The 54,219-nt window shown below is 33.1% G+C and carries 45 protein-coding genes; 9 read left to right on the top strand and 36 right to left on the bottom strand.

Features of this window, described 5'->3' with window-relative positions:
- The 5 genes from EF514_RS09115 to EF514_RS09095 form a co-directional block, all read right to left on the bottom strand.
- The coding region (locus EF514_RS09115; protein WP_164845584.1) for an InlB B-repeat-containing protein at positions 1-796 on the bottom strand (796 nt) is incomplete at its 3' end.
- Positions 797-873: 77 nt separating this feature from the next.
- Positions 874-7,086 (bottom strand): S-layer homology domain-containing protein, encoded by a 6,213-nt coding sequence (locus EF514_RS09110; RefSeq protein ID WP_127725140.1) that lies wholly within the window; start codon positions 7,084-7,086, stop codon positions 874-876.
- A gap of 74 nt (positions 7,087-7,160) precedes the next feature.
- Positions 7,161-10,622, bottom strand: a complete 3,462-nt coding sequence (locus tag EF514_RS09105) for an RCC1 domain-containing protein (protein WP_127725139.1) — start codon at positions 10,620-10,622, stop codon at positions 7,161-7,163.
- 634 nt (positions 10,623-11,256) lie between these two features.
- Entirely contained in the window at positions 11,257-14,904 is a 3,648-nt protein-coding gene (locus EF514_RS09100) for an InlB B-repeat-containing protein (RefSeq protein WP_164845583.1), read from the bottom strand.
- A 150-nt stretch (positions 14,905-15,054) separates the two neighbouring features.
- Entirely contained in the window at positions 15,055-15,621 is a 567-nt protein-coding gene (locus EF514_RS09095) for a thymidine kinase (protein WP_127725137.1), read from the bottom strand.
- 133 nt (positions 15,622-15,754) lie between these two features.
- On the opposite strand from EF514_RS09095, the gene brnQ reads away from it, so the two are divergent.
- Positions 15,755-17,044 (top strand): branched-chain amino acid transport system II carrier protein, encoded by a 1,290-nt coding sequence (gene brnQ, locus EF514_RS09090; RefSeq protein WP_127725136.1) that lies wholly within the window; start codon positions 15,755-15,757, stop codon positions 17,042-17,044.
- Positions 17,045-17,078: 34 nt separating this feature from the next.
- Positions 17,079-17,402 carry a DUF1622 domain-containing protein gene (locus EF514_RS09085; protein ID WP_240649049.1) on the top strand — a complete coding sequence of 108 codons (324 nt, stop codon included), beginning with the start codon at positions 17,079-17,081 and terminating at the stop codon, positions 17,400-17,402.
- Between the two features lie 68 nt (positions 17,403-17,470).
- Here the strand turns inward: EF514_RS09085 and yqeB are convergent, their stop codons facing one another.
- Genes yqeB through EF514_RS09020 form a run of 13 tightly spaced genes read right to left on the bottom strand, consistent with a single transcriptional unit; the run spans position 17,471 to position 27,204 of the window.
- On the bottom strand, positions 17,471-18,265 hold the full coding sequence (gene yqeB / locus EF514_RS09080) for a selenium-dependent molybdenum cofactor biosynthesis protein YqeB (RefSeq protein ID WP_127725135.1): 795 nt from the start codon (positions 18,263-18,265) through the stop codon (positions 17,471-17,473).
- Entirely contained in the window at positions 18,262-18,834 is a 573-nt protein-coding gene (locus EF514_RS09075) for a nucleotidyltransferase family protein (protein ID WP_127725134.1), read from the bottom strand. Before EF514_RS09075 ends, yqeB begins: the two co-directional genes overlap by 4 nt.
- Positions 18,824-19,534, bottom strand: a complete 711-nt coding sequence (yqeC, locus tag EF514_RS09070; protein ID WP_127725133.1) for a selenium cofactor biosynthesis protein YqeC — start codon at positions 19,532-19,534, stop codon at positions 18,824-18,826. Before yqeC ends, EF514_RS09075 begins: the two co-directional genes overlap by 11 nt.
- Positions 19,535-19,544: 10 nt before the next feature.
- The gene (locus tag EF514_RS09065) at positions 19,545-20,594 is read right to left on the bottom strand and encodes a sulfate/molybdate ABC transporter ATP-binding protein (RefSeq protein WP_127725132.1); all 1,050 of its coding nucleotides are present in this window, start codon (positions 20,592-20,594) and stop codon (positions 19,545-19,547) included.
- Positions 20,584-21,243 (bottom strand): molybdate ABC transporter permease subunit, encoded by a 660-nt coding sequence (gene modB / locus EF514_RS09060; RefSeq protein ID WP_127725131.1) that lies wholly within the window; start codon positions 21,241-21,243, stop codon positions 20,584-20,586. The genes EF514_RS09065 and modB overlap by 11 nt, the downstream gene beginning before the upstream one ends.
- The gene (gene modA / locus EF514_RS09055) at positions 21,243-22,043 is read right to left on the bottom strand and encodes a molybdate ABC transporter substrate-binding protein (RefSeq protein ID WP_127725130.1); all 801 of its coding nucleotides are present in this window, start codon (positions 22,041-22,043) and stop codon (positions 21,243-21,245) included. The genes modB and modA overlap by 1 nt, the downstream gene beginning before the upstream one ends.
- Position 22,044: 1 nt before the next feature.
- Positions 22,045-22,905: a winged helix-turn-helix domain-containing protein gene (locus tag EF514_RS09050; protein ID WP_127725129.1), complete on the bottom strand. Its 861-nt coding sequence runs from the start codon at positions 22,903-22,905 to the stop codon at positions 22,045-22,047.
- A complete protein-coding gene (locus tag EF514_RS09045) occupies positions 22,902-23,405 on the bottom strand; it encodes a MogA/MoaB family molybdenum cofactor biosynthesis protein (protein WP_127725128.1) in 504 nt (167 codons plus the stop codon). The genes EF514_RS09050 and EF514_RS09045 overlap by 4 nt, the downstream gene beginning before the upstream one ends.
- The gene (locus tag EF514_RS09040) at positions 23,387-23,824 is read right to left on the bottom strand and encodes an MOSC domain-containing protein (RefSeq protein ID WP_127725127.1); all 438 of its coding nucleotides are present in this window, start codon (positions 23,822-23,824) and stop codon (positions 23,387-23,389) included. The genes EF514_RS09045 and EF514_RS09040 overlap by 19 nt, the downstream gene beginning before the upstream one ends.
- A 1-nt stretch (position 23,825) precedes the next feature.
- Positions 23,826-24,794, bottom strand: coding sequence for a GTP 3',8-cyclase MoaA (gene moaA / locus EF514_RS09035; RefSeq protein ID WP_127725126.1), 969 nt, complete (start codon positions 24,792-24,794; stop codon positions 23,826-23,828).
- Positions 24,795-24,803: 9 nt separating this feature from the next.
- Complete coding sequence (moaC, locus tag EF514_RS09030) at positions 24,804-25,280, bottom strand: cyclic pyranopterin monophosphate synthase MoaC (RefSeq protein ID WP_127725125.1); 477 nt, start codon at positions 25,278-25,280, stop codon at positions 24,804-24,806.
- The gene (locus EF514_RS09025) at positions 25,280-26,251 is read right to left on the bottom strand and encodes a molybdopterin-binding protein (protein WP_127725124.1); all 972 of its coding nucleotides are present in this window, start codon (positions 26,249-26,251) and stop codon (positions 25,280-25,282) included. The genes moaC and EF514_RS09025 overlap by 1 nt, the downstream gene beginning before the upstream one ends.
- Positions 26,248-27,204, bottom strand: coding sequence for an XdhC family protein (locus EF514_RS09020; RefSeq protein WP_127725123.1), 957 nt, complete (start codon positions 27,202-27,204; stop codon positions 26,248-26,250). The genes EF514_RS09025 and EF514_RS09020 overlap by 4 nt, the downstream gene beginning before the upstream one ends.
- 168 nt (positions 27,205-27,372) lie before the next feature.
- Between EF514_RS09020 and EF514_RS09015 the strand changes: the two genes are divergently transcribed.
- Both EF514_RS09015 and EF514_RS09010 read left to right on the top strand, forming a co-directional pair.
- Positions 27,373-28,668, top strand: coding sequence for a S41 family peptidase (locus EF514_RS09015; protein ID WP_127725122.1), 1,296 nt, complete (start codon positions 27,373-27,375; stop codon positions 28,666-28,668).
- 213 nt (positions 28,669-28,881) lie between these two features.
- Positions 28,882-29,445, top strand: coding sequence for a glutamine amidotransferase-related protein (locus EF514_RS09010; protein ID WP_127725121.1), 564 nt, complete (start codon positions 28,882-28,884; stop codon positions 29,443-29,445).
- Positions 29,446-29,467: 22 nt separating this feature from the next.
- On the opposite strand, the gene EF514_RS09005 is transcribed toward EF514_RS09010, so the two are convergent.
- Positions 29,468-30,853: a uracil-xanthine permease family protein gene (locus tag EF514_RS09005; protein WP_127725120.1), complete on the bottom strand. Its 1,386-nt coding sequence runs from the start codon at positions 30,851-30,853 to the stop codon at positions 29,468-29,470.
- A gap of 161 nt (positions 30,854-31,014) precedes the next feature.
- Between EF514_RS09005 and EF514_RS09000 the strand changes: the two genes are divergently transcribed.
- Complete coding sequence (locus tag EF514_RS09000) at positions 31,015-31,923, top strand: DMT family transporter (protein ID WP_127725119.1); 909 nt, start codon at positions 31,015-31,017, stop codon at positions 31,921-31,923.
- A gap of 14 nt (positions 31,924-31,937) precedes the next feature.
- Here the strand turns inward: EF514_RS09000 and EF514_RS08995 are convergent, their stop codons facing one another.
- The 10 genes from EF514_RS08995 to EF514_RS08950 form a co-directional block, all read right to left on the bottom strand.
- Positions 31,938-32,408: a DUF4825 domain-containing protein gene (locus EF514_RS08995; protein WP_127725118.1), complete on the bottom strand. Its 471-nt coding sequence runs from the start codon at positions 32,406-32,408 to the stop codon at positions 31,938-31,940.
- Positions 32,409-32,425: 17 nt separating this feature from the next.
- Entirely contained in the window at positions 32,426-34,267 is a 1,842-nt protein-coding gene (locus EF514_RS08990; RefSeq protein ID WP_127725117.1) for an ATP-binding protein, read from the bottom strand.
- Positions 34,264-35,199 (bottom strand): DNA double-strand break repair nuclease NurA, encoded by a 936-nt coding sequence (locus EF514_RS08985; RefSeq protein ID WP_127725116.1) that lies wholly within the window; start codon positions 35,197-35,199, stop codon positions 34,264-34,266. Before EF514_RS08985 ends, EF514_RS08990 begins: the two co-directional genes overlap by 4 nt.
- Positions 35,192-36,007 carry a 16S rRNA (cytidine(1402)-2'-O)-methyltransferase gene (gene rsmI / locus EF514_RS08980; RefSeq protein ID WP_127725115.1) on the bottom strand — a complete coding sequence of 272 codons (816 nt, stop codon included), beginning with the start codon at positions 36,005-36,007 and terminating at the stop codon, positions 35,192-35,194. The genes EF514_RS08985 and rsmI overlap by 8 nt, the downstream gene beginning before the upstream one ends.
- Positions 36,007-36,693 carry a tRNA1(Val) (adenine(37)-N6)-methyltransferase gene (locus tag EF514_RS08975; RefSeq protein ID WP_127725114.1) on the bottom strand — a complete coding sequence of 229 codons (687 nt, stop codon included), beginning with the start codon at positions 36,691-36,693 and terminating at the stop codon, positions 36,007-36,009. The genes rsmI and EF514_RS08975 overlap by 1 nt, the downstream gene beginning before the upstream one ends.
- Before the next feature lie 112 nt (positions 36,694-36,805).
- On the bottom strand, positions 36,806-38,656 hold the full coding sequence (locus EF514_RS08970) for a DUF4153 domain-containing protein (RefSeq protein ID WP_127725113.1): 1,851 nt from the start codon (positions 38,654-38,656) through the stop codon (positions 36,806-36,808).
- Positions 38,657-38,775: 119 nt separating this feature from the next.
- Positions 38,776-39,507 (bottom strand): tRNA pseudouridine(38-40) synthase TruA, encoded by a 732-nt coding sequence (gene truA / locus EF514_RS08965; RefSeq protein WP_127725112.1) that lies wholly within the window; start codon positions 39,505-39,507, stop codon positions 38,776-38,778.
- Entirely contained in the window at positions 39,504-40,301 is a 798-nt protein-coding gene (locus tag EF514_RS08960; protein ID WP_127725111.1) for an energy-coupling factor transporter transmembrane component T family protein, read from the bottom strand. Before EF514_RS08960 ends, truA begins: the two co-directional genes overlap by 4 nt.
- Complete coding sequence (locus tag EF514_RS08955; protein WP_127725110.1) at positions 40,294-41,157, bottom strand: energy-coupling factor transporter ATPase; 864 nt, start codon at positions 41,155-41,157, stop codon at positions 40,294-40,296. Before EF514_RS08955 ends, EF514_RS08960 begins: the two co-directional genes overlap by 8 nt.
- Positions 41,148-41,969: an energy-coupling factor transporter ATPase gene (locus EF514_RS08950; RefSeq protein WP_127725109.1), complete on the bottom strand. Its 822-nt coding sequence runs from the start codon at positions 41,967-41,969 to the stop codon at positions 41,148-41,150. Before EF514_RS08950 ends, EF514_RS08955 begins: the two co-directional genes overlap by 10 nt.
- Positions 41,970-42,121: 152 nt before the next feature.
- On the opposite strand from EF514_RS08950, the gene EF514_RS08945 reads away from it, so the two are divergent.
- From EF514_RS08945 to EF514_RS08935, 3 genes are read left to right on the top strand one after another with little or no spacing between them, the layout of a single operon-like run.
- The gene (locus EF514_RS08945) at positions 42,122-42,916 is read left to right on the top strand and encodes an FAD binding domain-containing protein (RefSeq protein WP_164845582.1); all 795 of its coding nucleotides are present in this window, start codon (positions 42,122-42,124) and stop codon (positions 42,914-42,916) included.
- Positions 42,913-43,362, top strand: coding sequence for a (2Fe-2S)-binding protein (locus EF514_RS08940; RefSeq protein ID WP_127725107.1), 450 nt, complete (start codon positions 42,913-42,915; stop codon positions 43,360-43,362). Before EF514_RS08945 ends, EF514_RS08940 begins: the two co-directional genes overlap by 4 nt.
- Positions 43,363-43,365: 3 nt before the next feature.
- The gene (locus EF514_RS08935) at positions 43,366-45,639 is read left to right on the top strand and encodes a xanthine dehydrogenase family protein molybdopterin-binding subunit (protein WP_127725106.1); all 2,274 of its coding nucleotides are present in this window, start codon (positions 43,366-43,368) and stop codon (positions 45,637-45,639) included.
- Positions 45,640-45,691: 52 nt separating this feature from the next.
- On the opposite strand, the gene EF514_RS08930 is transcribed toward EF514_RS08935, so the two are convergent.
- Entirely contained in the window at positions 45,692-45,964 is a 273-nt protein-coding gene (locus EF514_RS08930) for a DUF1294 domain-containing protein (protein WP_127725105.1), read from the bottom strand.
- Positions 45,948-46,559: a DNA-3-methyladenine glycosylase gene (locus tag EF514_RS08925; RefSeq protein ID WP_127725104.1), complete on the bottom strand. Its 612-nt coding sequence runs from the start codon at positions 46,557-46,559 to the stop codon at positions 45,948-45,950. Before EF514_RS08925 ends, EF514_RS08930 begins: the two co-directional genes overlap by 17 nt.
- A gap of 86 nt (positions 46,560-46,645) precedes the next feature.
- On the opposite strand from EF514_RS08925, the gene EF514_RS08920 reads away from it, so the two are divergent.
- Entirely contained in the window at positions 46,646-47,434 is a 789-nt protein-coding gene (locus tag EF514_RS08920; RefSeq protein WP_164845581.1) for a putative ABC transporter permease, read from the top strand.
- Positions 47,435-47,519: 85 nt separating this feature from the next.
- On the opposite strand, the gene ileS is transcribed toward EF514_RS08920, so the two are convergent.
- The 5 genes from ileS to EF514_RS10830 form a co-directional block, all read right to left on the bottom strand.
- Positions 47,520-50,615: an isoleucine--tRNA ligase gene (gene ileS, locus EF514_RS08915; RefSeq protein ID WP_127725102.1), complete on the bottom strand. Its 3,096-nt coding sequence runs from the start codon at positions 50,613-50,615 to the stop codon at positions 47,520-47,522.
- Between the two features lie 220 nt (positions 50,616-50,835).
- On the bottom strand, positions 50,836-51,252 hold the full coding sequence (locus EF514_RS08910) for an RrF2 family transcriptional regulator (protein WP_127725101.1): 417 nt from the start codon (positions 51,250-51,252) through the stop codon (positions 50,836-50,838).
- A gap of 83 nt (positions 51,253-51,335) precedes the next feature.
- Entirely contained in the window at positions 51,336-52,616 is a 1,281-nt protein-coding gene (locus EF514_RS08905; protein ID WP_127725100.1) for an NAD(P)H-dependent oxidoreductase, read from the bottom strand.
- 29 nt (positions 52,617-52,645) lie between these two features.
- Positions 52,646-53,848, bottom strand: coding sequence for an aminoacetone oxidase family FAD-binding enzyme (locus tag EF514_RS08900; protein WP_127725099.1), 1,203 nt, complete (start codon positions 53,846-53,848; stop codon positions 52,646-52,648).
- Positions 53,848-54,012, bottom strand: a complete 165-nt coding sequence (locus EF514_RS10830) for a hypothetical protein (protein WP_164845580.1) — start codon at positions 54,010-54,012, stop codon at positions 53,848-53,850. The genes EF514_RS08900 and EF514_RS10830 overlap by 1 nt, the downstream gene beginning before the upstream one ends.
- Positions 54,013-54,219: the final 207 nt, after the last annotated feature.

Raw genomic sequence — 54,219 nt, 5'->3', positions numbered from 1 at the left:
ACTTAACTATTCTTTCAGGTGACTTCCATTGGGCATAAAGTATGGTATCTTCTGTTATATTAAATGTATCCCCTAATACATATGCAATTCCACTTCCATCTGCACTTGTATTCCAACCTGTAAAGTCAGCAGTTCCTTTCTCCAAGTTTCCTTTATCCAGTACTATTACTTCATTTCCTGGCATATATTTATTAGAATCTACTGGTGCTTCTCCTGAAGTATTATCATTTCCATCGTAAGTCACACTAAATTCCGATCCTTCAGGAATATAATTATAAATAACTGCTAAATCAGAAACTGTCGCTGGTAAAGGTAAATCAAAATCAAATTTTTCCTTAAATCCTTCTACTAAAACATACTGTGTTGGATCAGGATTTTCAACTTCAATAGTATAGGTTCCATGAGGAAGCCAATCTGAAGTATAAGTACCAGGAATTAACTTTTCAGATTCAATTACATCTCCCGTGTTTTTATTAGTTACTGTAAGCTTTACATCTAACAATTTTCTTCTTGGATATCCAGGATAACTCGGATCATCATATTCTACATATACTTCCAATCCAAAAAAATCTTTTGGCCCTATTGGTGTATCTGTATCTCTTTTGCTAATTCTACTGTTACTATGGTCGACACCCTCATTTTCACTATGAGTTTTAATAATATTATTCGCACCATTAAGATAAGTATCTAATGTAGCATTATCATTTTCATTAGCAAATACAGGCACAAAATTTGCGAGAATCATAATAATCGCTAGAATTAAACTCAATTTCTTTTTAATTTGACCTTTGTTCACTTCTTCCTCCTTAATGATTTTATTTTGATACTATATGGGTAAATATGTTTTCCATATAGTATCAAAATATTTATTTTTTACATTTTGCTGGCTTCAAGCATATCATAATAGTACCAATCACTTTTGTTTAAGTCACTGTACTTATTGGAAAGTTTGTCCAGCTCTTTTTCTACTATTACTCTTCCTTCCATCTTATTTACTATGCTTGTCACTTCCGCTCTACTTATATACTTATCAGGTTTAAAGCTACCATCTTCATAGCCACTTATCCAACCCTTAGTATATACGCTCTTTATACTCTCTTCTGACCAATGTCCTACTATGTCTTTAAATGGTGCTTCTCCTCCTGTTAACTCTTTATACCTTGACACTACCGTTGTAAATTCTCCTCTGGTAATGTTCTGTTCAGGTTTAAAACTACCATCTTCATAGCCTTCCATCAATCCTACTTCACTTACATAGTTGATATAATCTTCATACCAACTTCCTGCCTTTACATCAGTATAACTTGTCTTTGTCGTTGCTTCTGCTTTATTTAATCTTGCCAGTATTGCAGCTACTTCCCCTCTGGTTATGTTTGCTTTTGGTCTTATACTTCCGTCTTCATAACCTCTTAGATAGCCTGTCTTTGTTATTTCTGATGTCTTATTTTCCCCATTAGCCTTCTCTTCTGTCTTAGCTGTTGTGTCAGTTGCTACTACTTTATTGTCTTCCTTCTTTTCTACTGAAGTTGTTGTGTTTGTACTCTTATCTTTTTCTGTCGTTTCTTTATCATCAACTTCTTTCTTGTCAACATCTTTGTCTACTTCTGTCTCTTTTGAATCTTCTTCATTATCTGTTGTTTCTTCTAATGCTACTTTATTAAAGAATAAACTTACCTCGGAGTCTTCTTCTGATGCAGGTAAACTAAATTCTTGCACCGGTGGATCTAAAGCATCTGGTACAAATATATTTTTATCCGGATTTTGTACTTCTGCTACATAGTCACCATATGGTAAAACTACTGTTGTTTCCCCCATATTATTGGTATTTTGATTTAGAACTACTTTTCCCGTTGATTTGTCTTTAATAGTTATTTCTTGGTTACTTAATCTAATGTTTTTTACCATTTCAGGATCTGTTATTTTATCTTCATACAACACACTTACTGTAACAAAGTCCTTATTAACATCATCCTGACCTATAGATGTTCTAAGAATAGTATTTTGGGCTATACTTGACTCTAATACATAACTATCAACATTTGGTAAACTCCTATACGTCGCTGGTGATGAAGATGAAATCCTATTGGCCACAATTAATGTGTTTATTGTTCCTTCATTAACAGTTACCATAACAGGCGTTTTACTTAACCTGTGATATGGTGGTGCTTTTGTTTCAATAAAGTAATATTCGCCAGCTGGTATATTCTTTATTGTAAATGCTCCATTTCTTCCTGTTTCCCATTTGCCTAAAGATTTACCATCTGATTTAAACAACTCAAATTCTGCATTTGGCAAACTCCAACTCGAATCAGTGTTATTGGTTTTTAACAGTCTTAATCCTGATGGCCCAAAGTTTACACCATCATCGGGCACTGGAACTTTATCTACATACGCCACATTTCCAATTTGAGTTCCCACTATTGCATTATAGTTTGCTGCAACTGTTATTGTCATTGTAAAAGTTTCACCATGATTTATTTCCGGTATCAGATATTCTATCTTATTTCCCACTCTTGTTACTTGTCCACCATCAGATAAAACTACACTTAGTATATCTAACTCTCTTGGGATGTCATCTTCTATTTTTACATTTTTAAGTTTTATATTTCCAATATTCTTAGTGGTAATTTCATAGATATATTTATCACCATAATCTACTGCATAACTTTCATCTATCGGTTCATATACAGGTTCTTTATTTGTTCCTTCATTGATATTTCTTTTTGCAACTTTATTATTTTCTAAAGCTGTTACTTCTATTAGTCTATCAGGAACTTTTTCTCCATCTACTACAGCTATATTCTGAATCTCTGTTCCTATTGCGACATTATCTTTTACTTTTACCTTAATTTCCATTGTAAAGTTGCTCTTTGCCAATATTTCAGGAACTATATAGCTTACCTCGTTCCCTTTTTTCTCGGCATTCCCGCCATCTGATAATTTTACTTCTAATATTTCCAAGCTTTCAGGAACTTTGTCAACTATTGGAGTGTTTTTAATTGCGTAACTTGTTGGATTTGTCAACGTTATAGTATAGGTGAATTCATCTTTTGGTTTAACGCCTTGATCTTCATCTAAACTATTTGTTTTTGTAGGATCTGTAGATAAATATGTGTTCGTTACTGTATAGTTATATCCTTTTTCAGTTTTTTCCTCAACAATATCCTTTGCATAATTAAGTGGTACATTAGGCTCTTTTACATAATAGTCAAACTCTCTTCCACTCGGATCATGTTTTGCTAGCTTCAAAAATTCTTGTGTTACCGACTCTCCTAACATTCCATCTTCTATATCTAAGTGTCCTATCTTTTCATCAATTTCAGTACCATCTAACTCTACACCTTTTCTCCACAATTCTATAACAGTCTCTGGTTTAGGTCCGCCATCCCAAATCTTAGTTATATTAATTGTTAAGCCATTCGGATCATCTGTTCCACCTTTTCTACTATTAGTTACTACAAATCTAGGGGTTTTTGCCTGATCCTTTTCTACTGTTAATTCTGTTGGTTCATAACTTGGAACATATCCATGTGTAACTGTCTCTTCTACTGTATAGTCCCCGTAGTATAGATTTCCTACCGAAATGATTTCTCCCGCTTTTATTGTTACCGGAATCTCATTTTCATACTCATCTGTCACGACTACTGTAAATTCTATTGGTTCACTTACTGATCTTTTTGACCTTGTTGTTTCTAACTCGTTCTTTAAGATCTTTTCTACGTCCAGTTTCCCCGCTTTGTCATCTCCTGTTACTACTGTATTAGTTATGGAGTTTGTTGCAAAGTCATATTCTCCTAAAATCCAGTTTGCATTACTTGCCTTATCTTCCTTAAACTCCTCTTTTGCTGAGTAGATATATTTTACTCCTGCTGCATTGGTCTCAGGTAGATTATTCCAAGTTGCTGTTGTTGTCGTTCCATTTACTTCTTTGGTTTCTACATCAGGAACTGCAACACGGTCTTTTTCCTCTTCACCTTCTAAGTGTCTCATTAGAGTTAGAACCATTGTAGGTCTGGTTACAGTCTCGTCACCTTCCCAGCTCTTTGTTACAGTAAATTCAGGAATTATTGGGCTTGTGTATTTATTGGTTACTGTAAATACTAATTTGTTTCCTGTTACTGCTCCTTCAGGAGTTATTGTTGCCTCATAGTTTTCAGGTACTGTTGGCTCTTCTACATAGTATTGATATTCGCGACCTTTTTCATCATGTTTTGCTTGTTTTTCAAATTCAAACTTAAGTGTATCTTTCGTTACTTTTAAGGTCTTGGTAAAGTCATCATCAATTATGTCTTTTTCTACTCCGCCTTCTTCCACTACTACTTTTCTCTTTAATAATAGTGTTGTATCAGGCTTTGGTCCATCTTCCCATACCTTATTTATTTCTATGTCTACTCTATTTGGGTCTTCAGGATTATCTTCATCTCTACTATTGGTTACTACAAACTTAGGATTTTCTGTTTGATCCTTAGTTACTGTTACTTTTTCCGGTGCATAACTTGGGATATATCCATTCGTATCTTCTTCTTTTACTGTGTAGTCTCCATAGTATAGATTTTCTATAGTCTTTGTTTCTCCTGCAAAGATATCTACTGATGTCTCATTATCATACTCATCTGTTACTATTATCTTAAATTTTATTTGATTAGATACTGAACGCTTAGTTCTATTGCTATCTTCATTCTTTAAGATCTTTTCTACGTCCAGTTTTCCTGCCTTGTCATCTCCTGTTACTACTGTATTAGTTATGGAGTTTGTTGCAAAGTCATATTCTCCTAAAATCCAGTTTGCATTACTTGCCTTATCTGTTACAAAGCTCTCTTTTACATAGAAAGTATATTCTCTTCCGTTAATATCTGTCTTATCCAAGTCTGTCCAGATTGCTTCTGTTATTACTCCATCTACTTTCTTTACTTCTGCTCCAGGAACTTTTTCATCTAGTTCTGTTCCTATCTTTCTCCACAACTCAAAGTTCATTTCAGGGCGAGTTACTGTTTCGTCTCCTTCCCATATCTTCCTTGCTTTAAATTCCGGAAGTTTTGGTATTACATAGGTATTTGTTACAGTAAATCCTGTAGCCTTATCTCCTTTGATCTCTGTTGTATAGTTTTCTACTTCAGCTTCTTTTACATAGTAGTTAAATTCTCTTCCTGTTGGATCGTGTTTTGCCAGTTCTTCAAAGGTCTCTTCAATCTTCGTTGCATTGGCTGTGAATTCTCCTACTTTTTCATTTATTTCAGAACCTTCCAAGTTTTGTCCGCTTCTCCAAAGTTCTATTACTGTATCCGGCTTTGGTCCGTTTTTCCAGTCTTTTGTTACTTTGATGTTCTCAGTTGTTTCTTTTGCTCCGGTTTGAGTATTAATAACTGTTACTTTATTTTCTTCTGCATTATTTATCGTTACTTTTGCAGGTTCTACTGTTTCTGAACTTTCTCCTACCTTGTAGCTTGGTGTATAACCATTAGCTTCTAATTCTGTTACTGTATATTCACCATAATATAAGTTTTCAAGATCTTTTATTCCTCCAGCTGCCAAATTAATTTCTTCTGAATATCCGTGTGGTCCTGTTACTTGAATCTTAAAACTTATAGGATTATTCGCTGCTCTTTTAATTCTTAGATTAAAATCATTATGGAATTCTTTAGTAACTCTTAACTTACCATCAGGCATTTTTACAGTTGCTGAGGCTTTTAATGTACCTTCTTCTGATTCATCTGATATCCAAGCTACACCACCATAAACTACAACTGTCTTACCGTTGTTTAAGACTAATTCTTTACCATCAGCTGTCTTTCTAATGTTAACTTTATCAATCGGCGTTAACACTCCATCATATATTTTTAATTTGTTTGTTGTAGCTGTGTTTTTAATTACTCCATTGTCAATAGAAGTAACTGTAGCTTTATACTTATAGGTTCCGGTTTGACCGGGAGCTAAAGTATCTGTTATTACTATGTCATTTCCTTCTTTATTTACACTTTCTTCTATTGTCAAACCTACTTGTATAGGATCAACTATTTTTATGGGAATTGAAGCATTACTAGTATTTGTTAAGGTAATCTCATACTCTACTTCATCTCCTACAGTTGCCTGTACTTCTTTATAGAAGTTTTCTCCTTCTACCGGTCCTAATCCATTATTTGGTTTGGTAATATTTCTTACATTTTTTGTTAGACTTTCAATTCCTCCTAATGGTCCTTGAGGTTTGGCAATTTCATAAAATTCCAATGTTATTGTAGGTATATCTTCTCCGCTTCCTCCACCTGATGGACTTACCTTTAAATAACCTTCTAATGATACTCCATTTACTTCATTTACCATAGAACTTGTATCAAAAGAAATACCGAATGTAGTCTCTAAATAACTGTTTAAATCAGTATATCCAGTAACTTTTACGGGTATTTCTACATCTATACCTGCTTTTAAGTTTTCTCTGGTAAATTCATACTCTTTCGGTGATAACCTATCTGTAACATCACTACCAGGTAAGATATTATCTCCTTCATCAGTAATAATTTCATTATCACCTTCATACTGTGCTTTTAAACCTATAGTTAAATTTTCTTTTAAAAGCTGTTCTATTTTATTTTCACTGCCCACTAAAGGTGTGTAGTTTGCAATAAATCTAATATCTACACTTAGTTCCTCAGCTTGATTTGAGTCTATACTTCTTGTTACTCGTCTTAAAAAATTCGGCTCTTCTTTTTCCACTAATTCGATTGCTTCTTGAATTGCTTCTGTTAAATCTACTAGCGGATCTTCACTATCTATTGTAAATCTAACTTCTCCACTGAATGAACCCGGATAAGAACCTGCTTTAGTTACTTCTTTAGTCTCCTCTTCAGGAATTATCTCCTCTGGTTCTTCTTCTGGGATCATATCTTCCGGAAAATCATTTTCTCCTTCATCGTTAATAATACTTTCATCCTCACTGCCTGAAACATCCGCCTCATAAACTTCTTCAGCTACTGACTCATTATCATAAGCTGCATTTATTTGAGCAAAAGCTTCAACCGGTGTGGAGAGAAGAATTATCAATGCCAATAAAAGCGATATTCTCTTTGATATTCCTTTCATCGCATTAAACATATTTCTTTCACCCTCCTCCTGTTCTCTTTTCCGGAATAAGTTAAATGACTTAACTTATTCCGGATCTATGTCTCTTACTTTATTATTTCACTCATTCTGTATTCTGATTTATCCGGAGCTCGTGACACTATTGTTATTTTTGTCCCTGAAGTTTGTGGCTCATCAAATATAATATATTGAATATCTTTATCAGGTACTTCTTGAAGTGTTCCTATCGCTTCTTCTTTTCCATCAGCAAATACTTTTACTGTTGAACCCGGATCTGTATAAAACATTATTACTTCTTCATCTAAATAATCTAACTTTATCCACGTTCTCTCTTTTATTACTCTATTGTTAACCTCCGCTACATCAGGATTAGAAAGTAATTTTTGTCCCGGACCAAAGTCCATTCCTTCCGTTATTGGTCCTTCTTGGAAAAGTACCTCTATAGGATAAAAACCTTCTTCATGAGTGTCATTTCTTTTGATTTTTCCATCTCCAATGCCACCATATACTTCAGCTAGCGCTTCATACAATACATTACTGAGTTTAGTATGCAATTCTCCATTTTCATCCGACTCAAAAACTCCTATTAAATTCGATGAATTTAATGCATCTATAGGTTTTTTACCTTCGGAAGGTTTTTCTGAATATTCCTTGTCAAACACATAAAACCTTCCAGGCTTCCCATTTGGATTAGTAAGTTTTACATATCCATAATGCTCATCCATTTGCGTTGAGTCATCTCCAACAACGTCTATGAATTCCGCCTCTACTTTTGATAAAACATTTGGATTTGCTTTATAATAAAAAGTATATTCAACTTCTTCTATATTTCCTTCCTTGTCAATAGTAAAACTTTGCTCATCATCTAAAGTAATTGTTGGATATTTTTGAACTTTATCTGTCGGTTCTTTAGTGTTTAAGTCTAATAAATCCCATCCATCTACTTCAAATTTATCTGCTTCATAACTTGAAACTTCTACTGTATCATAACCAAAGGTAGGTGCTACATCTTTTATTACAGAGTTTCCTCCTGGTGTAGGTCTTGAATTTATTACTTTACCATTTGCATCTAATGGGAACCCCATTAATTTCTCAGATTCTTCAGGATCAAGTTTTGTATCTTCACTGTCTTCATTTGTCTTGACTACATTGTCTGAAGTATTAGAGTATACAGGCATTTCTTCTTGTCCACCGTTACCCTCATATTCTAATGCATCTCCAACACCATTATGAACAATTGGAGCTTTTGTATAGAAATTATCTATTACTATTGGAGTAACCTTTCCGTTTGGTGATCCATATTGGTTAAATACTGATCTAACAAACAATATTCCATTTTCCTTAACTTCAATTTCATCTGTTAAAGTAGTTCCACCTGCAACTTCCTTGTCTGCAGTTCTTAAAACTTCATGTTTATATCCTTTTTCTACTAATTTATCAAAATCATTTTGAATTATACTTTCATTTCCATTTACATCTTTAATTCTAGTATCTATAGCTGAAATATCTAGATTAACCGCGTCAGGATTCTCCAAATCATATGGTACAAATACATAGTCAACTTTTTCAAGTTCCGCTTTTGCTGTTAAATTTAATCCTTCATCTACTATTGTTTCAGGAACTGTTGCCTCAGATATTACTTTTACAGGATCATGGATTGCATTACCTTTTTCATCATATTCCTTATAAATTTTCTTCTTTTCAACTTCTTGTACATTTACTGTTGGTGGTATTTTTGTCGGCATTCCACGCATAAATACTATTTCATACACATATCTATCATATAACCCTTGATCTGTTCCTCTAGAATTAACTCCGCCATTCAAATCATATTTCTCATTAAAATCCCAACCCCATGCAATCGTTCCACTTCCGTCTAATGCGGTTTTAAATATATTACCTGCTGAGTCTAAGAAAGTTGTAGCTGAAAGATATGTGGAAATATCCTGTACATACCCCATTGGCTTAAACGATAAATTTATCCATGCTTCTTTAGGATCAATTTCTGGTATTGATACAGTTTCCGTTCCCTTTACTACATATTTATCTTTATTAATTCCAGATGTCTTATACTCTAATGCATTTCCTTCATAATCTATTGGATCACCTGCATCATTTTTTAACATATATTTTTCATCATATACAGTTGGATGAAGGTTATTAAAACTATATCCTCCATATCTACTATGTCTTCCCTTACTATTTACATCAGTTGCATATTTTGGAAATTTCGGACTATGATCATAGATTTGAGTATCTCCATCTCCTACTATATTGGGATATTGCTGCGCTTTTGGAATTTTAGTTAAGTCATTGCTATCTTCATATCCACCTTCTCGTCCAAGATTAAAGTAAATTGCATTTCCCCATGCCCATGATCTTCCGTGTTGATCTATAAAATAAGCCGTTCTTCTACCTGCGATAATCTTTTGAGGTATCGGTGTATATCCTATATTTTCTATTTCAACTGAATCAATTTCTAATACCGACGGTTTCCTTTGGTCATCGGTCTTTAAATCTGAACCTTCTAAGTCCCCCCATTGATATACTGTTCCATCCTCAGCTAATGCCATAATTCTGTATCCTGCAGCTGATATCTGAACTATTTTTTTATTACGAAAAAGGGCACTTCCCATTTTTGTAGGTACATCTATATCTTCAGTCGTACTACTATTTCCTAACTGACCATGCGATGCATTTCCCCATGCCCATACATTTCCCGCCGAATCCAATATAAAATTTGCACTTTCTGAGGCTTTTACATCTACAATTGTTACTGGATTCCCACTTCCATCTACTCCTAAATCAAGCTTTTTAAGTTTTATTGGATTTGAGTTATATCCACTATGTCCTGGAATTGCATTTCCACTTCCATATCCCCACATCCATACGTCGTCATTTCTATCTACAGCAATAGCATGATTTGCACCTGCTCCTTGTCCAGCTGAAAACATTTTAACATTAGGAATATTTACTTTATGAACACTATTGTTATGATATTTATTGGTACCATCTCCCATTTGTCCTTCAAGACCTCTTCCCCATGCATAAAGCTCATCCTTATCAGATAAAGCATAAGCAGTATAGTAAGCCGATTGAATATTTCTTATAGTTATATTATTATCCACAAAGTAAGGAATTCTCTTCATTCCTCCAAGCCATTCACCTGATGCATCTCCTGAAGTTAATACTCCTTCTCCAAGTCCTTGTACACCACAGGAGTTTCTCCCCCACGTCCAAACTTTTCCATTAACATCTAATGCCATTCCTGAAAGGTATCCAGTACTTGTTTCAATGAATTTTACTATAGATAACTGTTCATATTGTGGAGCATTTATTGGTCCTTTAGCAGGTTCATAATTGTAATATCTATCTATAATATCTTTTGCTGTAAAAGAACCTTTGCCAAGTTCTGCTTCACTAAAAAAAATAGAAGCACTAGTATCATCTTCTTCGACTTTATCAAAGCCTGCTCCATAAATTGGTGTTATTAAATTACTAAACATAATGACTGCCAAAAACAAAGACAGTATTTTATTTTTTTCCAACCCTTTTCTCCTTTTCCTACATATTGTTATCAAAATTACTATTTCCCCTTAGAGTACTAATATTCATGATTATATGTAAGTTTTGAAAACATCTTTACTTTCCTAAAGAACATCCTACTTTTACAACATCATTTCAATTTTATCTCTCCTTTTCATTTTTTTAATAAGTAAAGCTAACTACTCACATAAGCACAACAGTATAATTTTCATAAACTTTTGCTCAATAAATTAAACAATACTTTTTCACTGGCAATTAGCTATTAAACATTATAGCCTCTTTGTTCTTAAAATTCCATTTTTTCATAAACATTTTATATAAATTTATTTATTCTTTTTTTATTAAGGCTTTCTTTCTATATATAAAAACTTCTATAGATTAGTATTTACCAATAGTTTTAGTTGATTGATTTATGTTGTTAATTTATAATAATCGCTAAGTAATTATAAAGCTATCTATTATGTAGGTCTTATATAAAAACTATTTAGATGAAAATTGTACAAATTTAAAGTATATTTTTCACCATTTAAGTTTTAAACTTAATCTATTTAAAAAAATTAATTCTAAAAATAAAGAAAGGATGAACCTAATTTAAAGTTCATCCTCACTCTATATAAATTATAACTATTCAATTATCTATCCACTATTGGCGGATAAGTTTGAATTACTCCACTCTTTTTCCAATGACACCCAATCTCTTACGGGTAGTATCTTAGTCCATTTTTCAATATCTGTTCCGCTTTCTCTTTCATATTCATGAGAGTTAGTAGCTTCTTGAATTTGAACATAGTACCAGACATCACTATCACTATTGTCAATCCACATCTTCATACCACTTAGTAATCCGTCTTTATGCGGTGTTCTTTCCAATATTGAGTTTATCAAAGTTGCCGCTTCTGCTCTCGTAATCAGTTGGTTTGGCTTAAAACTTCCATCCTCATAACCATTTATTAACCCATGCGAAGCTAATTTATTAATTGCATCTTCTGCCCAATTGCCTTTTATGTCTGTAAATTTATATTTAGTTAAATTTCCATAATCTGATAGGAATCTGGATGCCATTGTTGCAAACTCGCCTCTGGTTATATTTGCATTTGGTTTAAAGTTTCCGTCAGGATAGCCTGTCACTACTTCTGCTTTATTCATTGTAGAGATTGCATTGTTATACCAATCACTTTGTTGTACGTCTTTAAACTTATTTTCATTACTCCAATATTCATTTCTTGAATCATCAGTCATCATTCTAAAGAATATTGTAGTTACTTCTGCTCTTGTAATATCACCCCTAGGTCTTATTGTTTTATCAGGATAACCTACCATATATCCAAAGTGGCTAGTCTTATTTAATTCAGGTTTTTCCTTATCCGGTTTTATAGGTCCTATCGTTCCCCATGAGTCTTCATCATCTTCTATATCAGGTTCAGAAACAACTTTCTTTTCCCACTTTGCATAAAGAGTTATATTTTCATTTATCGGTGAATCAAAATCAAATAATTCTTTATATTTATCGTCTTTATACCAGCCTTTAAAAGTATATCCTTCTCTTGAAATACTTTCTCTAGCTACAGTTTCACCCTCAACTACTTCAATTACTTTTGCACTAGTTGACCCGTCACCAAACACTCCGCCCTTCGGTTGAAAGGTTACATATATTAATCCCGGTCCTGAAGTATCCAATGCCCATTGGGCATAAAGAATAGTATTCTCAACTATATTAAAAGTTTCACCTTCAAAATAAGTTTCTCCATTTCCATCTGCTTCAGTGTTCCAACCATCAAAGGTATATCCCGTTCTTGAAAGATTACCTTTATTACCCAATACTATTACTTCTTCATTTCTTTCATATTTTTTATTGTCTATCGGAGCTTCTCCACTGTCAGCTCCATTTGCATCATAGTTGACATAGAAACCCTTAACTTCGTCAGGATCAATATCTACCCATACTGCATACAGTACAGTATCCTGTTCAATAACAAAATAACTTGGACTAATATTTCCATTTCCATCAAGCTTAAAATTTGCTTCTAATGCATCTTTATCTTCTGACCAACCTAGAAATGTCAACCCATTTTTTTCTAAGTTTCCATCATTCCCTTTTATTGTGACAATGCTTCCATAGCCGTAATCGGTATTATCAATTGGAACTTTTCCAGATGTATGTCCATTACCATCATAAGTTACTTGAAAAACATCCATACCTTTTTCCCACTGAGCAAAAAGAGTTATGTCTTCAGTTATCGTAAAAGTAGTTCCACTTTTATACTTGGTTCCGCTTCCATCGGCTTCGGTATTCCAGCCCTTAAAGGCATAGCCCTCTCTTGTCAAATCATTTCTTCCCATTACTTTTACTTCACTATTTTCCAAGTATGGGCTGTTTTTATCTACAGGTGCAGTTCCTCCAGTGTTGCCATTCCCATTATAAGTTATGTTGTATTTTTCTACCGGAGTCCAAACTGCGTAAAGAGTAAAATTATCTTCACTATAATTTATTTCTTTTCCTACTTCATAATTTAAATCAGGCTCCGTTGCATCTGGATCTGTAGACCAACCTATAAACTTATGACCTTCTCTACTTGCTTTTAATTCCTTATCTCCAGCTACAATTGTATCTGCTCCAGCAATATTTCCAACAGTATGATATTTTGTAATTTTCCCATCTGTATCTTTTTCATAATAAATACTTCCATCATAATTATCTAATTCAGGTAATTCAAATTCACCACCGTTTGCGTCATACTTAATCCAGGACATTTCAACTGCGCCTTGGTCCTTATAGCGTTTAAAATTCCTTTGGTCAACTTCAGGAATTGTTTCAGTTCCAGTGTAAGTATTATCTGCAATGCTTTCCGGTTTGATTGGAATAGTCTGAATAATTTCATCATTATGTCCTGCTGTAATCTTAGATAAGTTATCTTGTAGTACCGGAACATCTACTCCTAATATGTCTTTAGTCGTATATTTTGAAGGATGACCCTTATCTACATTTACAACATTAGCCCCACCGGCTACTTCCTTTTGATTGTTAGATATATCTTTATAGGTAGATGCTTCATCTAAAACACCCTTATTATAAACTCCATTTCCTATAAATAAAGAATTGTATCTTGGCGCTGACGGCGTTGCTAAAAGTCCTGCTCCATGTAAGGCAATAGCTCCTCCTCTTTGTTCACTAGTGGAATTTTCATTTCCACCTTGGTTGCCTACAAAAGTTGTGCTATAAATTTTATTGGTCATTTGTGAAGAGCCGCCATTTTTATAATACTGGATGGCTCCCCCTGAATAACCTACTCCATCTAAGCCATAGGCCTTATTATTTACAAAGGTGGAATTTTTTATATTAGTATAAAAGCCGGGGTTTGCCGTACCTTGAAACATTATAGCGCCACCATCGTCATAGGCAATATTATTTGAAAAAGTAGAGTTGTTAATATTAAATTCAGCTCCACCTCTACCATCTAAAACATATATGGCGCCGCCGTCATAGGTACTTCTCACATTTTTGCCCTCTCCATTACTTTGGTTTTTATCAAATACAGAGTTATTTATCTCCACCTTGCCGTAGAAATAATGCAGTGCTATAGCACCTCCACCGCCACCATAGATACTTGTATTGTCGCATCTATTAATATTATTTCTAAATACGGTATTATTTATAGTAATATTTCCTGTATAATTTTTACCGCTAAGGGCACCACATTCATAGTTATCACCGGTTCCAATATTATTTTCTATTGTGGAATTATTAATAGTTAAATGGGAATCCGATTTCGTTTCCCCTGCACCTACAAATACAGCCGGTGCCGTATTCTTTGCTGTATTGTCGTGAATATAAACCCTATTAAGTTCTGTCTGTGCCTTAGAACCTGTATTTACATTTATTGCCCCTACAGTAGAATTATATACCTCTATATTTTCTAGTATTAACTTTCCATTTTCAGACTGGTTCATTATTAACTTGTGCTTATAGGCAACTTCTATATTAGAACCATCTACTTTTAAGTTTTTAATTGTTAAAGACCCTGTACCATTGCCTTTTATTATAAAATTTCCCTCTGTCCAAATTTTATTTCCACCATCTACAGTTACTTCTACATTAGGCATTTCCAAAACCACATTTCCTTGGACAAAATCATCTGCTAAACTTATAATATCTCCAGTGTTTGCAACTTCCACTGCAGTTTGTAATTCTTCTGCAGTACTTACTTCTTTAGTTTCTGCATAAACATCTACGTTTGGAAAGAATATGCATAGCATAAAAAATAAAGTTAATATTGTCTTTTTCATATTTTCTCCTTTCTTGAAAATTATATTATTTAAATTCATTACAAATTTAATATCCTATTATAATATATCCTTATAATATATATACCTTTAATTACAGAAAATAATAAAAGTGTAGTCAAGCTTCAACTACACCTTAATTTTTCAATGTTCTTAATCATCTATTTTATTATAACAATTCCTGCAAAGAGGTTCGTACTCATCAAAAGCTCCAAGTACTATTCTCTCCTCATTATCGGTTTTTCTGTGAGATACCCAAGCATCTGAACCACACTTTGTACACACTGCATGGTGCTTATAGAGATAATCCGCCCTTACCATAAGCTCCTTTACAAGCTCAAAGGGTTTAGCCGTATAGTCCATATCAAGTCCTGCTACCACTACAGTTTTACCCTTTCTTAAAAAATTATCCACCACTTCCAAAGAGGTTTCAATATCCACATTAAAAAAATTTGCTTCATCAATTCCCACTATATCCACATCTTCTTTTTTCAAGTAACTTTCCATTTCTTTAAAGTCCTTTACATTTATTGCCGACAGAAAAGTATTATCATGAGTTACAATTTTTTCATTATCATATCTGGTATCTATTGACGGCTTAAAAACCACCGTCCTATATCCTGCTATTTTAAATCTCTTTATATCTTTTTCCAAACTGGACGTTTTACCGCTAAACATTGATCCCGTATGGACTATTAATCTTCCTTTATACTGGTGCATAACTTCCTCCTTAAATTACATAATCAGGAATTTTATTATAACACTTTTTCTAATTTTTCAATATATCTATATATTTTCTTTACTATATTTATTTAAAATGCTATCATTTATAGTTAGATTATAGGAGGTCTATATGAATAAAAAACCGTCAGTTGTAGTTTCTGCCATGGCCCTATTTTCAATGTTCTTTGGAGCCGGAAATTTAATTTTCCCCCCAACTTTAGGTCTGTGGTCAGGAGATAAATATATATTTTCAATATTGGGATTTCTGCTTGCCTCTGTTGGAATAGTTATGCTTGGCGTTATAGCCACTACAAAAGCAGGAGGTAGAATTGAAAACATTGCAAGTAAATTGGGAGATAAATTTTCAATTACCTTTGGAACTCTCATTATCCTTGCCATTGGTCCCTGTCTTGCAATTCCTAGAACAGCTGCTACAACTTATGAAATAATCCAGGGAACTATGTATCCAAATTTAAATCCCCTTGTTTCATCAATTGTATTTTTTGCTTTGGTTTTGTTTTTTGTCCTAAGTCCCACAAATGTTATCGACACTTTAGGAAAATATTTAACGCCTGCTCTTCTAATAGTTTTAACTATTATTATAGTAAAAGGGATTTTCACTCCCCTTGGAACTATTTCCTACACAGGAGCGGAAAATGTATTTGGAAAAAGTTTTATAGAAGGTTATCAAACTATGGATGCTCTAGCAGCTCTGGTTTTTACTTCCATAGTTATAAAGGGGTTTAAGGAAAAAGGTGTGACAGACAGCAAGGAACTGGTTAGTTTAACTATGAAATCATCTATCTATGCTGCCATAGGTTTATCCCTAGTATATGGCGGACTGTTATACATCGGTGCCACTGCTTCAAGTTTAAGTTTTGTAAGAGTGGAAAAAGTGGAATTTTTAATTTTTATAACTAATAGCCTACTTGGCAGTTTTGGGAAATATGCTCTTTCCGCTGCAATTAGCTTGGCTTGCATTACTACTGCAGTTGGACTTACTTCAACTGTTGGCGACTTTTTCTTTAAGCTATTTAACAATAAGATAAACTATAATTTTATCGTTGTAGTATCTACAGTATTTAGCGCTTACTTTGCAATTAATGGAGTTGAAACCTTAGTAAAAGTTTCCTCGCCCATACTTTCGGCCCTTTACCCTGTGGCAATAGTTTTAATATTCTTAAATCTGTTTCCCAGTACCTTTGCTAATAAATCAACCCACATTGGCGCAGTACTTGGCGCCTGTTTACCGACAGTTGTTACTGTTTTAAATTTTTTAAATATTAAAATAAGTTTTTTAAGTGAGATTAAGAGCTGTTTTCCAGTATCCCTACAAAGCTTTTTATGGATAGTACCTGTAATAATTCTTGCAACAATTTTTACTCTTCTGGGTAAAAAACAAGTTCCTGTTTCAGAATAGTCTAAAATCTTTCTCACTATATAAAGATAAAGAGGTGATTTTTATAGTAACTGATCTTTTGCATAGCATTGTTTCCATAATAAAACTGATATCTGTAATGGTTTTATTAACAGGTCTGTTTTTAAATTTAAAAGACCTTACTCTATCAATACTTACTAAAAATGCAGAACAAGTTAAGACTGTTAAAAACCGATTAGGTGGTATAGTACTTCTCGGACTTGAAATTTTAATTATTGCCGACATAGTGGAAACTATAATAAACCCCACCTTTGATGAAATTGCACTTCTTGCTGCAATTGTAGCTATAAGAACGGCTATTTCCTATTTTTTAAACAAGGAAATCCAGGAAACCCAATAAACTGTTAAAATTAAACTTGTAAAATACTTAACCCCTAAATCACATCACAGATTTAGGGGTTTTAATATTTAATTTTTATCTTTAGTCATAATCATTACAGCTTCCAGAACAGCTCCTCCAATATTTCTAGCCTTGTCCGAAATAGTCATATAATCCACATCTACCCTTGGATCCACATCTCCTATTTTCATTCCCTTAAAAACCTCTGTGCCGTTTCGAATTAATCCCCTTACTATGCCATTTATTTTAGAGAGAACTTTTTCTCCATTTACTTCTGAAATTACATCTCCCCTACTTACAATATCACCTATGTCTTTACAATTTTTAATTTTCCCATTTTCGGGACTGTAAAGCACTCTTTCCACAGTATAACCCATAATATTACCCGGATTCCCTGTGTTTTCAGAGGCACTGCCCTTAAAAATCAATCTTCCTAGGTCATGACCTCTATTAGTTTCAACAACTATATCCACATCTATTCCGGCTTCAAATCCCGGTCCAAGTGCTATTGTAGCTTCAGCTAAATCTCTTTTCATTCCTAAATTTTTCTTAGCAATTATTCCGTCTACAAGTACATCCGCCTTTAAGTATTTTAAGATTTCCATTTTCGAATCTATGTATACGGGAATTTTTTCTTCCTTCCAAATTCTGTAAATATCCTCGGGGTTTTCAGCTTTTTCCGCCCAAAAGTCCTCTATTTTAATCTTATTTTCATATATGGCTTCGGAAACTGCAACTTTCCTTCTTATTGAAGTTGGTCTTTCCACTTCTAAAACCAAAACTTTAAAACCTGAGCGGTGAAGTTTTTGAATTACACCTGTAGCAATATCCCCTCCACCTCTAACGACTACTATCTTTTTCATAATTTCAACAATCTTTCATAATCTTCCACAGTATCTATATCAATGTGTTCAACTTCTGAACTAATATTAACAGGCAGAGAATTATCCTCTCTAATAAAGATTACTCCTCCCTGATCCTTTTCCAAAGTCAGCAGCTTATCCCTGTAAGCTTTTGGAAAAATCATAGGAGCTCCTCTTCTATCCCCATACATCGGATAAATTATCTTTTCAGTATTCTCCTTAAAAACTTCCAACAACCCTTCAACTGTGTCCGCACTTAAAAGGGGCTGATCACATACAAAAAACATATAGCCAAGAGAATCTTCAGAGGAATTTCTCACACCTAATTTAACACTTTCGCTTTTCCCCTCTTTAAAATTTTCATTTTTTATAACTCTTAACTTTTGCTTTTCGCCATAGTTTAATATTTCATCATCGTTAGTAATAACTAACCTATCATTAAAATCCAATTTACCAACTAAATCAATGGTATATTCAAATATACTTTTGCCCTTATACTTAAGTTTTAACTTATTTTCTCCCATTCTTGAGGACATTCCCGAAGCTAAGATTACTGCACTAATTTTCACAATATCCCTCCTTATTTGAGCCGTAAATATAATTCACATCTTCTGTACTCTCTTTTAAAAACTCTATTACCTCTTTAATCTTTTTTTTATTCTCTCCCTCACAGCAGTTAAAATAAAGATATTTATCTCCCCTGCTATTTTTAAATATACCCTTTTTAACAGTAATTATATTTTTCAAAAGCTCTAGGGAAAAATATTCTCCGGCATTAAAGTTCTTTTTAAATAGATGAGGGTTGAAAATATTATTATAATCCAACTTCTCTTTAATGAGATTTCCCGGAATTATTCCAAGTGTCTTAGTTGTTTCTCTTAAAATAACGGGTTCAAAATCTCTCCAAGCTTTTAAGGGTAATTTCTTCGCTCCATCGGCCTCTATTAAAATATAATCAAATAAATTCCTTAAATTTAAAAAATCTCTTTCATCTATTCCTAGAATTTTATCCTTTTCAACTGCACTTCCCAAAATTATTACTTTATTTCCCATCTCTTTATTTGAATTTAAAAAACTTTCAACGGAATTAAAGTAAAGCTCATATTCTTTTAAAATTTCCGGTACTGAAATTTTAGTTGTTGTTGTAATTAAGACAGAACCTGAGTTTTTTAATTCTTCCGCCATTAGAAACATAGTTGTGGTTTTTCCGCCACTACCCACTATTGAAATTACATCGCCTTTTTTTATATTGAGAATTTCTTTAAACATTTCCGCCCCGTTAACTTTCTAAAAAAATGAGTTTCCCCTTATTAAAATATATGGGAATTTCTTTTTTAATATTCCCCTTTAAATAACTCAGTAAATCTTTTCCCTTAGATGAACTTTTTTTAACTCTCACCGTTAAATTTTCAGAATTAGATAATTTAAATACTCCAATTATATTTTGAGTATCCTCAAAACATGAATCTAATTTTAAAAATACCTCTTCACAATTATCTCTTTTTTCTAAGTAGATGTCTTCCGATTTTATTGCTGCAAATTTAAAGTTGCCCTTACTTTTTCTCTTTAAATGAAAATTCATACTTGGAAAATAAAAACCTTCACTTTCTGTTTTTACATTTAGAATATTTTTATAGCCTACTATCTTCGCCGAATCCACTGTACCGGGATAATTAAATATCTCTTCCTTATCGCCAAAGTCCACTAATTCTCCCTTGGATAGTACGGCTACCTTGTCACACATTCTATAGGCCTCATCTTTATTATGCGTAACTAATATAGTAGGTTTTTTATATTCATTTATAAATTCATAAAAGTCATTTTCAATTTCCCACTTTAAATTTGAATCCAAGGCTGAAAAAGGCTCATCTAAAAGTATTACTTCAGGCTCAATCCCAATCATTCTTGCCATAGCAACTCTTTGACGCTGTCCGCCTGAAAGCTCGTAGGGAAACCTATTATATTGATCTGCTACTTTAAAATAATTTAAAAGCTCCATAGCTCTTTTATCTTTATCATTTCCAGCCATACAAATTTTTAAATTATCAATTGCCGTCATATTTGGAAAAAGCGCATAGTCTTGGAACAACATACCAACTTTTCTAAATCTGGATTCTATATTTAAATTTCCTTTACTGTTAAATATTTCTTTCCCATTTAATTTAATTAAGCCAAAATCAGGCCTTACTACTCCGGCTATAGCTTTAAGTGTCATACTTTTACCGCTGCCGGAATTTCCTAGAAGGGCCAGTTTTTCATTTCCCATATTAAATTCTACATTTAAAGTATAATCATTTAACTTCTTTTTTATACTAACTTCAATCGACATGGTACTTCCTCTTTGATACTAAATTTACTGTAATAATAGTTGTAAAACTGATAAATACAACTATTAAAGACCATCTAAAGGCAAGAGGTCTATTTCCCGCCTGTACTGCAGAATAAATAGCTGTGGAAATAGTTTGAGTTCTACCTTCAATATTTCCCGCAATCATAATTGTAGCCCCAAACTCACCCAGAGCTCTCGTAAAGGAAAGTACTACTCCTGAAATAAGTCCCGGTCTTGAAAGCGGAAAAACTATTTTCCAAAATATAGTGGAATTTTTTAACCCAAGAGTTTGAGCTGCATAAATATAGGATTCGTTTACCTGTTCAAAGGCTCCCAAAGCAGTTCTATACATAAGGGGAAAGCTCACCACTATCGCCGCAATTACCGTTGCAGAATAAGAAAACACAATTTGAATATTCAGAAACTTAAACACCTCTTTAAAAGGTCCGTTCACCCCCAGTAAAATAAGTAGAAAAAAACCTACAACTGTTGGCGGTAAAACCATGGGCAGGGTAAATAAACCATCAAGTATACCCCTAAATTTAGAAGTGCTTTTTACAAGTCTGGCGGAATATATTCCTAAAAAAAAAGTTATTACAGTTGCTATAAAGGCTGTTTTTATAGACAAAAGAATTGGTGAACTATCCATTAATCCTTCACCACAAAGCCATATTTTTCAAATACTTCCTTCGCAGATTCCGTTTTTAAAAAGTCGTAGAATGCCTTGGCAACTTCTCTATCTACGCTTTCACCCACTATTGCCACAGGATAGGCTACAGGTTTATGACTTCCCACCGGTGCTTTTGCAACTATATTTACATTTTCCTCTTCTATTAGGGCATCAGTCTTGTACACTGTACCGCAATCTACATTTCCTGAAACCACCCAGTCCAAACTTTGTCTTACATCTTGCGACTGTACCATTTTAGCCTTTACCTCATCCCAAATTCCCAAATTTGTAAATATTTCTTCAGAATATTGACCTACAGGCACTGAACTTGGATCTGAAATTGCTATTTTTTCCACATCGTCCTTTAAAACATCTTCAAAAACATTTAAACTTAAATCTGAATTTTTTGGAGTTATAAGTACTACTTCATTTTCAAGCATTGTTTCCCTAAATTCTGAACTTACCAAACCTTTTTCTTCAAGGGCATCCATTTGCTTTTCACCGGCCGACATAAATATATCAACGGGAGCTCCCTCCTCTATTTGGGTTTGTAAAGCACCTGAACTTCCATAGTTTGTAATAAATTCCACCTTAAGTTCATCTTCCGCCAATTCTATTATTTCATCTACAGCATCTGTCAAAGAAGCCGCAGCCGATATGTAAATTTGTTCTCTTTCCCCTTCTTCTAATTCCTTTCCGCTTTCACTTGTCTTATCTCCACATGCCACTAATATTAAGGCCAACATTATCAAACTTAAAGATAATAACTTATTCTTCATTTTATCCTCCATTATAATTTTCAAAAATTTCCTTAAACAATTCAATCGTATATGCCCTGCTGTTTTTTACAAGAAGCTCATACTTACTTAAAAATTCTCTTCCCTTCTCCGTTACGTTACTTTCTCCGCCTCCACTGCCGCCCGGCTTTCTGTCTATTACTAAAAACTCCAATTCATCCTCCATAGTATTTATCATCTTCCATGCCTTTGAATAGGATATGTTCATAGATTGAGCGGCAAACTTTACCGAGCCTGTTTCATCGACAAGCCTTAGTAATTTGGCAACACCCGGTCCAAAAAACTTTTCATCTTTAAATATAGTAAGTTTCATATTGCATCTTAATTCACTTTCAAAAACTTCTTTCTTTGTTAAAGAAAGCTTACTATACTCACCGCTTATATTTTTAAAAGCATCTATTATATTGTTGAAGTTTCCCTTTATTTCACTGTAGTAACTATTGGGTAGTAAAGCCATATTTAACTCCTTGCCTTTAAAGCTGCCTATAGAAAAATTTTTGCTGTCCAATAACTTTTCTATAGACGGTCTATTTAAAAAATAAGGCTCCAAGGTCAAGTACAATGTATAGTCATAGTAATTATAAAATCTTTCCATGGCGAGAATTTCACTTTCAAAGTTACTGTAATTTTTATAATCAATTCCATTTACTACAGTTGCTCCACTTTTCATCAGATCTTTGCTTATCTCTTTACCCTTCTCTCCTATTAGGACATAGATGTTTTCCATTCCCAAATCCTTTAACATAAAAACAGTTCGCCTCAAAATAGAGTTCTTTCCTATTTTTTTCAAAGCCAAAGCACTATCCTTTTGAGAAATACAACTTATAAAAACTGCAACGCTCATCTTTTGCCACCCATATTTCCGCAGTCCGTTTTTTCCCCCGTCAAAATATTAAGTCCATGCTCTATGGAATCTATAATAAAGCTTAAATTTTCTTCTGCAGCCTTTGGACTTCCCGGTAAATTTATTATTAAAGTTCTCTTTCTAATTCCCGCTGTTTCTCTGGATAGTATGGCATTTTTTGTAATTTCAAAACTCTTTGCCCGCATAATCTCCCCAAACCCTGGAACTATCTTTTCCACCACTTCAAGTGTAGCTTCAGGCGTAACATCCCTTTGCGAAAATCCTGTACCGCCTGTGGTTAAAATTAAATCCGTACTTTCTTCATCACAAAGTAAAGTTAAGACTGAAGCTATTTTATCTTTTTCATCGGGGATAATTTCTCTACCCACTACCTCATATCCCTTTTCCGTAAGTAAATTTACTAATAAGGGTCCGCTTAAATCTTTCTTATCCTCAAAGTAGGAGCTGTCGCTTACTGTTATTACATATGCTCTAAACATATTTCATCACCGCTTTTAATTTCTGTGCCCTTTAAAACTTTTGCAAAGATTCCTTCATCAGGCATTATGCACCTGCCTACTATTTCCCTTATTTCACAACCCTTATGGCACAATTTACCGATTTGTGTAACTTCCAGCAATCCCTCTCCAATTTGAATTTTATCTCCTACTTTTACTTCTTTTAAATTTAAACCCTTTACAAGTAAATTTTCTCCAAATACACCGGGCTCCATTTTTATCTTCACTTCTTCTTTAAATTTAATAAAACTTTCATAGGATAGAAGACTTACCTGTCTATGCCAATTCCCTGCATGAGCATCCTTTTCAATGCCAAAGTCCTCTATTAAATTTGCGCTTTCAACTGCTTTTTTAACAGTTCCCTTTTTTTCACTTATATTAATTGATATTATTTTTCCCAATTCATCCTCCAATTTGATTCATACTTAAAGAGTCCACATCTTCAATTAAAAAGTTGTTCTCCAAAGGTTTTTCAACAATTTTTAAATTTAATTTTTTTAAAAATTCAGCTTCACTTATATTGCCCTTTAAGTATTCTTTTGTGTCCATACCTATTTCATATTGAAGACAAAATCTTATAAATCCCTTTGAATCTACTCGTATTCTATTACACTCACTGCAAAATTTGTGGTTTACCGCATCAATAAAACCAATTTTCCCGTTGAAATCTTGAAAACTTACGTACTTTGCTGGACCGTTTCCAAAACTTCCTCTAATTTCAAATGGCTTTCCAAACTCTTTAGAAATAACTTCCATAATTTCCTCTCTCTTTACCGGTTTAAAAGCTCTACCCTCTCCAATTGGCATTAACTCTATAAATCTAATTGCCATATTTCTCTCTTCGACAAATCTTGCAAAGTCTAAAATTTCATCGTCGTTTACACCCTTCATTAAAACCGTATTGAGCTTTAAATTTTCATAGCCCCTATTTAAAATTTCATCAATGGTTTCAATTAAAAGTTTTAAATTTCCACCTCTTGTAAGCCTTTTAAACTTATCTTCCCTTAAACTGTCCAGAGAAATATTAATTCCGTCAATACCCATTTCAATAAGAGAATCTAAATATTTATCAAGGAGCAGCCCGTTAGTAGTAACTGTCACTTTTTCAAAGGAGCTGTCTTGCTTTAAAAGTTTTATAAAATCTATGGCATCTTTTCTTACAAAGGGCTCGCCGCCTGTGATTTTAATTTTTCTAATTCCCGCCTTGCTAAGCGTCTTTAAAAGTTTATACAAATCTTCATAACTTAGAAGATCTTCATGACAAATTTTTTCAATTCCCTTTTCAGTCATACAGTAGACGCATCTTAAATTGCATCTTTCAGTTAAAGATACTCTTATATAGTCTATTTTTCTATTATATAAATCAAACATAAAACCACTTCACTTTGCTTTGTATTCTCCACTTTTTCCGCCGGTTTTTTCTAAAAGTTTAATATCACCCATTACCATAGATTTATCAATGGCCTTTACCATATCATAAATAGTCAACAGACAAATACTAACACCTGTAAGTACTTCCATTTCAATTCCCGTCTTTGAATTAATACTGCCTTGGCATACCGCTTCAATATATCCTTCTTCTTCGTTCAGATTAAACCTCGTATTTAAACTCTCAAGGGCTATGGGATGTGCCATTGGTATTAAATCGGCGGTTTTCTTTGCTCCCATAATTCCTGCAACTTGAGCAACTGTTAGTACATCACCTTTTTTTATTTCCTTATTAAGGACTTTATCAAAAGCTTCCTTTGATAGATATATTTTCCCGCTGGCTACTGCCCTTCTTTCAGTTACTTCCTTTTGAGACACATTTACCATAATAGCATTTCCATCGCTGTCAAAGTGAGTTAGTTCATTCATTATAGAAAACCTCCATTGCCCAAAGATACTATGTCCCACTTCTCAATTTCCTCTCCGGCTGCAAGTCTTGGCAACAAAATATCAAATACAGTCTTACCGCAATACATTACACATCCAGGCAGTCCGACTATTGGAATATTCCCCTTGTATGCCAACATAAACATAGCTCCCGGAAGTACAGGCGCTCCATAGGATACCACCTTACTTGCTACTTCTCTAATGGCGCCGGGAGTATTATCATCGGGATCTACGCTCATTCCTCCCGTACACATTATAAAATCCGCTCCCTCTCCAATTAAATCCACTATGTGTTTTGCTATTGAACTCATATCATCAGTGGAATATCTATGACCGATTTCTTCAAAGTTAAAATGAGACATTTTCTCCCTTACAACGTCTGTAAAAGTATCTTCAATCCTACCGTAGTAAACTTCATTTCCCGTAGTAACTATTCCCACTTTCATTTTCTTATAGGGCATAACACTAAGCAACTTTTCCTTTCCTGCAATTTTTTCGCACTTTTCAATTACGGATTTATCAATTACAAGAGGAATAATTCGCGTTCCTCCTATAGCTTCCCCTTTTTTTACCGGACTATTACTATACTTAGTTGCAATCATTACCTTATCAACGTCATTTATTCTGTTTAGCAATTCCACATTTACTTTTAACAATCCGTCACAGGCAGCTGTTAAGTTTATTTTTCCCTCGGAAACTCCGGACTGTCTAATATTTTCTCCCCTACAAATCTCAGCCAAATGTTCAGCAGCTTCATTTTCATGGTAGGTATTTTCATTATACTCATAGACGTATAATTGTTCCTTGCCCATTGAAAGAAGGGTTTCTATATCTTCAGTTTGAATTATATGCCCTTTTTTAAATTTAGGTCCCTTTGAAACTCCTTTGATTATTTGGGTTAAATCATGATAAAGTACATGACCCACCGCATCTTCAGTTCTTATAGTTTTCATTTCTCACCTCTATAATTTTTTATAATTTCCGCAGCAATGCTAATTGAAATTTCCTCCGGTGTTTGAGCTCCTATGTCAATGCCTACGGGAGAATGTACTCTGTCTTTTAATAAATTTTCATATTCAGTATTCTTTAAATTGTCAAACATTAGCTTGGCTTTTTTTCTACTTCCGATTACTCCTATATATTTAGGTTTTTTACTTAGTACCTGTATTAATATCTCATTGTCGGATTTATGGCCTCTAGTCAATATACATACATAGTCCTCTTCTCTAATGTCAATATCTTCTAAATTAAAGTAGTCTGCTAAAATTCGTTTTGAATTAGGAAAGTCCTCTTCCTTTAGAAATTCCGCCCTATCCTCCACAACTATGGTTTTTAAATGCAAATAATTTAAAACGGGAACTAAGGCTTTGGAAACATGACCTCCTCCAAAGATAAAAATCCTAATTCTATCAGTTATTTTAACTTTAAAGACTTTCTCCGGAGCTTTTAAATTATTTTTAGTAAAATTAAATATTTCTCCATTAATTGAAATGGAAAATCCAATATCCTCCTTAAGAGAATAAATTAACTCCACTTCTTTTTTAGAATAGTTTTTTATTATTTCTTTAAAATACTCTCCTGCCACAGTATCTTTAGGGGAAATATATTCCAAATGGACTACATTGGTACCTCCACAGACCATTCCAATATTTTCAGCTTCATTATTGGTAAGTACAAACTTTTTATTTCCACTTCTCTCTTCTTCAATTAATTTAATTGCATACTTTATGGCATTGTATTCCTCTGCGCCACCACCGATAGTACCAAAGTCCAAACCATCTTTGATAACTATCATACTTGCTCCCTCCTCCCTAGGAGAGGAACCTTCTTTTTCAACTATAGTAGCTATTACAAAGGGAGTGTTTTTTGAAAACAACTCCAAACTTCTTTTAATTAAATTCACCATATCTTCCTCTTAGTTATCTATGTAAAAATTTTTATAAACAAATATTTATAAGCTTTATATTAATTAATTATACTCCTACTGTGATGAAGCGTCAATATAATAAATCTTTATCTTTCACTGCTATCTTAACAAACTTTTCAAGGGTATACTATTGTTAGAGGTGATAGTATGAATAAAAAAAGAAATCTAATTTTATTGTTATTGGTAATTTTAGTTTCCTTTATGTTATTTAAAAGATCTCCAGCTTACAATATTCCTAAGCTTGACCCCTTGGATTTAAGTGAGGAAAAACAACTTACCTCTGAGGAATATATAGAGGATTTTAACTATATGTTTGAAGTTTTAAAGAAACACTATCCCTATTTTGAAGTTAATAGAGAGCTAAATGCTTTGGATTTTACTAAGTACTATGACTTATATAAAAGTAAAATTGAAAAATGTGAAAATGATAATGACTTTATAAACGCTCTTAACTCAATTTTAAGCGAATTAAACAACGGACATACCAATGTTCTAAAAAGAAATTTTGTTTTTACCGCCTATATTAACTACTATAATTTACCTGAAAATGACTGGCGTCACAAAATGAGCGAGGTATTTGAAAAGGAAAAAGTACGTAGAAGATATAATATTACAACTGAGGAGTTAAAAGATTTTAATAAACAAAATTACAGCTCTTCTACAGAAATGGAAAGTAATCTTATCGCCGAAGATATTATAAATGGTCAAGTGGGCTACCTATATATTAAACAAATGATTAGTGCCGATGAGGAAAATAAAAATTTTAAACTGGATAAAGATATAATAAATAATTACTTGGAAAATATTAAAGACTACAAAGCCTTAATAATTGATATTAGAGGAAATAAAGGAGGAGACTCAGCCTATTGGAGTAAATTTTTACTACCAAAACTATTAAAAAATCCTGTATCCACAAAAAATTATATATTTTTAAAAGATGGTCCTCTCTTTAAAAGCCTAACCTCCTCTATGAAAAATGTGGAAGATTTAACTACTTTTAATTTTCCTGAAAATACGCTTAAATACTTAGATGGATTTAAATACTACTATGAATCTGTCTTTACCTTAGAACCCTTAAAAGAAAGTATTAACTTTAGCGGAAATTTATACCTACTTGTAGATAGACGTGTATATAGTTCATCAGAAAAACTTGCATCCTTTTGTAAGGAGACAGGTATTGCAATATTAGTGGGTGAAAAAACCGGCGGCGATGGAATAGGAGATGATCCCTTTATTTTTGATTTACCCAATAGCGGATTGCTTATAAGATTTCCCAAAGAAATGGGAATTACCGAAAGCGGCTCCATTAATGAGTTGGATAAAACTATTCCACAGTATATAGTTGAACCTATTAACCGCGTATTTCTTCAAGACGGAAAACTTAATTATGAAAATGATAAGTGTATTAAAAAAGTGTTGGAGCTGGAAAATATAAATATGTAATAGGAAAAGACGTTGTAACTTCTCTTATTATTTAAAATTTAAAACAGCCGGATTATTGATTAAGCTATTAAATCAATTTATTTTCTCTATAATACGTCTATCCTGTAATGAAATTTTATTCCAATTGATTTGGTTTTATATACAATACTAAACCATATTTTAAACTTGTTTTTAAATGTGTTTTTAGGGAATAAATGAAATTAGAGGTGGATTATGAAAAAAATATTAATAGTGGATTTTGGTTATTCAAATCCTGATAAAATTGCAGAGAAAATTAGTGACTTGGCAAATATATACCTTTCAAATTATAAAAATGCCTATGAAAAAGCTCTTGAGTTTAAAGTAGACGGTATAATTTTTGGCGGAGGCATTAGTGATATAATGGCTGAAGATGCACCAAGGGTAGATAAGGCTATTTATGACCTTGGCTTGCCAATTTTTGGAATATGCTCCGGTATGGAATTAATTGCCTTGGATTTTGGCGGAGTAGTCGGTAGAGATAAGTTTCCTTTTGAAAAGGGCGATGTAGTTGCAACCCTTGATTCAAATTCAATTATATTTAAAAATCTTCCGGAAAAACAACATACACATATGTACCACGGATACAGTGTAGAGGAATTACCGAAGAATTTTATAAACATAGGAAGTACTGAAAATGGCCCCATTGCAGCTTTTGAAAATCCTGAATTAAAACTATATGGAACTATTTTTCATCCGGAGGGTAAGTACTCCCAATACGGAAGAGAAATTTTAAAAAATTTTATAAATTCAATTTAAAAAACTCAGGTTCTCCTGAGTTTTACTGTTCCATTTCATCTCTTTCAGCCTGTTCTTCTGCAAGAGATTTATTTGGAAGAATTATATTTAAAAAGAATACTACCATAGTTGCAATAATTACCGGCGAAGAAGTAAATATCATATGAAGAGTCGGATAGGTCGCCTTTAAAACTTCCGTTGAAGCAGGTACCTGAGTTATTCCCATACCCAATGCCACACCCAAACCCACAATTGTGGAGTTTCTTATAGATAGCTCCTCTGATGTTATTAGTTTCATTCCATTCATTGTAATTTGAGCAAATACGGAAATAGTCGCTCCTCCTATTACACATTGAGGTATACTCATCATAAGTCCGCCAAATTTCGGAATAAAACCGGCTATTAAAATCATTGCAGATGTTAAAGCCAAAACTCTTCTCGCAACTACTTTAGTCATAGATACTATTCCAACATTTTGAGAGTAAGTTGCAGTGGGAAGAGCGCCAATTAAACCTCCTATAACTGAAGATACTCCGTTACAAACTATGGAGCCTGAAATTTCCGAATCCGTAGGCTCTCTGTCCAGCCCTCCAATAGTTGTGGAGGATATGTCTCCCACAGCTTGAACTGAATTTACAATGTACATAATCGACATAACTATTACTGCAGAAAATTTAAATTCGGGTTTAAAGGGCATAATGTGAGGATAGGTAAACCACTCCGCGCTTACTACATTGGAAAAATTCATAAATCCCGGCAGTACCGTACTGTTTATTATAAGCGATGCGATATAACCGGCAACTATCCCTATTAAAATTGCGGCAAGTTTTACTATTCCCTTTCCAAACATATTACACAGTAGAACTACTGCTAATGTAATAATTGCCACTATCCAGTTCCACTTAGTTCCGTAAAGAGGACTTCCCGCTCCTCCCGCCATATAATTAATAGCTACGGGATATAAAGATAATCCAATAGTCAATACCACCGTACCGGAAACTATTGGTGGAAAATACTTTCGAATTCTCCCAATAAATAAGCCGACAATTATAGCCACAAATCCTCCTGCTATTTCAGCTCCGAAAACTGCGCCATATCCGTACTTTAAACCTATTTCAATTAAAATTGGAATATAGGCAAAGGACACCCCCATTACTACCGGAAGCTTAGCCCCTACTTTATATACCGGATATAACTGTAACATCGTAGCTATGGCAGCTATGAACATTCCCGCCTGTATTATGTATACGGACTCATTTGAAGAAACCGCAAACTCCGTTCCCTTTAAAGTATTTGCAAGAACAAGAGCAGGCAAGGTATTTCCCACTATCATAGCTAGTAAGTGTTGAAGAGCTATGGGAAAAGATCTCTGTATAGACGGTTTCCCATTTAAATCAAAAAGCGAATTTGAAACTGAATTTTCTGACATTGTAACCTCCAAAAATAAATTAACTATTATAAGTTTATATTAATATAGAAATAAATCAACAGCCCTTTAATTTTATTATTAAACTGTTCCTTTTATTGACTTAGCAGTTGCAATTGGATATATTAAAGATAATTTACATAAACTTGGAGGAACTTACCTAAATGAAAAATCATAAATCACTGGGCTATATCTCAATAATTACCTATTCCTGTATCGTAGGATTTTACTTTTTATTTGTAAAGGACATTTTAAACTATACAAGTGTAACTGATATTTTGTTTTTTAGGTTTTTAGTTGCCTTTATTCCCCTTTTATGTATCTATCCGCTAATGAAATCAAGATGTTCTTTTTCAAGGGAAAAAATAAAAATACTCCTTACTATTGGAGTATTTTATCCGATTTTATTTTTTGAAGCTCAAACCCTTGCTTTGAAAATATCCTCTTCAATAGAGGTAAGTATTGTTCAATCAACCTCTCCAATCTTTACATTAATTCTCTCCAGTATTTTTCTAAAGGAGAAGACCAATAGACCTCAAAAATATTCCATCTTAGTTTATATAGTGGGAGTTGCAATTATAATTGTGGCAAAAATACTAACTGCAAATACCGATTCCTTAGACTTTTTCGGATTTATAATTGCTTTTTGCGCTACAATTTCCTTTTCCATATACAATGTGCTAAGTAGAAATTATAAGGACAGATTTAGTTTTTACGAATTGCTACTTGTAATTATGGGAGAGGCCCTTTTGATTTTTGCAGCCATCTCCATTATTAAAAATTTAACTCAGGGAACTTTAATAACTATGTTTCAACCCTTTAAAGAAAAGGACTTTATCCTAAGTTTATTTTATATAGCCATTCCCTCTACACTGTTAAGCGGCCTGTTTTTAAATTACGCCCTTTCTCAAATTGAGGCTTCAAAAGTTTCCGTTTTCAGCAATCTGGGAAATGTTATCCAAATATTCGCTGGCATTATATTTCTTAAAGAAGCTATCTCACTGCCCTATATAGCAGGATCCTTTCTTATTATCCTTGGAATTATTGGCGTTAATCTGCTTGGAGATAAATAATAAAACTGCTTATCTTAATTTACTAACTTTTTAAATTCCTCCAAGCTCCTTCCCAATTTCTCTGTACTGATTCCAAATTCCTTAATGGTAAATTCATCGATTTCTTCCCTTGTAAAAACCAATTTATCTCCATCTTCTCCAAGGCAGTTAATCTCCTCTAAATTAGATATAAGGGGAAAAATAACTGCACTTTTATTCTGAAGTTCTTCTAAATCCATCTCACTTAAATTTTCATTTAAATATATATTAATACTGTAAGGTTCTTCTTCAGATAAAATTTCCATATGGTCATAACCTTTAAATTTTAAAAGAGAAATTATATTTCCCACCTTTGAATTATCACCAACATATTCCGTCCTATTGCTATATAGCTGAGAACTTAAATCCTCTTCCTTTTTTTCACATCCCATTAAAACCGTTGACATAATCAATAAAATCAAAAGTAAGATTACAGTCTTTTCAATTCTTCTTTTAGTTAGTACCATAATTGTCCTCCCAGTAATTAATTTTTCTTAAGTTTGTACTGCGCTCCTAAGAAAGTCTCTTCCACTTCTATTAATCCGTTTTTCTCCAATTCCTTAAGCTTTAAGTTAAATTGATCAATAGTATAGCTAACTGAATGTCTTTCATAGATGCTTTTTATTATATCCAAGCTGTCCACCGCTGTGGAAATGGGCATAAACTCACTGATATACTTTAAAAAATCTTCATTGTCCCTGGACTTAATAAGCGCCAATTCATCAAAGGGATTTTCCTTGTGTGGAGTCTGTGTATGCGAAGCTCTTATTCTCACATAGGAAGTTCTCCCCGCTTTGGCTGATGATATAAATACATCTCCTGTTGTCAAATAAGGCAGTCTTTTAGCCTCATCTGTTGCTATGTCCGTTTCTTCTCTTATTGTATCTATGTCTGATGCCCTGACGGTTCTGAAAATAAATTTAGTATTTAACTGGGCGGTTATAGTTTCATCTAAAAGCGTAGGTCTCTGTGTTGCTAAAATTAAAAACACTCCATACTTTCTACCTTCCTGTGCAATTTCTCTTAAAATAGATTTAGAAGGCGTTTCAAAACCCTTTGGTGCAAAATTATGAGCTTCATCAGTAACTATTATAAAAGGCGGGAAAAAGTCCTCTCGTTCATTTCTATAAACCGATTCTCTATATTCCCTTCTCTGATAGTACAATTTATTTAAAAGATATGTGGCAAATACTTGAATTATTCTCGTAGAACCTTGAATGACTATTAGCTTACCCACCTTTAGTCCATCTACCAGTTCCGTAATGTCTCTATTAAAGATACCCTCATTAAAAAGTTTTACCAATCTCCAAAGTATTCCCCTAACTGATTGGTTGGGACAGGTGGCATTGTATTTTTGATAGAGATTTTTTCTATCTGTCCACTTTTCTTCATCTTCTTTTGTTTCCGCATAAAATATTTTTTCCTCTATTTTTTCAACTGAGCCCACTTCCTGAGCTTCCATTAAATTTTGTAGTTTATTGAAAAAACTATAGTAATTACTACCTCGGACAAATAAAATATCCACTGTGTTATTCATAGAATCCGTAAGGGGACTTGAGGTGTTAAGGAGATTTTTAATATCTCCCACGGAAAGTTCCTCAAATTTAATTCCCACATCTACTCCCACCTGTAGACACTTAAAACTTTCTCCATAGTCAATATCTGCTCCCGCCGGAGATTTAACTGAAAAATCCATTTCATAGTGGGGATCTAAAACCACTGTGGGAACTTGTTTTTGCATAATCTCCTCTAAGACCACCCTTAGACCGAAACTCTTCCCGGAGCCGGAACCCCCAAAAACTCCAATATGAGGATATTCATGCATAGATTTATAGTCTAAGATAAAGGGAACGTCCTTCTGCTTAAAGTACTCTCCTTCATCAAAGGTTTTACATAAATTTAAATACTTTTCATCCATATTTAAAGTTAAATCATCAGTGTTTTTTATTACTCCCAAAACTAAACCCCTACTTGGTTCTGTGGAAATTAAAAGTTTCTCCACCTCTTCAAATTTCGGAATTCTCACTTCGCTTCCGGTTAAAACAGGATACTGAGCTTCTTTTAGAAGTCGTAATTTACCAATATAAATAGTTTCATTACTTACATCATAGCCCATTACCTTTAAGGACTCTATTACGGAACCGTCTATAAAGTCTCCGCCCATATCCAAGGGAATAAATCTATTAAAGGTCTTAGCTTCTACTATTTCTCCTATTAAATCTCCCTGCGCTTCATCAGAGATTATTAAAAATTCATTTATTCTAAAATTTCTATCTCTGGAACCTATATATACTTCCTGTTGAGTAGTTATTCCAAGTACTTTCATAAACTTCTCCTATCCCTTTCCGACACAAAAAACCTCTCATAAATATCCCTATCTAAATATTCTTCTAACATGGATTTTATAAGTTTATCTGTAATTCTAACTTCTTTATCTACTATATCAAGCCATAGCGGTATGCCCCTTGAATTGTAAGGCGTTAAAGTATAGATGAGATTTGCAGCTTCCTTTAAGTAGTTCTTTTGAGAATTTAAAATATCCATTCCCATGGCCGCTGCAAAACTGGAAGTCCTTAAAAAGGCACTGGAAATTCCAAACTCCAGTTTATTGTTAAAAGCATCATCTACCTCTAAACACTCTCCAATATTTAATCTGCCATATAGTAACTCCCTATCAAAATAGGAGCTTTCCAAATTATTTGCTCTGGATATAATATTGGTCTTAGTATCTTCTATTACTCCTATTAGAATAATCTCTTTCTCTTCGCAAATTTCCACTAATTCCTTAAACCTGTCATTATCCTCCAATATATATCTTACTAAACCTCCGTCCATCATAATAAAAGAAGGATTTTGTTTCTCTATGCAATTAATTGCCACATCTAATTCAATTTGCGCCAACATCTTGTTTTTATTTTCAATTTCAAAATTTTCATCCTTATTTAAATTTCCAAGAATGGGAGTATAACATTCATTTAAGTAGAGGTCCTCTCCTCTTGTAGGTTTTGCCAAAGCCTGAAATAAATCAATATAGTGAGGATGGGCTCCTCCAACTCTATTTGTAGAACCGTCAACTCCCACCACTGCTCCGAAATCTTTTAACTCTTCTTCACTTAATTTTTTTAGTGAGGATATTTTTCCAACTTTACTTAAAATCTCAATCCTGAATTTTTCATTGGGTAGAGCAAAGAAATCTCTATACTTCTCCTTTAACAATTCATTTACATTTTCAATTTCCCTTTGAATATCTTCAATCATCTTCGTCAACCTCTAAACTAATTTTATAAACTTCATTTTTAGAAATTCCATACTCTTTGGAAATTTCTTTAACTGCTTGAGATTTTTTCATCCCTTCTTTTAGCTTTTCCCTTAAAAGTTCACTGATGTTAAAGTTTATATCCTCTTCCTGCTTCCCTTCAACTACTATTACAAATTCTCCCTTTAATTTTATACTTTCTATATTATCTAAAATCTGAGAAAGCTCTCCTCTCACAGTCTCTTCATAAAATTTAGTAAGCTCTCTGGATATGGAAATTTTTCTATTTCCGAAAACTTCATAGATATCTTCTAAGGACTCTTTTAATCTATGAGGAGATTCATAAAATATTAAAGTATACTTTAAGGGTTTTAACTCTAAAAGTTCTTTTTTCCTAAGAGAGCTCCTGGAATTTAAAAATCCGTAAAACAAAAAATGCTCCGTACTTAAACCTGAATATACCAAAGCGGTCAGCGCCGCATTAGGTCCAGGTAAGACTTGAAATTCTATATCTTCCTCTATTAATTTTCTTATTAATATCTCTCCGGGGTCACTTATTCCCGGAAGACCTGCATCGGTTATTATTGCAATATCATTTTCTTTTGAAAGTTCTATTATATAGTCCGATTGAGAACTTTCATTAAACTTATGATAGCTTATAAGTTTCTTTTTTATATTGTAGTTGTTTAATAACTTTAAGCTTACTCGTGTATCTTCAGCTGCGATTATATCCACGCTGTTTAAAACTTCCAAAGTTCTTTTTGTTATATCAGATAAATTCCCTATAGGGGTGGGACAAAAATAAATCATTAAATCTCCTCATTTTCATATACCTTAATCAGTTCATCACTTTTAGTAATAAAATCCCGTTCAACTATTAAATTAGGTCTTCCTTGTTTTATGCCTTCAATTAATACCACTTTCGCCTTAGAGTTAAAATCTTTTTTCACAAATCTTATTCGTTTAACTTCAATTTTCCTTTTTCGCAACATATAAAACACATCAACTAATTTACTAACTGTAATTACCATGTACAACCTACCGGAATTTTTTAAAATATGTGCAGCGGCAATTATAAAATCTTCCAAACTTTCACTATGTCTCGCCTGGGTTATGGATTCTTTTTCATTAATAAGACTGTTGGAAAAATAGGGCGGATTCATTATAACACTGTCCATACTTTGATGATCTATATATTCCTTAATGTTTTTTACGTCAATATTAAGTCCCCTTATTTTTTGAGAAAGACCATTTTCTTTAATCGAAAGTTGCGAGTGAACATAACTGTCTTTATTTACTTCCACATTTATAAAACTATCTACGCCTTTTCTATCTATTAACCTAAGAGCTAAAAGTCCATTGCCGCTTCCCAAGTCGACACACCTTCCCCTTACTCTTGAAAAGGAAGACAGTATTAATGAATCGGTAGTATATTTAAAATTTTCATCATCTTGGTAAATAAAGTACCCTGTTCCGGGTATAAAATCCTTATTCATATATTTTCCTCACTTATTTTAACATAAATTTAAAAATTTCGTTACAAGCTTAAATACTACTTCGCCTATAAGATTTCATTTAATAAAAAAAGAGAAAGTTATACCTTCTCTTTTACAATTCGCTTTTCATCAGTTGAGGTTTAGTTTCCACCGTCTTTAAATTACTCAACTTAAACTTATTATCAACTAATAAATAAAACTCCATATAATAAAACCTATCTTTTTCCGTCAATCTTTGTTCGCTTAGACTTGTGAAAATTATCTTGTACTTTATTCCGTTAGATATTCCGCTAACCGCTAAATTATCAGGCTCAATTATGCCCTTTGCCTTTTTTAACACCCTTACCTTATCAAATACCTCTTTGGAATTAATCGTGGCAATATTTAATACATTTTCTTCATCTACATAATCCAGTACTATACTATCTCCTGCTAGAGAAATTCTATAGTTTCCCACAGATTGTATAGGCATATCAATCATATCGGAACTTAGAGAAAATTTCATAATTTTACTGTATCCCGATATGTCCAGAGCACTGTTACCCTCAAAATAATAATCTATAAAGTCATTTTCACTGTATATTGAGGAACTAAAGCCAAAAGTTTCTTCAAAATTACTTCCGTTTAATTCAAAATCCTTTGGAATATACTTTAATTCCCAAGGTCTGTGATTATTTATCATATAATTTACTACACTTACTATTTGCTCCCTATCCTCTTCGGATATATTACTGTTAGGAACAATTTTATTTCCCTTTAGCATATTGTTTTTAACAAGCACTTTAGTAAATCTTCTGTTTTGACTTCCTCTTGAAAGACTATAAGCTGAAATAGGTCCAAGGGAAGATACTATTATTATTACACTTAAAATTACAGGAATTAAAATACTTGAATTATCTTTAAAAAAGATAAAGTATAAAATGGAAATCACTGAAAAAACTCCCGCCGCAATTACAAAGTACCTGCTTTCAGTAAGTCCATATTGATTAATTCTAATTCCCATAGATAAAAACATCATAAATAACGCTGGCAATAAAGCCACCGGAAAATACTTTTTAAAATATTCTGCTAAATTATTATCCTTTATCACTTTTAAAATAAATAGGAAAATTATGGATAAAGTTGAAAACCATAAGACTAAATTTGTAATTATACCTTGTGGCCATTGTCTTTGAATTAAGATTTTGCCAAAATATAAATACAATATTAACAGATAAACAGAAAAAATCGGAATTAAAATATATACTATTAAAATTTTTGTAGGTTTTGTAAGTTCATAATTACTGAAAGAATCCATTGCATTTGGTAAGTTTGCCAAAAATACACCTAAATTAAAAGGCATAAAAACTATAATGCCAGTTTTAATATAAGCGGTTTCACTTACAGCAATCCCCAAAAGTCTTTCAGATGCATAGAATATAGCAGATAAACCAGCAAATAATATTACTGAGTATACTGTCGAAATTGCTATTGCAGTTAAAAATTTAATTAAATATACGGAATAATCCTTGTTGTAGAAGATTTTTGAAACGTAAAAGGAACTAACTATAAAGAACAAAAGCAAGCCAAAATACTCATAGAGATTTTCATATAAAAACAGCTGTTGATCTTCCGTAATTAACAATTTATATACACCGTACAGCAACGGAATGCTAAGTATATATATAATTACCTTTAGATACTTTATCTTCTTCAATTGTTCCGTAGTCGTCGTGCTTATTAAGAAGCCCTCATTAAATAACTTTATAAATATATAAATAAAAGTAGCCATTAAATATAAGTAGCCAAATTTAATGTTACTTGTATTTAAAGAAACATTTGCCACTTCTACATTCATTTTATTATTAATGTCCAATATAAAAAACAAGGCACTTAAAATTATACATGCCATTGGTATTGGAAATCTCTCAAAGGACTTTTTCGTCTTATTTAAAGCACCTTTTATAATATAAAATACTTTCATACTTCCTCCAATGAAAATATAATAACTTAAATATTGAAATATCACAATGAAAAACAATTCATTGTCACCATTTTTTAACTATTTTGTAACTACTTAGTTGTTTCCTATAAAAATTAAAATTAATAATATATTTTCATTAAATAAAGACCATAACTTGGCGCCGTTGGTCCCGCAGATTTTCTATGTTTCTTATTTAAAGCTTCAAGCATAAACTCCGAGCTATATCGCCCTCTTCCTATTTCTATGGCAGTACCTACAATAATTCTAATCATATTTTTTAAAAAACTCTTACCCCAAAAATCTATATAGATAAAGTTTTCATCTTCTATTACTTTTATTTTATCAATTCTTCTAATAGTATCTTTTACTATGGCATGTCTACCCATAAAAGATTTATAATCCTTTTCACCTATTAGATAATCCAAAGCCTTTTGCATATTTTCAATATTTAACTCGAAGGGATAGTTAAAAGCCCTATTTCTATATATGGGATTTCTAAATCTGCTCTTATATATTATATATCTATAATACTTACCCTTGGCTGAATACCTTGCGTGAAAATTATCAGACTCATACCTGGCTCCCACTACGGAAATATCTTCAGGTAGGTGATAATTTATAACCTTGGGCAAATTACCTATATCAATGGTGGTATCGGAATAAAAATTTACACACTGCCCCATTGCATGGACGCCTTTATCCGTCCTGCCGGCAGTGTATAGTTTAACCTCATGTAAAACCGTCTTCTCAATAGCTTTTTTTAAAACACCTTCCACTGTTACCAAGTCAGGTTGAATTTGAAATCCATGGTAGGAGGTTCCATCATAACACACTTTTAAAAGTATATTCATATATATCTCCATAAAATCACTACTGCAAAAAAGACCATATTTAATACAAAGGCCACATAATCTTTCTTTTCAAGAGCCAGTTCTTTAAATTTAGTTCTTCCATCTCCGCCTCTGTAACATCTTGACTCCATTGCCGTTGAAAGTTCATCTGCCCTTCTTAAAGAGTTAATAAAAAGCGGCACTAAAAGGGGAACCAAATTTTTAGCTCTATTTAAAATATTTCCCGATTCAAAATCCGCCCCTCTTGCAATCTGTGCCTTCATAATTTTATCAGTTTCCTCAACAAGTGTGGGAATAAATCTAAGGGCAATAGTCATCATCATTGCAATTTCATGAGCAGGAACTTTTATTACTTTTAAGGGCTTTAAAAGTGCTTCAATTCCATCTGTAATTTCAATAGGCGAAGTGGTTAAAGTCAATAAACTCGTTCCACTTACTATTAAAAGCAGTCTAATGGCCATTTTAATTGCCGTATCCAAACCTTCTTCAGATATGGATATAAACCCGAATTTAAATAATACCTCTCCCGGTATAAAGAGCAGGTTAATTATAAAAGTAATTAAAATTATCCATCTTAAAGGTCGCATACCTCTTAAAACTATTGAATAAGGTATTCCAGAAATTTTAACAACTAATGTCAAGTAGATAAATATAAATAAATAGGGAATATAGCTTTTAATAAAGAACAAGGTCATTATATACATTAAAACTGCAATTATTTTTAACCTTGGATCTAATCTATGAACTATTGAATTTCCCGGATAATATTGTCCAACAGATATATCTTTAAGCATCTTTTCTACCCCTTAAATACTTTTCTATTTCCATCTTTGCCTCTTCCACAGTTATGCAATCAGTATTGACGTCTGCCCCTCTTCGTTTTAGCTCAATTAAAAAAGAAGTAATTTGAGGAACTCCCAATCCTATTTCCACAAGTTCTTTTTCTCTTTTGAAAATATCTCGCGTTTCACCGTCCATTACAATTTTCCCATGGTTCATAACGACTATTCGCTTTGCCAATTTAGCCATGTCTTCCATACTGTGGCTTACTATAATAATAGTCATATTTCCCTTTTCATATAAGTTTTTTATCTCGGAAAATATTTCATCTCTACCTCTTGGATCAAGTCCGGCAGTAGGTTCATCTAATATTAAAACCTGAGGTTTCATAGCTATTACTCCGGCTATGGCAACACGTCTTTTCTGTCCTCCCGACAATTCAAAGGGCGATTTTTCCTTATAAATCTCATAATCAAGACCTACAAGCTCCATAGACTCCTTAACTCTAATATCCACTTCTTCAGAACTTAAGCCTAAATTTACAGGACCAAAAGAAATATCCCTCTCAACTGTTTCCTCAAAAAGTTGGTACTCGGGATATTGAAACACTAGACCCACCTTTTGTCTTATGTCAATTAGCGGTCCTTTTTGTGTAATATTTTTACCATCTACTAAAATTTCCCCACTTGTGGGTTTAATTAATCCATTTAAATGTTGAATTAAAGTGGATTTGCCGGAACCCGTATGACCGATTAAGCCTATTAAATCCCCTTTTTCAACAGTTAAACTCACATTTTCCAAGGCTACTTTTTCAAATACAGTACCTTCACCATATATGTGTGTTAAATTTTTAACTTCTATTAAGGACATATTTCACCTACCAACTCTTCAACGCTTAAAACTTTACCGTCTATTTCAAAACCGTCTCTATTAAGTTCAAAGGCAAGTTCAGTTACTTGCGGAACGTCTAAGCCTATTTCCTTTACCTTATCTACATTGGAAAATACCTCTCTGGGTTTTCCCTCAAGTATAATTTTACCCTTTTCCATAATTACCAATCTATCACTTAACGCCGCCTCATCCATGTAATGGGTTATTAAAATTATAGTTTTATTTTGCTCTTTATTTAGCTTTTGAATAGTATCCATAACTTCTTTTCTACCCGTTGGATCAAGCATTGCCGTTGGTTCATCTAATATTATATACTCCGGAGACATAGCTAAAATACCGGCTATTGCCACTCTTTGTTTTTGCCCTCCTGAAAGCATATGCGGTGAACTCTTTCTATAATTTGACATTCCCACAGCTTCTAAGGACAAGTCCACTCTCTCTCTTATTTCCTTTGATGGAACACCAAGATTTTCAGGTCCAAAGGCAACGTCTTCCTCAACTACAGTGGCCACTAATTGATTGTCGGGATTTTGAAATACCATTCCCGCTCTTGATCTTATATTCCAAATGTCCTCTTCATTTTTAGTGTTCATACCATCTACTAAAATATCTCCTGTAACCGGCAAAACCAATCCGTTTATTAATTTTGCCAAAGTACTTTTTCCGCTACCGTTATGTCCAAGTACTGCTACGAATTCGCCTTCTTTTATTTCAAAGTTTAAATCTTCTATTATATAATTTGATTCTTCACTGGTTTCATATTTAAAAAACACATTTTCTATCTTTATCATCAATTTTACCCCTTGTTATAATTTTATAGTTTATTACAAGCAATGGAAGTTTTCAATACGTTTATATAAATATACCATTAAAGATGAATTAATTAAAATATTTATGTAAAGATGGTATAATAAGCTTATTATAATACAAATGGGAGAGAATGATGTTTCAACTAAATGATTATATTAAACCTGATTCAATTGATGAAGCCTACAAATTGTTACAAAAATCTAAAAACAATGTCATCTTAGGCGGAAATACTTTTTTAAAATTATCCGATAAAAAATATAATATTGGAATTGACCTATCTAATTTAAACTTAAATGAAATTTCCAAAACCGAAAATGAATATGAAATTGGCGCCTATACTACCTATGGTGATATTTGCAGATATGAGGAGTTTCATTCCTTTGCAAGTGGGGCTTTAGTAAGAGCTATTGAAAATATTGTAGGTTCACAGTTTCGTAACCATGTCACCGTAGGAGCAAGTGTCTATTCTAAGTATGGTTTTTCAGACTTTATACCTGTCCTATTGGCCTTAAAAGCGGAAGTTTTGCTTTATAACAATGGGAGAATGAGTTTAAGTGAATTTTTAAATTCAAATATAAAAAGAGACATTTTACTTAAGGTATATATACCAATAGGAGATATTAAGTGTATTTTTAAATCTTTCAGAAGTACAAAAACCGACTTTTCTATAGTTAATTTAGCACTTTCTGAAAATAACGGAAGCTATCTTTTAGCTGTGGGAGCAAGACCTTCTCTAGCAGAGCTTTGTCCATTGACTTCCAAATTCTTATCGGAAAATAAAATAGATAAAACTGTTATTTTAAAAGCAAAGGAATTACTCTTTAATGAAATTTCCTTTGGAAGCAATGCTAAAGCAAGTAAGGAATACAGACAAAAATTGGCAGGCAATTTATTTAAAAAAGCTCTACTTGAAATGGAGGAACTATGAACATTAATTTAAATATAAACAATAAAATCTATAATTTACAAGTTGACGTTGATGAACCTCTTCTAAAGACCCTTAGAACTTTGGGATTTAAATCGGTAAAAAGTGCCTGTGAAACTTCAAACTGCGGTCTTTGTACAGTTTTAATTGATGATCTTCCACATTTAAGCTGTACTATTTTAAGTGTCCAATGTGAAAGCAAAAAAATTGTAACTCTTGAAGGACTAAGTGAAGAAGTTAAAATAATAGGAGATTTTATAGCTGAAGAAGGCGCAGACCAATGCGGCTTTTGTTCTTCAGGCTTTATAGTAAATGTAATATCTCTTAAAAGACTTTATCCGGACATAAGAGATGAACTATTTATTAAAAACTATTTAAGCGGTAATTTATGTAGATGTACGGGATATGAAGGGCAAATGCGTGCCGTTAGAAAATATTTGGAGGTGTGATTTTTGAAATATATAGGAAAAAGCATAAAAAAAGTTGACAGTACCTCCATACTTCAAGGAAGAAAGGTATATACAGATGATTTAGCCGATGATAATGCCTTAATTATAAAATTACTTAGAAGTCCTCATCCCCATGCTCTAATTAAAAGTATAGACACTTCCAGAGCTTTAAAGGTGGAAGGCGTGGAGTGTATTTTAACCTATGAAGACGTACCAAAAACCAGATTTACCTTAGCCGGTCAATCCTACCCTGAACCCTCCCCTTATGACAGGTTGATTTTAGATAGAGAACTTAGATATGTGGGAGATCCTGTTGCAATAATAGCAGCCGAAAATGAAAAAGCAGCGGAAAAGGCAAAAAAACTTATTAAAGTTGAATATGAGCTTTTAGACTTTGTAATAGATTTTGAAAAAGCTGAAGAAGGTCCCATGGTTCACAGCGAAAGACCTTTTAACCACCTACCTAAAAATGTTATTTTATCCGATTATGATAAAAACATAGTAGGTCAGCACAATTTGAACTTTGGAAGCGAAAATATTGATGAAGTCTATGATAAATCTCCTGTGAAAATAGATTCAACTTACTATACACAGGCGCAGGCTCAATCAATGATGGAAACTTTCCGCTCCTATAGCTATATGGATTCTTTTAATAGACTGGTAGTAGTATCCTCTACTCAAGTTCCCTTTCATATTAAAAGACAACTTGCACAGGCTCTTGAAATTTCACCAAGTAGAATCAGAGTAATAAAGCCTAGGATTGGAGGAGCCTTTGGAGCCAAACAGACTTCGGAAACGGAAATATACCCCGCTCTTGTTACTTTAAAAACCAAGAAGAGCGCTAAAATAGTCTATAGCAGAAAAGAAACCTACTACGCTTCAAACAGCAGACATGCCACTAAAGTAAGAGTTAAGGTGGGAGCTGAAAAAGATGGGACTATAAATAGCATAGACATTGATGCACTTTCCGACCAGGGAGCTTACGGCACCCATGCTTGGACTACTTTAAAATTAATCGGAGAAAAGACGCTTCCTCTTTATAATTCAGTTAAAGCTTCAAGATTTAAAGGCAAGACCGTATATACTAATAAAATGCCCGGAGGAGCTTTTAGAGGCTATGGGGCAACACAGGGAGCCTTTGCAGTGGAGTCTGCTATAAATGAATTGGCAGCCAAACTTAAAATGGATCCTGTGGACTTAAGACTTAAAAATTTAACTACTCAGGGTGATATTACCACTTCCTTTAATAAAGACATTAGAAGTTCAAGACTTGATGAATGTATATTAAGAGGGAAGGAATTAATAGATTGGGACAACATCTATCCCGGAGTAAAGATCTCCCAGGATAAGGTACTAAGTGTGGGAACGGCCATAACTATGCAGGGCTCGGGTATTGAAAAAATAGATACTTCAACTGCTCAAATAAAGTTAAACGAAAGTGGAGACTACACCCTATTTGTCAGTTGTACCGATGCAGGTACGGGAACTGATACTATAATGGTACAAATGGCTGCGGAAATTTTAAAAACCGATATTGAAAATATAACTTTAATTGTAGCCGATACTGATTTAACACCCTTTGACCCCGGCTCCTATGCTTCCAGCGGCGCCTATACTACAGGAAACGCAGTAGTAAGAGCTGCAAATAAAATGGTGGAAAGACTTAAACTGAAAGCTTCTAAAATTTTAAAAGTAGATGTAAATAGTATTGACTTTGACGGTATGAATTTCTCCGCCAAGGAAGAAAATTTACCTTTAAATACACTGTCGGAAAAACTTACAACAGGAGAGGAAGGGCATACTGTAATTGAAACAGGTCATTTTGGAAATGACGACTCACCTCCTCCTTTTATGGCCGGATTTTGTCAATTGGAAACAGACCTGTTAACAGGAGAAGCCAAAGTTGTAAAATACGTGGGAGTAGTTGACTGCGGAACTGTGGTAAATGAAAATTTAGCTAGAATTCAAGTTGAAAGCGGAATTGTTCAAGGTATAGGCTATGCTCTCTATGAAGATGTTCAATATGACAGCAAAGGAAAGGTTACTACTGACAGTTTTATGAAGTATAATATTCCAACGCGTTTGGATATAGGCGAACTTAAAGTTGAGTTTAAGGAGAGTTTTGAGCCTACAGGACCTTTTGGCGCAAAATCCATAGGTGAAGTGGTAATAAATACTTCTGCACCTGCCATTGCAAATGCAATTTACAATGGAATAAATAAAAACTTTAGAAAGTTGCCGATAAAACCTGAAGATATTTTATTATCTCTTGATTAAAATTAATTGATTTTAATAGAAAAAAGCTTGTGTTTAACTAACGCAAGCTCTTTTACTGTATAAAATAAAATATTAAAAAACATTGTATAATTAAGAAGACCGGAACTAAAATCTTAAACTTCCACTTCTTAGTCTTATGGTGAAATACTGCCATTGCAGTTAAGGCGCCAACACTTCCAAATAAAAAAGTCGTCAATAATAAAGTGTGTTCAGATATTCTACTTTTTCTAGCTATAGCCCTTCTCTTGTCTAAAAAATAAAGAAAAAATGAAAATAGATTAATAAAAATCAAATAGTAGATAACACTTTTATTTAACTGATACATGGTCATTGCCCTCTATATAAAATCTGTAGGGAAAGTCTCTGGCTTCCTCTGCATAATCAATACCTATTCTCTTTGACCTAACTGTTTTAAAATCTTTAAAACCGTCATCTTCTAAGTATACAATTTGAGAACTACACACATCTTCTCCGTTATAACTTCTATCAATATTTAAAGCCATTGAAAGTTTTCCTGGTCCGTTTGATAGATTCTTTCTCTTATAACTGTTTAACTCTTCATACTTTAAGCCATATCTGTTTCTAGCCATCTCATCTATTCCAACTACAGGTTCAATTCCCCTAATCAGCACTGCTTCTCCCAAGTCTTTCTTATTACTCACAATGTTTATTAAATTATAAATGCCATAGTTTAAATATATATAAAGATGGCCGGCACTTCCATACATTATTTCCGTCCTACTAGTTCGCTTACCTCTATATGTGTGACAGGCCTTATCCCAGTAACCTGTATAGGCCTCAACCTCAACTATCCTTGCCACCAACCGAATCTTTTCAGTTTCTCTTATAATAAGCTTTCCCAGCAAGTCCTCTGCCACGTTGACAGTGTCCCTTTCATAAAAGTCCCTACTTAACTTCATATTTTAACTCCATCTAATTATCTTTAAGTTTAAAATCGTGTTATAATTGACATTATATCATAAAGTTTTTTAAGAGAGGTGATGGCTTGAGCTTAACTTTTATACAATATCTATTTCTGTTTTTTATATTTTCCTTTTTGGGCTGGGCTGTTGAGGTACTTTTTATATTTATAGTACACAATAGGTATGTAAATACAGGTACTTTAAATGGTCCCATATGTCCAATTTACGGTTTTGGACTACTATTTGTATTAAAATTTATATATGGACTTAATAATGTATTTTTGATTTTCCTTGGAAGTGCTTTAATAGCCACTGTAGTTGAACTTATTGGAGGTCTTTTGCTTTACCAAATCCTTCATAAAAGATGGTGGGACTACTCCAATATTCCCTTTAACTATAAGGGCTACATATGTCTTAGGTACTCATTGTTTTGGGGGTTGGGAGGAACTTTTGTATGTTACTTTTTAATGCCTGTAATTTTAAAATTAAACTCCCTGCTATGGAATTTAACCTATCTTTATTACGCACTAACTTTTGCTTTTACAACTGTATTTATAATTGACGTAGTATCCAGCTTTCTATCAATATTTAAACTTAGAAGCAAGTATGCGGAAATCAACAATATTGCAAGAGAACTTAGACATTTAGGTGATGAAATTAGCAGAAGACTTGTTGATAATGTGCCTGATTTAGATATAAACAAGGAAGAGTTGAAATTTGAATATTTAAGAATAAAAGAAAAATATAAAAATCTTTTAGAGAGAGAACTTCCAAAAGAGAAACGATTCTTTGATAAATTCCCTAATTTGGGAATAAATAACATTCTAAAAGAAGTCTCACAAAAGTTAAAAGATGACTTTAATGAAAATTAAAACTTAAATGCAATTATAAAAATATACTTATACAACAATTAAATTCTAAATTTAAAACTCCACTTGCTAACAAGTGGAGTTTATATTAACTGTGTTTTTCAATTTTTATCTTACTTGGTCTGCCGTTTAAATCAACTTCCCCATCGTCTAATTCAGATCTCTTAACATCTACTGCCAAAACTTCCTTTTTTATAAAGTCACTGTAATTGCTAAGAGCGTTCATAACTTCATCGCCACATTCAATGGATACATTTATATTGTCCAAGACCTCTAGGTCTTCCTGTTTTCTAAGTTGTTGTACTTTGGAAATAAATTCCCTTACAAGACCTTCTTCAATTAATTGAGGTGTAAGTTCTGTGTCTAGAATTACAAAAAGATTGTTTTCCATAATTACGTCAAAACCTTCTTTAGATTTTATATTTACTAAAATATAATCCTCTAAAATTTCAGTATCTTCACCCTTTAAATTCATAGTCACAGGTCCTTCTGAAAGTTTCTGAACCAATTCTTTAGCATCTACATTTTTAAGTTCTTTTGTAAAGTCCTTAATCTTAGGTCCCAGTATTGAACCTACAACCTTAAAATTAGGCTTTAATTCATAGTCCATAAATACTGAAAGATCTTTTTCAAAAACCACTTCTTTTACGTTTAATTCCTCTTTTATTAAATCAGTAAGGTCTCCTATTATATCTTTATATTTCCCGTCAATTATAACCTTTGAAATAGGTTGACGCACCTTTATTTTCACTTCTTCCCTTGACGCTCTGCCAAGTGCAACCAGATTTCTCACAAGGTCCATTTTTTCTTCAAGTTTTTCATCTATTAAAGATTCATCTGAAGTTGGATAATATTCTAAGTGTACTGATTCACCATCTGTTAGGGATTTAAATATCTCCTCTGCTGTAAATGGAACGAAAGGTGCAATAATCTTTGTCAGTCCCAACAAAACTTCATAGGTTGTACTGTATACGGATTTTTTATCTTCATCTATTTCGCTTTTCCAAAATCTTCTTCTATTTCTTCTAATGTACCAATTTGAAAAATCTTCAATTACAAACTCCTGTATATTTCTAACAACTTTTGTCAATTCAAAGATTTCCATATCTTCTTTGACACTCTTTAATAGATTATTGTATTTTGATAAAAGCCATCTATCTATTTCATCTCTGTTTTCCGGAGAAACTTTAAACTCTCTTGGATCTATTCCATCTGTATTGGCATAAAGGCTAAAGAAATTATAAATATTTCTTAAGGATCTAAAGAATTTAGAATCTATTTCCCTTAATCCTTCTTCGTCAAACTTTGTCGGAGTCCATGGAGGAGATACATACATTAGATACCAACGCACCACATCTGCTCCGTATCTATCAAACAATTCAAAAGGTTCAACTGTATTTCCCTTGGACTTACTCATTTTCTTTCCATGCTTATCAAGAATTAAGTCATTTACCAACACATTTTTATAAGGACTTTTCCCTGTCATATAGGTTGAAATTGCTATTAGCGAATAAAACCAACCTCTAGTTTGGTCTATTCCTTCACAGATAAAATCTGCAGGAAACAAGGTATCAAAATCATCTTTATGCTCAAAAGGATAGTGCCATTGTGCAAAAGGCATGGAGCCGGAATCAAACCATACATCAATTACATCTTTTTCTCTAGTCATTTCTCCCTGACATTTCGGACACTTTAAATGAACGTCATCAACGTAAGGTCTGTGCAATTCTATTGTCTCATCAATATCTTCAACAGCTTTATCTACAAGTTCTTCAATTGAGCCTATGGACTCGCTGTGCCCACACTCACATTTCCAAACCGGTAGAGGCGTACCCCAATATCTGGACCTTGAAATAGCCCAGTCATTTAAATTCTCCAACCAATTCCCAAATCGCTTTTCACCTACAAAGTCAGGAAACCAGTTAACGCCGTTATTGTTTTCTATAAGTTTTTCTTTAAATTTTGTCACTTCAATATACCATGATGGATGAGCATAATAAATTAACGGTGTATGACATCTCCAACAGTGAGGGTAATTGTGAACGAATTTTTGTTTCTTAAACATTAAACCATTGTCTTTTAAATAGTGAATAATTTCATGGTCCGCATCAATTACAAATTGTCCCTTCCAAGGAGTTGCCGTAAATTTACCGTCCTCATCTACCGGGTTTATTACAGGAAGGTTGTACCTTCTACCGGTTTGATAGTCATCTTCACCAAAAGCCGGAGCTGTATGAACTATACCGGTACCATCTTCAATAGTAACATAATCTGCACAAGTTACATAAAATGCTTTTTTATCAGGTGTAACAAAAGGTAACAACTGTTCGTACTCAACATATTCCAGTTCTTTTCCCTTAAATCTATCTAAAACCTCATATTCGTCATCAATTACTTTAGATGCCAGTGCTTCTGCCAAATAGTATATTTCATCGTTATATCTTACCTTTACATAATCTATTTCCGGATTTACAGTAAGAGCCACGTTAGAAGGTAATGTCCAAGGAGTAGTAGTCCACGCAAGGAAATATTCATCTTTATCTTTTAATTTAAACTTTGCTACAACAGTTTCAGTTTTAATTTCTTCATAGCCCTGAGCTACTTCGTGAGATGCAAGTCCAGTCCCACATCTTGGACAATAAGGCAATATTTTATGTCCTTCATATAGAAGACCATCTTTAAACATTTTATCTAAAATATGCCATACTGATTCAATATAACTATTCTCAAGAGTTACATAGGGATCATCAAGGTCTATTAGATATGCCATTCTCTTTGTTAGCTCTCGCCACTCTTTTTCATATTCAAAAACCGAATCTCTACACATCTTATTAAATTCAGCAATTCCATATTTCTCAATGTCATGCTTGTTTTCAAGACCGAGTTTCTTTTCAACTTCTATTTCCACAGGAAGTCCATGTGTGTCCCAACCCGCCTTACGATTTACTTTATATCCTGTCATAGTTTTATAACGGCAGGTTAAATCCTTAAGAGTTCTTGCCATCACATGGTGTATGCCTGGTTTTCCATTTGCTGTAGGAGGTCCTTCATAAAAAATATATGATTGATTTCCTTCTCTCGTTTCCACAGATCTATGAAGCAAATCAATTTCTTCCCAGTACTTTGAAATATTCTCCTCTCTGTTTTTGACCGATTCTTTTGAAAGGGTTTTAAAAACCTTCATATGTCTATCACTCCTTATAAAATATAAAAAATCCCTTTAGATAAAGGGACGAACAATGCCGCGGTACCACCCTAATTATAGGTTACTATCACTTACAATCTTAACGCGATTAACGTTAGAACTCCAAGCTGATCCATATAATTTAATCTATGCTTTCCCACCACATAAGCACTCTCTTAAAGATTTCGATTATACCTTTCTCTTCATTGTTCTATATAGTCTATATAAATTCATCTAACGTTGCCCCACTAAACATTTCAATTAGGGCATTATTTATATCTAACAACTTCATATGAAATTTACAATAATTATACGCTGCAGGATTTGAACCAAATAACGTACAGTCCGGGCCCTCTTCATCTAAACAGTTATTTACTGTAATTGGACCATCAACTGCAACAATTATATCATATAAAGAAATTGTCTCCTTGGGTTTCTTTAAAAGATATCCCCCAGTTGCACCTCTTTTAGCTTCTGTAATTCCTGCTAAATTTAGCTTTCTCAATATTCTAAGTGTAAATCTCTCTGAGATGGCTTGTTGTTTTGCTATTTTAGGCGCCCCTGTAACTTCTCCTTCCCTACTAGCTAGGTAGGCGCATATTCTAAATGCGTAATCTATCTCTCGGGTTATTCTCAAAATATCACCATTTATCTTTCCTTTTTTATTGTTATACTATACTACTATAATCCCATTTTAAATATAATATAATAAATTACTACTTACGTCAATTTAAAATAATTATCCTGTTCTTCTCGTGTTTCCACAATCTTTAAATTCGGATCCAATATTACATCATCATAAGTTAGCAATTCATCTTTTTTAACATTTCGCTTCATTGTTACATTGCCAGTTAAAAGTCCAATTGGAAGTAAATTATTTTCCCTTTGAATCAAGCCTCTTTCTAAGAGACCATAAACAGTATGCCCTCCTATTCCATCTATTTTATCACCTGCTCTTAAGTCCTTTTTTGCCACTGCTACAGTTTCAGCCACAGGAGCTCCTATACTTGCTATGGAACTCTCTTTTAATACTACGGCTTTAATAATGGATATAGGAGTTTCAATACTAGTTAAATGGTAAGGTCTATAGATTACAAAATTTGGTCCCTCTCCCATTTTTAAATAACTCATTTCAAAGTCAATTATCTCCGATTTAGATTTTACTATTGCAAATACACCCGGAGCTATGCCTCTTACAAAATCAACAATATTATAATTATTTAATTTTCCACCATCAGATTTCAACTTAATATCTTCAACTAAAGTTTTAGTTGTGGAATTAAAACCATGACACCCTCTTATATCAGGAAGAAATCCCGTTGCATTGCAAACCACATTAAGTTCGGTCATTGTATTTGTTCCATCTACAAAGGAAGTCAACATCTTAGGATTAATACCCTTTTCCATTGCCTGTTCTCTTAGATTATCCGGTGTCGCATAATAGTCCAAATCGTTATTCTTTCCTTTACCCAATACTAAAACTTCAAAACCCACAGTTTTTGCAAATTCAAACAGCTCCAAAATAGCTCCCGGTTCATCTCCTGCAGTTCCAGTATATACCACTCCATTACGGTCAGCTAAAACCTTTAAATAACATCCAACTGTAGCATCCATTTCAACATTTAAAGTAACTATATGCACACCATTTTCTATTGCACATAGAGAAATTTTCGTTCCGGCTTCCGTATTACCTGTACAATCAACTACACAATCTGTAATAGTAGCAGCTATTTCATTATTAGTTGTGGCTATATAGTAGCCCTTATTCATTGCCTCTTTGGCTTCATCTATGGAATTTGTTTCAAATATCTTATCTTTACCTATCTTTGCTTTTTCAAAAACAGTATACACTGATTCCAATCTATTAGAAGAAAGTACAGCCGGAATGAAATTATCTAAAATTTCAAGTTGTGCTACAAGAGAAGTCCCCATTATACCCGCTCCTACAACTCCAACTTTAATCTCTCCAAATTCCTCTAAAGCCCTTTTTAAATAGAACATAAATTCCTCCAAAATACAGTAACGTAATCTTAATCAATTGACCTGGCTGCTATTATAGCTGAAGTTGCAGCCCATTGAATATTATATCCGCCACAATCTCCATCTACATCCATAACCTCTCCAACTATATATAAATCCTTTATAATTTTTGATTCAAAAGTTTTTTCATCTATTTCAGCTATGTTAATTCCCCCTTTTGTTACTTGGGAATTTTCAAATCCTTTCGTTCCTTCAACTTTAAAACTTATACTTAATAGTAGACCTACTAACTTATTATAGTCTCTATTAGACATAATATTTACAGGAGTATCTGCGTTTAATTTCAACATATCTAAAATCATATATATAAACTTTTTATCAATCACTCCCAAAAGCCATCTTTCAATAGTATAATTTTGAAAAGTATATAGTCTGTTGTAAAGTTCCTCTTTAGTTTCTTTCACCTTTTCTACATAGTTAATAAGGGACATCTCAATAGTTAAGTCATCCTTAAAAAAGTTGACAGAACGAGATATATCTAATACTGGAGGCCCACTTATACCATAGTTTGTAAAAAGCACTTCTCCATACCTTCTATCAACAATTTCCCTGTTTTTATATAATTTTATCTCACTAACTACCTTAACGCCACTTAAGTGTTTTAAATATTTAGAATCCAGCTTAACCTGAGTAAGTGCCGGAAAAATTTCACCTGTACTATGACCTAATTCTTTTAACAGCTTATAACTCTTTCCATCTGAACCTGAAGAAGGCATAGAAGAACCTCCTACGGCAAAAATTATCTTATCTGCAAAATATTCTTCATCATCAGTTCTAACTATAAATTTCTTTTTCTTTCTTATTGAGATAACTTTTTTAGAGGTTAAAATTTCAACCCCTATGTCTTTTAATTCCTCTAGAAGCATATTCACTACACTTTGTGCCTTTAAAGTAATAGGATATATCTTTCCATTATTTTCCTCAGTTGTAACTATACCTAAGTTATTTAAATAATCTTTAAAATCATTATTATTGAACTTGGAAAGTGCATACCTAGTAAAATCTCCACTATCATTATAATTGCTTTCACTTAACTTTACATTAGTTAAATTACATCTTCCATTTCCAGTAACCAGCATTTTTTTTAAAATTCTGTCATTTTTCTCTAAGATTATAACATTATGCCCTCTTTTTTTTAGCTCTATGGCAGCGAAAACTCCTGAGATTCCACCACCAATTACTATAATATCCATTAAAACCAAGTCCTCAATATATAAATTATATATAGCACAGTAACTATTACAAAAGCCAAAGTGGTTTGTTTTTTCTTTTTATAAATTGCATACCCTGTAAAAAATAATAACAACAACAAAAATAATATATTTGTTGACAGAGTATTCGGTAAAGTCATAGACATTTTATCCTCCTTAAACACTCTTATAATTATATATAATAGTTTGAAATTTTTAAAGCACTAATCTTTAAAGCTTATTAAATTAAAAGTTACAAAACTGTTTTTCCTTTTAAAAGGATAGATTCTAAAAACTTTAACAGGAAATTATTATTAAAATCTCTTTTAAAGATGTTTAAAAAAATTTCTAATTTATTAAAATTTACTATTATT

The sequence above is a fragment of the Anaerosphaera multitolerans genome (genome assembly GCF_004006535.1).
Lineage (GTDB): Bacteria > Bacillota > Clostridia > Tissierellales > Peptoniphilaceae > Anaerosphaera > Anaerosphaera multitolerans.
Note: the sequence above shows the minus strand (reverse complement) of the source record. Positions and strands in the feature narration are given on the sequence as shown.

Coding starts and splice junctions, on each gene's coding strand:
- EF514_RS08995 (WP_127725118.1), bottom strand. CDS start 32,408: ATGGTACTAACTAAAAGAAGAATTGAAAAGACTGTAATCTTACTTTTG.
- EF514_RS08975 (WP_127725114.1), bottom strand. CDS start 36,693: ATGAATAAGGATTTTATACCCGGAACAGGGTACTTTATTTACCAAGAT.
- modB (WP_127725131.1), bottom strand. CDS start 21,243: ATGGATAGTTCACCAATTCTTTTGTCTATAAAAACAGCCTTTATAGCA.
- ileS (WP_127725102.1), bottom strand. CDS start 50,615: ATGAAGGTTTTTAAAACCCTTTCAAAAGAATCGGTCAAAAACAGAGAG.
- EF514_RS09065 (WP_127725132.1), bottom strand. CDS start 20,594: ATGTCGATTGAAGTTAGTATAAAAAAGAAGTTAAATGATTATACTTTA.
- EF514_RS08900 (WP_127725099.1), bottom strand. CDS start 53,848: ATGGATATTATAGTAATTGGTGGTGGAATCTCAGGAGTTTTCGCTGCC.
- yqeB (WP_127725135.1), bottom strand. CDS start 18,265: ATGAAAAAGATAGTAGTCGTTAGAGGTGGAGGGGATATTGCTACAGGT.
- EF514_RS09045 (WP_127725128.1), bottom strand. CDS start 23,405: ATGTTTAGAGCATATGTAATAACAGTAAGCGACAGCTCCTACTTTGAG.
- EF514_RS09020 (WP_127725123.1), bottom strand. CDS start 27,204: ATGGTGAATTTAATTAAAAGAAGTTTGGAGTTGTTTTCAAAAAACACT.
- EF514_RS08930 (WP_127725105.1), bottom strand. CDS start 45,964: ATGTATCAGTTAAATAAAAGTGTTATCTACTATTTGATTTTTATTAAT.
- EF514_RS08985 (WP_127725116.1), bottom strand. CDS start 35,199: ATGATTGAAGATATTCAAAGGGAAATTGAAAATGTAAATGAATTGTTA.
- EF514_RS09015 (WP_127725122.1), top strand. CDS start 27,373: ATGAATAAAAAAAGAAATCTAATTTTATTGTTATTGGTAATTTTAGTT.
- EF514_RS08990 (WP_127725117.1), bottom strand. CDS start 34,267: ATGAAAGTACTTGGAATAACTACTCAACAGGAAGTATATATAGGTTCC.
- EF514_RS08950 (WP_127725109.1), bottom strand. CDS start 41,969: ATGATAAAGATAGAAAATGTGTTTTTTAAATATGAAACCAGTGAAGAA.
- truA (WP_127725112.1), bottom strand. CDS start 39,507: ATGAATATACTTTTAAAAGTGTGTTATGATGGAACCTCCTACCATGGA.
- rsmI (WP_127725115.1), bottom strand. CDS start 36,007: ATGATTTATTTTTGTCCCACCCCTATAGGGAATTTATCTGATATAACA.
- EF514_RS09010 (WP_127725121.1), top strand. CDS start 28,882: ATGAAAAAAATATTAATAGTGGATTTTGGTTATTCAAATCCTGATAAA.
- EF514_RS08955 (WP_127725110.1), bottom strand. CDS start 41,157: ATGTCCTTAATAGAAGTTAAAAATTTAACACACATATATGGTGAAGGT.
- yqeC (WP_127725133.1), bottom strand. CDS start 19,534: ATGTTTAAAGAAATTCTCAATATAAAAAAAGGCGATGTAATTTCAATA.
- EF514_RS09110 (WP_127725140.1), bottom strand. CDS start 7,086: ATGTTTAATGCGATGAAAGGAATATCAAAGAGAATATCGCTTTTATTG.
- EF514_RS08940 (WP_127725107.1), top strand. CDS start 42,913: ATGAACATTAATTTAAATATAAACAATAAAATCTATAATTTACAAGTT.
- EF514_RS10830 (WP_164845580.1), bottom strand. CDS start 54,012: ATGTCTATGACTTTACCGAATACTCTGTCAACAAATATATTATTTTTG.
- EF514_RS09000 (WP_127725119.1), top strand. CDS start 31,015: ATGAAAAATCATAAATCACTGGGCTATATCTCAATAATTACCTATTCC.
- modA (WP_127725130.1), bottom strand. CDS start 22,043: ATGAAGAATAAGTTATTATCTTTAAGTTTGATAATGTTGGCCTTAATA.
- EF514_RS09100 (WP_164845583.1), bottom strand. CDS start 14,904: ATGAAAAAGACAATATTAACTTTATTTTTTATGCTATGCATATTCTTT.
- EF514_RS08945 (WP_164845582.1), top strand. CDS start 42,122: ATGTTTCAACTAAATGATTATATTAAACCTGATTCAATTGATGAAGCC.
- EF514_RS09050 (WP_127725129.1), bottom strand. CDS start 22,905: ATGAGCGTTGCAGTTTTTATAAGTTGTATTTCTCAAAAGGATAGTGCT.
- moaC (WP_127725125.1), bottom strand. CDS start 25,280: ATGAATGAACTAACTCACTTTGACAGCGATGGAAATGCTATTATGGTA.
- EF514_RS08905 (WP_127725100.1), bottom strand. CDS start 52,616: ATGTTCTATTTAAAAAGGGCTTTAGAGGAATTTGGAGAGATTAAAGTT.
- moaA (WP_127725126.1), bottom strand. CDS start 24,794: ATGTTTGATTTATATAATAGAAAAATAGACTATATAAGAGTATCTTTA.
- EF514_RS08970 (WP_127725113.1), bottom strand. CDS start 38,656: ATGAAAGTATTTTATATTATAAAAGGTGCTTTAAATAAGACGAAAAAG.
- EF514_RS08925 (WP_127725104.1), bottom strand. CDS start 46,559: ATGAAGTTAAGTAGGGACTTTTATGAAAGGGACACTGTCAACGTGGCA.
- EF514_RS09025 (WP_127725124.1), bottom strand. CDS start 26,251: ATGAAAACTATAAGAACTGAAGATGCGGTGGGTCATGTACTTTATCAT.
- EF514_RS09005 (WP_127725120.1), bottom strand. CDS start 30,853: ATGTCAGAAAATTCAGTTTCAAATTCGCTTTTTGATTTAAATGGGAAA.
- EF514_RS09095 (WP_127725137.1), bottom strand. CDS start 15,621: ATGCACCAGTATAAAGGAAGATTAATAGTCCATACGGGATCAATGTTT.
- brnQ (WP_127725136.1), top strand. CDS start 15,755: ATGAATAAAAAACCGTCAGTTGTAGTTTCTGCCATGGCCCTATTTTCA.
- EF514_RS08960 (WP_127725111.1), bottom strand. CDS start 40,301: ATGCTTAAAGATATATCTGTTGGACAATATTATCCGGGAAATTCAATA.